Below are 56,386 nucleotides of genomic sequence, written 5' to 3'. Positions count from 1 at the left end.
TTCTCCCAGCAGACCTGCACGTTGACGCCCATCACCAGATTGGGCCGGGCCGTCGCCGGATAGCGGTCCGCGTTCCGCTTCGCCCAGCGCCGCTTCAGGGCGAGCCCGGCGAGCATGCACGCCTCGCTCGACCCGGTGGTCGAACACCCCACGGTCGCCCTCGGATCGGGCGCGTTCCACAGGTCGGCGAGCATCGCCACACAGCGCCGCTCCAACTCGGCGGTGCGCGGGTACTCGTCCTTGTCGATCATGTTCTTGTCCCGGCACTCACCCATCAGGACGCCGGCCTGCGGCTCCATCCACGTGGTGACGAACGTGGCCAGGTTGAGCCGGGAGTTCCCGTCGAGCATCAGCTCGTCGTGGACCAGCCGGTACGCAGTCAGCGGCGGCAACGGCCCGTCGGGCAGCCGGTGCCGGGGCGGCGCGGTGGTCATCGCGGCCGTCGGGTCGGCCTCGCCGAAGAACGGGTTCAGGGCGAGCCTGCGCCGCTCCTCGGAGGGTTCGTCCTGTTCCGGGTGGGCACCGCGGTGGAGCGGCATGGGGAGGCCCTTCTCTCGGCCGAAGCGGTCGGGGTGCGGGGTCGGCTCTCGGTGCGGGGTCAGCTCTCGGCGGCCAGGCCCGCCTTGATCGCCCGGGTGAACTTCACGACCCGCTCGGCCTGCACCCGGGCGGCGGTCAGGGTCTGCTCGCCGACCGGGATGTCGCCCTGCCCGGAGACGTGGGAGGTGCCGTACGGGTTGCCGTCCACGAACTTGGTGGGGTCGGTGTACCCGGGGGCGACGAGGATGCCGCCGAAGTGGTGGATCGTGTTGTAGAGCGCGAGCAGTGTGGACTCCTGGCCGCCGTGGGCGGTGGAGCTGGAGGTGAAGCCGCTGTAGACCTTGTCGGCGAGCTGCCCCGCCTGCCACATCCCGCCGAGCGTGTCGATGAACTGCTTCAGCTGGGCGGTGACGTTGCCGTACCGGGTCGGCGAACCGAAGACCACCGCGTCCGCCCACGCCATGTCGTCCGGCGACACCTCGGGGATGTCCGCGGTCGCGGTCACGTTCGCGGCCCACGCCGGGTTGGAGTCGATGGCCGCCTGCGGGGCGAGCTCCGCCGCCCGGCGCAGCCGCACGTGTGCCCCGGCCCGCTCCGCGTCCCCGGCGATGGCCTTCGCGATCGCGGCGACGGTGCCGGTGGAGGAGTAGTAGATGACGGCGACGTTGACGGGCGTGGGCATGCGGGGGCCTCCGGCGAAGCAGGATCGTTACAAGGCGGTGCAAAGAGCACGAACCAGACGATACGGAGGTTCCGTGCGTCCGGCGCGCCGGACGGGGCCTTCTCCGTGACCGTGGGAGCGGCCCCCTCAGCGCAGCGGCTTCCCGTCCCCGTCCAACTGCATCTGGGGCCGCCCGGTGATCAGCAGCCAGGCGGGCAGGGTGGCGGCGCACAGCAGCGGCAGCACGGACGCGTCGCTCACCAGCACCGCCGCGGTGAACAGGCTCACCCAGCCCTGCCGGGTGACGGCCAGCAGCACGCCCAGCACCGCACAGGACACCGCGAGCGACGGCGGGACCGCGTCGACCAGCGCGTGGGCGCAGAGCCCCAGCGACACCCCCGCGAAGACCGCCGGGAAGATCCGGCCGCCCCGGAAACCGCAGGTCGCCGCGGTCACGAGGGCGGCCATCTTCACCACCGCCATCCCCGCGAACTCCCCGGCCGACCAGCCGTCCGGGTCCCCGGCGAGCACCTTCACCTCGTCGAGCCCCTTGAAGAGGGTGAGGTGGCCGCCCAGTGCGCCGAGCAGCCCCAGCGCCAGCCCGCCCAGCGTCAGGGCGAGCACCGGGTACCGCAGCGCCGTGAAGACCCGGTGGGCCACCGGGAAGGCGTACACCGCGAGCAGGCCGAGGAGCGCGCCCGCCGAGGCGATCAGCAGGGCGGAGAGCAGATCGCCCCAGTGCGGTCCCGCGTACGCCGGGAGGGACAGGTCGAAGCTGGGGTGCGCGATCAGCGACATGGTCAGCGCGCCCGCCGTACCGGCCGCGAGCGGGGCGAACAGCCGGTCCCAGAACGCCCCGGGGCCCGGCTGCGAGGCCAGCGTCTCGGAGAGGATCAGCGCGGCGGCGACCGGGGTCCCGAAGAGGGCCCCGATGGTCCCGGCCGCGGCGAGCGCCACCCAGAGTTCGCCCGGCGCCCCGGGCGCGAACCGCCGGCCGAGCCAGAAGGCCAGCGCGATGTTGGCCGCGGTGATCGGGTTCTCCGGCCCGAGGCTCACCCCGCCCGCCAGCGCCAGGGTGGTCACCAGGAGCAGCCCGGGCACGATGCCGGGCCTCATCGGCGCGTCCACCAGGCCGGTGGTGGCCGGATCGGGCCCGCCGTGACCGGGCATGGCCCGCAGGACGAGCCCCACCGCGAGGCCGGTCGCGGTGAGCATCACGATCATCCACAGCGAGGAGAACCGCCCCACCCCGAGCGCGTCGGGCAGGGTCTCCCAGAGCACGTCCTGGAGCCTCTCCGCCAGCAGGCTCACCCCGAGCAGGATCAGCGCGCAGGCGACGCCGACGGCGATCGCGGGCAGCACGAGCGGCAGCAGCCGCCGGGCCGGGGCGGCGGGAGGGTGCGGGGGAGCCGGCGGGGGCGGGGGAGCCGGCGGGGATGCGGGGGATTCGGGGGATTCGGGGGCCACCGGCTCACCCTAGGGTGGCGAAGCGGACAAAACGCCTCAAGGGTGGCCCCAGCGGCCCCGCGTCACGCTCGGGCCGCGCCCGCACCCCGAACGCGTCACACCTTGCTGATCACCGCCGCCGTCCCGTACGCGCAGACCTCCGTGCCGACGTCCGCCGCCTCCGTGACGTCGAAGCGCATCATCAGGACCGCGTTCGCCCCCCGGGCCCTGGCCTGCTCCACGAGCCGTTCCATCGCCTGGTTGCGGGTCTCGACCAGGGTCTTGGTCAGCCCTCTCAGCTCGCCGCCGATCATCGACTTCAGCCCGGCGCCGATCTGGCTGCCGAGGTGGCGCGACCTCACGGTCAGCCCGAAGACCTCGCCGATGACCTGCGTCACCTGGTAGCCGGGTACGTCGTTCGTGGTGACGACCAGCACGTCCGCCTGGGCCGCCTGGCCACCGCCGAATTCCTCAATGCCCATATTTGTGGCACCTCCTGTGATCAGCTTCGGGCCGCTTCCTGAGGTGCGCATTCCCGCTGTGCGCCACTGGAACCAAGGGCACCGGCCGGGCGTTGATAGCTTGGGGCAGCCACAGAGCCGCCATCGCACACCATCCTGGAGCCCGGACCCTTGAATACGCTTGCGCTCGGACCGAGCTGGCTGGACCCGGACTATCTGCTCAACACGTTCGGGCTCCCCGGCCTCCTCCTCATCGTCTTCGCCGAGTCCGGCCTCCTGATCGGGTTCTTCCTGCCCGGCGACTCGCTGCTGTTCACCACGGGGCTGCTGGTGACCACGGGCCAGCTGAAGTACCCGCTCTGGCTGGTCTGCACGCTGGTCGCCGTCGCCGCGATCGTTGGCGACCAGGTGGGCTATCTCTTCGGCCGCAAGGTCGGTCCGGCCCTCTTCAAGCGCCCCGACTCCCGCCTCTTCAAGCAGGAGAACGTGGAGAAGGCCCACGAGTTCTTCGAGAAGCACGGCCCGAAGTCCCTGGTCCTGGCGCGCTTCGTGCCCATCGTGCGCACCTTCACGCCGATCATCGCGGGCGTCAGCCGGATGAACTACCGCTCCTTCATCACGTACAACATCGTCGGCGCGATCCTCTGGGGCGTCGGCGTCACCGTGCTCGGCGCGATGCTCGGCAAGATCGACTTCGTGCACGAGCACATCGAGATGATCCTCATCCTGATCGTGCTCATCTCCGTGGTGCCGATCGTGGTCGAGGTGCTCCGGGCCCGCAGCCAGGGCAAGAAGGCCGCCGCGGCCGAGGCGCTGGAGGGCGACGGCACCGGCCGCCCCCCGGCGGGCGGCAACGGCCCCTCCACCGGCCAGCGCGGCCGGCACGCCAAGCGCTGACCTCGCGCCGCGTACGTACGCACCGAAGGCGCCCCTCCCGCAGATCCGGGGAGGGGCGCCTTCGTCGTACGGGCACGGGCGCGGGCAGGCACGGACACACGGACACGCGCGCTAGGTACGGGCGCGAGGTACGGGCAACGCGCGGCCGCTCGGGGGGCGCGAGGCCCCGAGGCGTCCGCGCGCTCAGAACCCCCGGGTCCGCTTCGCCGCCCGGCGGCTCGCCCCGCCGACCGCGCCCGGCACCCCCATGAACAGCCGCGAGATCTCGCTCCCCAGGTTCACCCCGATCGCGATGGCCAGCGCCGTCGCGACCGCCGTCGACAGCGACGCCAGCCCCGTGTCCAGCTCGTTCTGCGCCACACCCAGCAGACCGAAGTACGTCGCCGAACCGGGCAGCAGCGGCCCGATCGCCGCCGTGATGTACGGCAGCGAGGAATGGAACCGGTAGCGCGAGAACAACTGGCCGAACAGCCCCACCAGACCGGCCGCCACCGCCGTCGCCGCGACCGGCGAGATGCCCCCGGTCCGGGCCATCGCCCCGAAGATGATCCAGGCCACCCCGCCGTTGAGGGTGACCGCCAGCACGGTCGACCGCTCCTGCTGGAGCAGCACCGCGAAGGCCAGGCTCAGCGCCATCGACGCCAGGATCTGGATCGCCGGTTCGTTGTACGGCACGAACCGGGCCTCGGGATTGAGCTGGGCCCCCAGCTGCAACCCCAGGTACAGGACGATCAGCACGCCCGCGACGATCCCGATGAAGAAGTACATGACCTCCAGGAGGCGGGCCGAGGCGGTGATGTAGTAACCGGTCAGCCCGTCCTGCACCCCCGCCACCAGCGCCCGCCCCGGCAGCAGCGCGAACAGCCCACCGGTGATCACCGCGGACGGGCGGATGTCCGTCGAATGGGTCAGCGTCAGCGCCACCCCCATCGCGGCGGGCGGCATCGCGGCCACCGTGAACTGGTAGAACTCCGGCAGCCCGCGCCCGGCGCACAGCCACGCGAGACGGTCGCCGAGCATCGCGCCCGCCGCCGCCACGACGAACACCAGGAACCCGCCGCCGACCAGCACGGAGGCCGAACCGGCCAGCAGCCCGGCGGCCGCCGTCAGCACCCAGCCCGGATACGGGTGGCGATTACGGCGGATCTCCGCGAGCCGCCGGTAGGCCTCCTCCAGCGAGATCTCGGTGTCCGTGCTGGTGATGTCGTCGACCAGCCGGAACACGGCCGCCAGACGGGTGTAGTCGGTGCCCCGGCGGCGTACCGTACGGCTCGCCGTCACCGGGTCGTCGACCAGCGACGGCTGGTGCGAGATGGACAGCAGCGTGAACGTGACCGTCGGCTCGCTGCGGTCGAGACCGTAGGACCGGGTCACCGCGAACATCGCCGCCTCGACGTCCTCGGCGCCCTCGCCGCCCGCCAGCAACAGCTCCCCGATACGCAGCGTCAGGTCGAGCACGCGCGGCACGGCGGGACCCGTCTCGTCGTCGGTCCGCTGGATCGCCTCCGTGGCCGGACGCTCGGTCACCGGCATCCGCAGCATCGTGCGCATCCGGTCCTGCCAGGGCGCCTCCTTGGTCAGCCTGACCATCGGAATGCCCTGCGCCGGGGTGAACGCGGGCGGCGCCTGCTGGGCGTTGTACGCGCTCGGCGGGGTGAAAGCGGAACTCAGCGTGTCGGAGTTCGAACCGCCCCCGGAGCCGCCGCCCGAACCGCCCGAACCGGCCTGATCCTGGTGCACACCGGTCGGCAGCGCGAACTCCGACGTCGGATGGTCCTCCTCGGGCGGCGACGCCGGATGACTCGTCCCCGCGGGCGGTGCGAAAGCGCTCCGCGCCTCGTCGGACTGGGGCTTCTGGTCCTCAGGACCGCCCGATTCCGCCACCACTCGACCTCGTTCCTCCTCGACTGCACGTCACTGGGGGTGCCCCGTCGCACGTGTGCCCAGTATGGCCACGGGCATGGGCCCCGCACGCGCGGAAGTGCGGACAGCGAAACGGGCGGCACACCCGCGAAGGTGTACCGCCCGTTCCGAGACGGCCGTCCGGCTCACAAACGGAACCGGAAGAGGGACGTCAGTGCGCGCCGCCCTGCGCCTCAAGACGCTTGTACGAGGCCTCGATCTCGGCCTCCGCCTCGGTACGGCCGACCCAGTCGGCGCCCTCGACGGACTTGCCCGGCTCCAGGTCCTTGTAGACCTCGAAGAAGTGCTGGATCTCCAGGCGGTCGAACTCCGACACGTGGTGGATGTCGCGCAGGTGCTCCACCCGCGGGTCGGACGCCGGGACGCAGAGCAGCTTGTCGTCGCCGCCCGCCTCGTCGGTCATCCGGAACATGCCGATGGCACGGCACTTGATGAGGCAACCGGGGAAGGTCGGCTCGTCCAGAATGACCAGCGCGTCCAGCGGGTCGCCGTCCTCGCCGAGGGTGTTCTCGACGAAGCCGTAGTCGGCCGGGTAGCTGGTCGAGGTGAAGAGTCGACGGTCCAGGCGGATCCGACCGGTCTCGTGGTCCACCTCGTACTTGTTCCGCGAACCCTTCGGGATCTCGATGGTGACGTCGAACTCCACGGGTGGCTCCTCCATGATCAACACATACGACTGGTGATTAAGTGTCCCCCACGCAGAAGAGTGCTCGCGAAAGGGGCTGGTCAACGGTGGCCGAGCCGGTGGAAAGACCGTCGATGCGCCCGTCGGACCCGTGGGGCAGGCTGAAGGTCCTGAAGAACAGACACAACGGGTCGTACACCTGGCAGGTCATCGCAGGCTCCGCAACGCTCGGCCTGGTCGTCGCCGCCGGCGCCGTCCTCGCCGCCGGCCCCTGGGACAACGGTCAGCGTAAGGCCGAGCGGGCACTGGCAGTCACCGCGGACCGAACAGGTGGCGCACATCACGGCCGCCCGACGCCCGACGGCCCCCGCCCGGCCCCCAGCGCCCCGGCCGTCCTTCCGGCCCTCGGCACCACCACCCACGACGCCCCGAGGGACGCCGCCGCGCTCCGCGACACCCTCGCCCCGCTCATCGGCGCGCCCGAACTCGGCGACAAGGTCGCCGCGTCCGTCATCGACACCGCCACCGGCAAGCAGCTGTACGGAACCGGCGCCACCACCGCGATGACCCCGGCCTCCACCATCAAGATCGCCACCACCACCGCCGCGCTCTCCGCCCTGGGCCCCGACCACCGCATCGCCACCACCGCCGCACTCTCCCCCGACGCCCGCACCCTCACCCTCGTCGGTGGCGGCGACCCCACGCTGAGCAGGGCGGCCCTGCGCTCGATGGCCGCCGACACCGCGAAGGCCCTGCGCGAGGACGGCGACGACGGCGAGGACCCAGCAGGCCCGGTACGCCTCACGTACGACATCTCCCGCTACACCGGCCCCGTGCTCCACCCGATCAGCCCCAACGAGAACATCGCCCCCGTCACCGCCCTGATGGTCAACGAGGGCCGCCTCGACGACACGGACCGCGGCCCCGCCGAGCGCACCGACGACCCCGCCGGTGACGCCGCCCGCGCCTTCGCCGCACAGCTGAAGAAGGCCGGCGTCAAGGTCACCGGCACACCCCGCGAGGCCCGCCCGGCGAACAAGGCCCGCACCGTCGCCACCCACCACTCGGCCCCGCTCGCCGCCCTCGTCGAGCGCACCCTCACCAACAGCGACAACGACATCGCCGAGGCACTCGCCCGGCAGACCGCCATCGCCAAGGGCGAGAGCGCCGACTTCGCCGGAGCCCGCCGCGCCGTCACCAACGAACTGAAGAAGCTGGGAGTCCCGGTGACCGGGGCCCACCTCGCCGACGGCAGCGGCCTCGACCGCGACGACCGGGTCACCCCCGCCCTCCTCACCGCCCTCCTCGCCCGCGCCGCCGACCCCGACCGCCCCGGACTGCGCCCGGTCCTCACCGGCCTCCCGATCGCCGGATTCAGCGGCACCCTCGGCGACCGCTACCGGGACGGCTCCGAAGGCACCGGTCTGATCCGTGCCAAGACCGGCACCCTCAACCGCGTCAACTCCCTCGCCGGAACCGTCGTCGACCCCCGGGGCCGCCTGCTCGCCTTCGCCTTCCTCGCCTCCGGCAGCCTCTCCGCGACCGAGGCCGAACCCGCCCTCGACGCCCTGGCCACCGCACTCGCCCGCCCGGCGGCCGGGTAACCCCCCCGAAGAGCGGTGCAAGACCCCACCACCGGGCGACGGGCTCACGTACGGTTGACGCATGACGAGCATCGGTGGTGCCCAGATGGTCGACTGGAATCTCGCGGTGGCGACCGCGACCCGACTGGTCCGGCCCGGCCCCGACATCAGCCGCGAGGAGGCCCGCGCCGTCGTCGCGGAGCTGCGGCGGCATGCCAAGGCCTCGGAGGAACACGTCCGGCTCTTCACCCGGATGATCCCCGAGGGGACCGAACCCGAGGACACCCCCGTCCTCGTCGTCGACCGGGCCGGCTGGATCAAGGCCAACGTCGCCGGCTTCCGCGAACTGCTGCGCCCCCTGCTCGCCAAGATGGAGAGCCGCAGGTCCGGCGGACCCGGCGGCGCAGTCCTCGGCGCCGTCGGCGGCAAGGTCACCGGCGTCGAGCTGGGCATGCTGCTCTCGTTCCTCGCCTCCCGGGTCCTCGGCCAGTACGAGACGTTCGCACCGGCCACCCGCGACCTCCCCGCCTCCGCCAACGGCGGCGGCCGGCTGCTCCTCGTCGCCCCCAACATCGTCCACGTCGAACGCGAGCTGGACGTCGACCCGCACGACTTCCGGCTCTGGGTCGCCCTCCACGAGGAGACCCACCGCACCCAGTTCACCGGCGTGCCCTGGCTCCGCGACCACCTCCGGGGCGAGATCCAGACGTTCCTCGACGAGACCGACGTCGACCCGATGACCTTCCTGGAACGCCTCCGCGAGGCCGCCCAGTCCCTCTCCGGCGCCGGACGCCCCGAGGGCGAACAGGGCGAGAGCGACAGCCGGAGCCTCGTCGACATCGTCCAGACCCCCGCCCAGCGCGAAGTGCTCGGCCGCCTCACCGCCGTCATGTCCCTCCTCGAAGGGCACGCGGACTTCGTGATGGACGGCGTGGGCCCCGACGTCGTCGGCTCCGTCTCCGAGATCCGCGAGAAGTTCCAGCAGCGCCGCGCCCAGGGCGCCGGCCGCCTCGACCAGGCCCTGCGCAAGCTCCTGGGCCTGGACGCCAAGCTCCGGCAGTACAAGGACGGCGAGAAGTTCGTACGATCGGTCGTCGAAGAGGTCGGCATGGACGGCTTCAACCGCGTCTGGACCTCACCGAACACCCTCCCGACCAAAGCCGAGATCGCTCAGCCCGCCGACTGGGTCGCGCGGGTGCACCGTAAGGCCGAATCCTGACCGTCGGGCGGTTCCAGGGCCTCTCGTTCGGATCAGGCCCTGACCGATATTGGTCCGCCAATCACCCATCCGAGGGACCGTAGGGGCATGGGAAGGCGTGCAATGCTCGATGAACAGCTTGCCTCTGTCACCATCGACGCACTCTGAGTGACGGGACTCACGCGTTCCGGCGCTCGACGCTCCTCCCGAACTCCACGAAGGGCACCGGACATGGGTCCCCATCCTGCGGTCGCGGCGATACGCCTGGCGGTCCGCCGCGTACTCCACGACGTACTCACCGAATTCCACCGGCACGCCGACCACGACCGGCCGGCCGACGCGGCGAGGCGCCCCGCGCACGCCGCCCGCTCCCGCTACGCCGAGGCCGGCGCCGCGGGCAGGACCGCTCTCCCCGAACGGCCCGCACTCCCCGACCGGCCCGACACCCCGCTCGTGCTCGTCGCCTGCTCCGGCGGCGCCGACTCCATGGCGCTCGCCTCCGCCCTCGCGTTCGAGGCCCGCAAACTCGCCGTCCGGGCCGGCGGCATCACCGTCGACCACAACCTCCAGCCGGGATCCGGCCTCCGCGCCGCCGAGGTCGTCACCCGGCTCACCGCCATGGACCTCGACCCCGTCGAGGCCGTCGCCGTGCACGTCGGGCGCGAGGGCGGCCCCGAGGCCGCCGCCCGCGACGCCCGCTACGCCGCGCTGGACGCCGCCGCCGAACGCCACGGCGCCGCCGCCGTCCTGCTCGGCCACACCCGCGACGACCAGGCCGAGACCGTCCTCCTCGGCCTCGCCCGCGGCTCCGGCATCCGCTCGCTCTCCGGCATGGCCGCCGCTTCAGGGCCGGCCGACCGCTACCGCCGCCCCTTCCTCCAGCTCGACCGGCAGGCCGTCCGCAAGGCCTGCCTGGTCCAGTCCCTGCCCGTCTGGGACGACCCGCACAACATCGACCCCGCCTACACCCGCTCCCGGCTCCGCCACGAAGGCCTGCCCGCCCTGGAGAAGGCGCTCGGCAAAGGCGTCGTCGAAGCCCTCGCCCGCACCGCCCAGCTCTCCCGCGACGACGCCGACGCCCTGGACACCTGGGCCGCCGAGGCCGAGCTGTCCGTACGCGACGAGACCGGCCGCCTGGAGTGCGCCAAGCTCTACGTCCTGCCGCCCGCGGTACGCCGCCGGGTGCTGCGCCGCGCACTGATCGAGGCCGGGGCGCCCGCCGGCTCCCTCTTCGCCCGGCACCTCGAAGAAGTCGACCGCCTGATCACCGGCTGGCGCGGCCAGCGGGCCATCAACCTGCCCGGCCGCGTCGAGGCGCAGCGGCAGGGTGGCAGACTGTTCATTCGGCAGAGCTGACGCGCGAGCGGCTGAAGTGCAGGCGAACAGCCGGCCCGGCCCGGGGCGCTTTCCCGGGCCGGCAGGCAGAGAAAGAGACGTGGGTGAACGAGAAGGACATGGGTACCGACCTTCAGTCGGTGCTCCTCACCAAGGAAGAGATCGACGCGAAGCTCGTCGAACTGGCCGCGAAGATCGACGCGGAGTACGCGGGCAAGGACCTGCTGATCGTCGGCGTCCTCAAGGGCGCGGTGATGGTCATGGCGGACCTGGCGCGCGCGCTGTCCACCCCCGTCACGATGGACTGGATGGCCGTCTCCTCGTACGGGGCGGGCACCCAGTCCTCCGGCGTCGTCCGGATCCTCAAGGACCTCGACACCGACATCAAGGGCAAGCACGTCCTGATCGTCGAGGACATCATCGACTCCGGTCTGACGCTGTCCTGGCTGCTGTCCAACCTGGGCTCCCGGGAACCGGCCTCGCTGGAGGTCTGCACCCTGCTGCGCAAGCCGGATGCCGCAAAGGTCGCGATCGATGTGAAGTGGATCGGTTTCGACATCCCCAACGAGTTCGTCGTCGGCTACGGGCTGGACTACGCGGAGAAGTACCGCAACCTGCCCTTCGTCGGCACACTCGCCCCGCACGTCTACGGCGGCTGACCCCGGCCGACCCGCTGGGGAACCCTCGCCGCCCTCGGGCCGTTGAAGCTGCGAAAGCAGGTTTCTCCGTCGTACCCGGCAGTCGCGGGTGACGATGCTGGGGTACCGTCCGAAGAACAGTCTTTTCAAACAGCAGCATTTACCTACGGGCAGGAGGGACGGGGCATCTTCGCTCCGTATGGATGGACGTGAAGCGATACTTCCGTGGGCCCGTCATGTGGATCGTGCTGGCCGTCCTCGCCGTGGTCGTGTTGATGCAGGTCGTCGGCTCGTCCGGCGGCCACAAGACGGTGGACACCGGCAAGGTGATCCAGGCGATCAGCAAGAACCAGGTGGAGCAGGCCAAGCTGACCACCGGTGACGAACAAATCCTCAAGATCGAGCTGAAGAAGGGCCAGAAGCTCGAAGGCGAGTCCGGCAGCAAGTTCCAGGCGAGCTACATCGGCAACCAGGGCGTCGAGCTCGCCGACACGCTGCAGCAGAAGTTCGAGTCGGGTGACATCGAGAAGGGTTACACCGTCTCGCCGTCGAAGCAGTCCCCGTTCGTCTCGATTCTCCTCTCGCTGCTGCCCTTCGTCCTCATCGTGGTCGTCTTCCTGTTTCTGATGAATCAGATGCAGGGCGGCGGATCCAAGGTCATGCAGTTCGGCAAGTCCAAGGCCAAGCTGATCACCAAGGACACCCCCAAGACGACCTTCTCCGATGTGGCGGGATCCGACGAGGCGGTCGAGGAACTCCACGAGATCAAGGAGTTCCTCCAGGAGCCGGCCAAGTTCCAGGCCGTCGGAGCCAAGATCCCCAAGGGCGTCCTGCTCTACGGGCCGCCCGGTACGGGCAAGACGCTGCTCGCACGCGCCGTCGCCGGCGAAGCGGGCGTGCCGTTCTACTCGATCTCCGGGTCCGACTTCGTCGAGATGTTCGTCGGTGTCGGCGCCTCCCGAGTGCGCGACCTCTTCGAGCAGGCCAAGGCGAACGCCCCGGCGATCGTCTTCGTCGACGAGATCGACGCCGTCGGCCGCCACCGCGGCGCCGGCATGGGCGGCGGTCACGACGAGCGCGAGCAGACGCTCAACCAGCTGCTCGTCGAGATGGACGGGTTCGACGTGAAGGGCGGCGTCATCCTGATCGCCGCCACGAACCGACCGGACATCCTCGACCCGGCGCTGCTGCGCCCGGGACGCTTCGACCGGCAGATCGCGGTCGACCGCCCGGACATGCAGGGCCGCCTGGAGATCCTCAAGGTGCACCAGAAGGGCAAGCCCGTGGCGGAGGGCGTCGACCTCGGCGCCGTCGCCCGACGCACGCCCGGCTTCACCGGCGCCGACCTGGCGAACGTGCTCAACGAGGCCGCGCTCCTGACGGCGCGCAGCAACAAGAAGCTCGTCGACAACGAGAGCCTCGACGAGGCCATCGACCGCGTCGTGGCGGGCCCGCAGAAGCGGACCCGGATCATGTCCGAGAAGGAGAAGAAGATCACCGCGTACCACGAGGGCGGACACGCCCTGGTCGCGGCGGCCTCTCCCCAGTCGGACCCGGTCCACAAGATCACGATCCTCTCCCGCGGTCGCGCCCTCGGTTACACGATGGTGCTCCCGGAGGAGGACAAGTACTCCACGACCCGCAACGAGATGCTCGACCAGCTGGCTTACATGCTGGGCGGACGTGCGGCCGAGGAGCTGGTCTTCCACGACCCGACGACCGGCGCCGCGAACGACATCGAGAAGGCCACGGCGACGGCCCGCGCGATGGTCACGCAGTACGGCATGACGGAGCGCCTCGGCGCGATCAAGTTCGGCGGCGACAACTCGGAGCCCTTCCTGGGCCGCGAGATGGGCCACCAGCGCGACTACTCGGAAGAGGTCGCGGCACTGGTCGACGAGGAGGTCAAGAAGCTCATCGAGACCGCCCACAACGACGCGTGGGAGATTCTCGTCGAGAACCGCGACATCCTCGACGCCCTGGTGCTCGAACTGCTGGAGAAGGAGACGCTGGGCAAGGACGAGATCGCGGAGATCTTCGCCCCGCTCGTCCGGCGCCCCGCCCGGCCGGCATGGACCGGATCCGCCCGACGCACCCCGTCGACGCGGCCCCCGGTGCTCTCTCCCAAGGAGCTGGCGCTCACCAACGGCGCATCGGTCGCCAACGGTTCGGCCACTCCGCCGGAGATCGCCCCGACGGACCTGACGAAGGACATCGCCCCGTCCACCGAGGCGATCCCCGAGGAGCGTCCCGAGAGCTAGTCCCGGACCGAATCCGGTGAGACCCCCGTCACGGGGGCCGACCCGGTCCCGGAATGGATGCCGCGCCCCCCAGGTTTTAGCCTGAGGGGGCGCGGCTTTTCCGTATGCCTGCGAGGTCTGAGCGCGAACCCGCGCACGGGACAGCACAGAGGAACGAGGCACAGATGACCGACCCGGTGACGCTGGACGGCCAGGGTTCGATCGGCGAATTCGACGAGAAGCGGGCCGAGGCGGCCGTACGCGAACTGCTGATCGCCGTCGGAGAGGACCCGGACCGCGAGGGCCTGCGGGAGACACCGGGGCGGGTGGCGCGGGCGTACAAGGAGATATTCGCGGGCCTCTACCAGGAGCCCGAGGACGTCCTGACGACCACGTTCGACCTGGGCCACGACGAGATGGTGCTGGTCAAGGACATCGAGGTGTTCTCGACATGTGAACACCACCTGGTGCCGTTCAGGGGCGTCGCGCACGTCGGCTACATCCCCGCCTCCACCGGCAAGATCACCGGCCTGTCGAAGCTCGCCCGGCTGGTCGACGTCTACGCCCGCCGCCCGCAGGTCCAGGAGCGGCTGACGACGCAGATCGCCGAATCCCTCATGTCGATCCTGGAGCCCCGCGGAGTCGTCGTCGTCGTCGAGTGCGAGCACATGTGCATGTCCATGCGCGGTATCCGCAAGCCCGGGGCGAAGACCCTCACCTCCGCGGTCCGCGGCCAGCTCCGGGACCCCGCGACCCGCGCCGAGGCGATTAGCCTCATCATGGCGCGCTGACGCCCCCGGAACACGCGATACGGGCGTGGCGACCGCCCTACGCGGCCGCCGCGCCCGTGCCGTCGTGGTCGTTGCCGTCCTCCGGGAGGCGGCAGACACGTTCCAGGAAGAGCGCGGCCGCGATGACCGCGATGCCGGCCACCACCGCCGCGCCCGCGTAGATGGCCTGGTCGCGGCGGGGTGGGATGTCGAGGTAGCCCAGGAGGAAGACGCCGGTGCCGCCGTACATTCCGGCGACGAGGGCGGCGACAAGGGCGCTCGCCTGGCCGAAGACGACCGCGCGGGCCGCGAACAGGGGCTCGACCCCCTTGGCGCCGGGGCGGCGCTCCCGCTGGGCGCGGAGGCGGGTGCGGGTGGAGAGGGCGGTCGCGAGGAGGATCGCCGCGATCACGGCGAGCACGATCGACGCGGCCAGCGGGACGCTCGGCAGGGTGCCGAGGGAGTCCCAGAGGCGGGCCCCGCCCCAGGAGAGGACACCGGCGGCGGCGAAGAGGCCCGCCAGTACCCCGAGCCGTAGTTGCTTCACCGAGTGAGCCGCCCTTCGCGCCGTCTGTGCCCGGTCCGGCCGTGCGCCGGACCACCGTCCGTCGAGCTTAGGGCCTGTCGTTTGGATCATGCCGGGCTCGCGGGGTCCGGCCTGATCCAAACGACAGACCCTAACGATTACTCCGGCAGGCGCAGTTCCAGGTCGGCGCGGGGCAGGACGCCGTCGCGGCCGACCTCGGCGAGGAGCTGGGCCACCGGGCCGGCGCCGGGCAGCTGCGCCTCGGGGTCGATGTCGTGCCAGGGGGCGAGGACGAAGGCCCGCTCATGGGCGCGCGGGTGGGGGAGCGTGAGCACCGGGTCGTCGGAGAGGACGTCGGCGTACGCCACGATGTCGACGTCGATGGTGCGCGGACCCCAGCGCTCCTCGCGGACCCGGTCGAAGGCCTCCTCGACGGCCTGGCCGCGCTCCAGCAGGGAGGCGGGGGGCAGCGTCGTCTTCACGAGGATGACGGCGTTGAAGTACGAGGGCTGGGAGTCCGCCTCGACGCCCCAGGGCTCCGTCTCGTACACCGGGGAGACGGCCTTGACCCGGAGGCCCGGGGTGTCCTCCAGGGCGTCGACGGCCCCCTGGAGGGTCTCCAGCCGGTTGCCCAGGTTGGAGCCGAGGGAGATCACGGCCATCTTGGGGTTGGAGAGCGTGACGTCGGCGGCGTCCACCTGCCGGACGACGGCGGTCGGAACCGGCTGTACGGTCGGGTCGCTCTGCCCTTCGGTGGAAAATGCAGTCATGCTCGGCTCCGGGTGATGGTGATGGTCACGTCGTCGAAGGGGACGGTGATCGGTGCGTCCGGCTTGTGCACCACGACCTCGACCTCCTGGACGCCTTCGTGCTTCAGGCACTGCTGGGCGATGCGTTCGGCGAGCGTCTCGATCAGATCGACCGGTTCGCCGGTCACCACGTCGACGACCTCCTCGGCCACCACGCCGTAGTGCACGGTGCGGGCCAGGTCGTCGGTGGCTGCCGCGGGGCGGGTGTCCAGGCCGAGCACCAGGTCGACGATGAAGGTCTGGCCCTCTTCCCGTTCCCGGGGGAAGACACCGTGGTGCCCACGGGCCTTGAGGCCGCGCAGCGCGACACGATCCACGCGAATCACTCCTGCTGTCGTTGGTCGAGAGGCACCCGGCCGCGTGCGGGCGGCGAGATGCCTTCTTTCGAATCTACCTGCGAGCACCGACAGTGCTCGCCCGTGGGGGCCGTGGACAGCGCCTCACCGGGCTGGTAGCCGCCTATACCCGGTGGTCATCGGTTCCAACCCCTACGGGTCCCGTACCCACTCACGAGAGTGTCTCCTCGTCGTCGTCCTCATCGGAATCGGTCAGGACGGGCGATCCGTGGTGGGACCAGAGTTTCCAGCCGTCGTCGGTGCGCCGGAACACGTTCGTGGCGACGACCAGCTGGCCCACGAGCGGACCCAGCGCGTTGCCCTCCTCGGCGGGGCCGCCGCTGAGGATGTTCTCGGTGCAGGTGACCAGGGCGGTGTCGTCGGTCATCGCGATGTTGACGTCGGTGAGGAAGAACTGGATGTACTCGGTGTTCGCCATGATCAGGGCGTAGCTGCGCAGTACGTCGCCGCGGCCCGTGAGCACCGGCCAGCCGGGGTGGACGCAGGAGACGGTGAGGTCCTCGCCCGGCAGCCACCGGCCGGAGAGCTCGTCGTAGTCGCCGCGTTCCAGCGCCTCGTAGAAGGCGGTGTTGGCGGCCTCGACCTCCGCGATGTCGGCGGCGGCCCGTGCGTGTTCCTCGTTCACGCGGCTCCCTCGACCGCGCGGGCGACGCGGACGGCGTCGGCGGTGGCCCGTACCTCGTGGACCCGGACCGCCCAGGCTCCGGCCGACGCGGACAGCGCGGAGACGGCCGCGGTCGCCGCGTCGCGTTCGCGGGCGGGCGGCGGGGCCGAGCCGGGCCCGGCCAGGACGTGTCCGAGGAAACGTTTGCGGGAGGCGGCCACCAGCAGCGGGCGGCCCAGCGTGTGCAGGCCGGCCAGGTGCGCGACGAGCGACAGGTCGTGGGCGGCGTCCTTCGCGAAGCCGAGGCCGGGGTCGATCACGATGCGCTCGGGGTCGACGCCGCCCGCGACCACCGCGTCCATCCGCTGCCGCAGCTCGTCGAGGACCTCGGCGACCACGTCCTCGTACACCGCGCGACTGTTCATCGACTCGCTGAAGCCGCGCCAGTGCATCACGACGAACGGGACCTCGGCGGCGGCGACGGCCGGGATCATGTCCGGGTCGGCGAGGCCGCCGCTGACGTCGTTGACCAGGGCGGCCCCGGCGGCGACGGCCTGCTCGGCGACGCGGGCGCGCATGGTGTCCACGGAGACGGTGACGCCCTCGGAGGCCAGCCCCCGCACGACCGGGACGACCCGGCGCAGCTCCTCGGCCTCGTCCACCCGGCTGGCGCCGGGGCGGGTCGACTCACCGCCCACGTCCACCAGGTCCGCGCCCTCGGACACCAGGTGCAGACCGTGCTTGACCGCGGCCGTGGTGTCGAACCAGCGGCCGCCGTCGGAGAAGGAGTCGGGCGTCACGTTGACGACGCCCATGACCGCGCAGCGGTCCCACTCCGGCAGCCCTCGGACCGTGCCCCGCGTGCGTGTCGTACTCATACCACCAGCCTAGGCCCGTCCCGTCGCCCGTCACGCCGCGCGTACCTCGTGCTCCTGGGCGCCGGGGAGCGTGTGGCCGCAGGGGCGCGGGCGGCGGGGGCGGAACGGGCGGGGCAGCGAGAGGTTCACGAAGCCCTCCGCCCGCATCGCCGCGATCCCGATGCGGGGCAGGTCGCGACTGGTGCGGAAGACCACGAAGCGGGGCTCCCAGCGGGGCTTGAACTTGGCGTTGAACTTGTACAGCGACTCGATCTGGAACCAGCGCGACAGGAAGATCAGCAGCCCCCGCCAGCAGCGCAGCACCGGTCCCGCGCCAAGCCGCTCGCCGCGGGCCAGAGCGGAGCGGAACATCGCGAAGTTCAGCGAGACCCGGGCGACGCCGAGCTTCTCGGCGGCCTGGAGCGAGGCGACGATCAGCAGCTCGTTCATGCCGGGGTCGGCCGAGCGGTCGCGCCGCATCAGCTCCAGGGACATGCCGTCCGGCCCCCAGGGGACGAAGTGGAGGACCGCCTTCAAGTCACCGTGCGGGGAGTCCTCCGTACCGGAGCCGGGCAGGTGGGCGGTGGCGATCACGCAGTCGCCGTCGGCCGGGTCGCCGATCCGGCCCAGCGCCATGGAGAAGCCGCGCTCGGTGTCGGTGCCGCGCCAGTCGGCGGCGGCGCGGCGGATCCGGGCCAGTTCGGTGTCGCCGATGTCACGTGCCCGCCGGACCCGGGTCTCGTAGCCGTTCCGTTCGATGCGCTTGACCATCTGGCGCACGTTCCGCATGGCCCGTCCGGCGAGGGAGAAATCCGCCACGTCCACCACCGCCTCGTCGCCCAGTTCCAGGGCGGTGAGGCCGGTCTCGCGGGTCCAGACCTGGCCGCCGGTCTCGCTGCAGCCCATCACGGCGGGGGTCCAGGAGTGCGCCTGTGCCTCGTCCATGAAGCGTTCGATCGCGCCCGGCCAGGCCTCCACGTCGCCGATGGGGTCGCCGCCGGCCAGCATCACCCCGGAGACGACCCGGTAGCAGACGGCGGCCTTGCCGCTGGGGGAGAAGACGACGCCCTTGTCGCGGCGGAGTGCGAAGTGGCCGAGCGAGTCCCGGCCGCCGTGCCGTTCCAGCAGGGCCCGCAGCCGGCTCTCGTCGTCCTCGGTGAGGCGGGCGGCCGGGTGTTCGGGGCGGAAGGCGAGATAGATGGTGGTGACGGCGGTGAGCAGGCCGAGGGCGCCCAGCGAGTAGGCCACGGTCCAGCTGGTGCGCCCGGCGTAGTCGACGGGCCCTTGGACGCCGAACAGGCCGTACAGCACGTGCTGGAGGCGGTCGGCGATGGACGGGTCGCCGACGACCCGGCCGGGGTGGACGCTGACGATGATCAGTCCGAGCCCCAGCGAACCGGCCCCGAGCAGCACGAAGTTGGCGAGCGCGCGCCAGCGGCTGCGGGGGTCGGGCAGCGCCCGGAACTGGTCCCGGTGGCGCACCAGCAGCCAGCAGAGCGCCAGCGACACGAGCACCCCGACGATCGAGTGGCGGTACGCGAACTGGGCCACGGCCCCCGCGGGCAGCAGGATCACCGCAGATCGCCAGGCCCGTCGCTTGTGCCGCTTCAGCCCGTGTGCGAGCAGGAGCAGCAGCATGCCCGCGCTGAGCGAGAGCGCGGCGGCGAACGGGCCGAGCGCCCCGGGGAGCACCTCGGCGAGGGTGTGCATCCGGCTGTGCCGGAAGCGGGGGAAGACCCCGGCGGCGACGTCGATCAGCCCGACGACGGTGCAGGCGGTACCGACGAGCGCCGGTACGGATTCGGGGCGCGGCCCGCGGAGCAACCGGCGTACGCGCTGCGGAACCGAAACCGACTTATCCCCATCTAGCGTGACAGACATCGCTTCCCGTGGCTTCGCGAGAGATTCGTTGAGTCCGCCGGCTGGAGCCCCACGGACGATGTGCGCCCTCTAGGACGTGGGTTGTGGAGCGCGGGTTCACCCACATTCCGGAAATTTCCCGTATCCGGCCCGCGTAAGGAATCACGGAGAAAGCACGCTCATGGGTCTCACCAGCTCCGCAGTTCTGGCGGTCGTGGCGGCGGTCGCCGTCGCGCTGTTCGCCGCCACGGTCGGGCTCTGGCCGCGGCTGGCCCGGCCCGGGGCCGCCGCGGTGTCGGGCCGGGTCGGGCTGTTGCTGGCGACCCAGTTGACGTTGTTCGTGGCGGTGGGGCTGGCCGCCAACAACGCCTTCCTCTTCTACGGTTCCTGGGCCGACCTCTTCGGCCGGCAGCAGGAACTCGGTGTGGTCACCGACCACGCGGGGAACGGGGCCGGTTCGCGGCAGACGACGCGGACCGGCACCCAGCACCCGGACGTGCCGGGCGGCCGGGTGCCCTCGGTCGGCGGGCGGATCGACCAGGTGGTCGTCTCCGGGCGGACCTCGGGCATCGAGTCCCCGGCGTACGTCTATCTGCCGCCGGAGTACTTCCGGGCGGCGTACGCCGGGCGGACGTTCCCGGCGGCCGTGGTCCTCACCGGCTACCCGGGCACGGCGGAGAACCTGCTGAAGGGGCTGCGCTATCCGCAGACGGCGCATGACCGGGTGAAGGTGGGGAAGGCCCGGCCGATGATCCTGGTGATGCTGCGGCCGACGGTCGCGCCGCCCCGGGACACCGAGTGCGTGGACGTCCCCGGGGGACCGCGGACCGAGACGTTCTTCGCGAAGGACCTCCCGGAGGCGATCTCGGGGACCTACCGGGTCGGGGAGAAGGCCCGCAACTGGGGCATCATCGGCAACTCGACCGGCGGCTACTGTGCGCTGAAGATCGGGCTGCACCACCCGGAGCGGTACGCGGCGAGCGCCGGGCTCTCCGCGTACTACAAGGCGGCCGAGGACCCGACGACGGGCGACCTGTTCCACGGGAACGAGGAGCTGCGCGACCGCGCCGACCTGATGTGGACCCTGGAGAACCGGCCGCCGTCCGGCGGTTCGTTCCTGGTGACGACGTCCCGGGAGGGCGAGGACAACCTCCGGAGCACGATGGAGTTCATCGAGAAGGTGAGGGCGCCCGCGAAGGTGTCCTCCATCGTGCTCGACAGCGGCGGGCACAACTTCACGACCTGGCGGCGGGAGATCCCACCGGCGCTGGAGTGGCTGAGCGCCCGGCTCAGCGAGAACTGATGCGGCGGGACAGCCCTTAGGGGGCGGGGATCGTCGCGACCGTCTCCACGGCGACCTCGGCGCGCGGTACGTCCTGGGCGTCCGCGTCGATGGAGCGGCGTAGGGCCTCGTGGAGCCGGGCGGGGGTCAGCACGCCGAGGAAGCGCCCCTCGCCCTCCTTGTCGATGACGGCGATCCAGCCCGCGTCGTGCTGGAGCATGGTGGCGAAGGCCTGCTTGAGGGGTGCCCCGAGCGGGAGCCAGGCCTCCATCCGGCGGGCGTGTTCGCGGACCGTGCCCTTGGCGGTGGCCGGTGCGCCACCGGTCGCCGTGCCGGTCGTGGCGTCGGCGGGGATCCAGCCGTGGAGGTTGTTCCGGCCGTCCAGGACGACGGCCCAGCGCGCGCCCTGGGACCTGAGCCGTTCGGTGGCCGTGGCCAGCGGGTCGTCGAGGTGGACGACCGGCGGCTGGTCGAGGTCGCTCTCCTCGATGGGCGTCACCGAGAGCCGCTTGAGCCCGCGGTCCGCGCCGACGAAGTCGGCCACGTACGGGGTCGCGGGGGCTCCGAGCACGGTGGCGGGGGAGTCGAACTGCTCGATGCGGCCCTGGCCGTAGACGGCGATCCGGTCGCCCAGGCGGACGGCCTCCTCGATGTCGTGCGTGACGAACAGCACGGTCTTGCGCACCTGGGCCTGGAGTTTCAGGAATTCGTTCTGGAGGCGTTCGCGGACGACCGGATCGACCGCCCCGAAAGGCTCGTCCATCAGGAGAACGGGCGGATCGGCGGCCAATGCGCGGGCCACGCCCACGCGTTGGCGCTGCCCGCCCGAAAGCTGTTCCGGATAGCGGTCGCCATAGACGGAAGGGTCGAGTCCGACGAGGTCGAGGAGTTCGGCGGCGCGTTCGCTTCCCTTTCCGCGCTTCCAGCCCAGCAGATGGGGAACGGTCGCGGTGTTCTCCAGCACCGTCTTGTGCGGGAAGAGTCCCACCTGCTGGATCACGTAGCCGATTCGACGGCGCAGTTGGACGGGATCGATGGTGGATATGTCGTCCCCGTCGAGGAATATCCCGCCCTCGGTCGGTTCGATCAGCCGGTTCACCATCTTCATGGTGGTCGTCTTGCCGCAACCGGAAGGTCCGACGAGCGTGACCAGTTCACCCTCGGCGACCTCGAACGAAAGGTCGTCGACGGCGGTGGTGCCGTCTGCGTAACGCTTGGTGACGTGCTCGAAACGGATCATGGTTCCCCATTGTGGAGGGCGTTCTGTGAAGGGCATGTTGCCGGAATGCGACAGCCTCCGCGATTGTCAGTGGTCGAGGATAGGCTCGCCAGTCATCAGTTCGATCCGGGGCGACCCGGGGCGATCCGGGGGAGAACCCGGCGTGATCCGGGCGTGATCCGGGCGCGATTCCGGGCGACGAGCGAAAGCAGGAGGTGGGGGGCGGATGGCCGAGCAGAACTGCCTGGTGACGAACGACTGGATCTGCGGGGAGTATCTGCGCTCCCGCAGCCAGGAGTTGACCGACGCGACCGTGCAGCACATCGGCATCACGGTGGTCTCGGTGCTGATCGGGCTCGCGGTCGCCTTTCCGCTGGCGCTGCTCGCCCGCCGGGGCCGGCGCTTCGCCGGGCCGGTGCTCGGGCTGACGACCGTGCTCTACACCGTGCCCTCGCTGGCGATGTTCTCGCTGCTGCTGCCCCTGTTCGGGCTGTCGGCCGCGCTCGTCGTCACGGGCCTGGTGCTCTATTCGCTGACCATCCTCGTACGCAACATCCTGGCCGGGCTCGAAGCGGTGCCCGAGGAGGCCCGGGACGCCGCGCGCGGCATGGGATACGGGCCGGGGCGGCTGCTGTGGGAGGTGGAGCTCCCGCTGGCGCTGCCCGCGGTGATGGCGGGGCTGCGGATAGCCACCGTGTCGACGGTCGCGCTGACCACGGTCGGCTCGCTCGTCGGCAAGGGTGGCCTCGGCAATCTCATCGAGGACGCGCTGCCCAGCTTCTTCAAGGCCCAGGTGCTCGCCGCCTCGGTCCTGTGCGTGCTGCTCGCGGTGGCGGCGGACCTGCTGCTGCTCGGTCTCCAGCGGGTGCTGACGCCCTGGACCCGGATATCCGGGGCGCCCCGGACGGCCGGGACGGCCGGGGGCAGGCGCACGAATCCGGACGGACCTGGCGGACCGGGCGGACCGGGCGGACCGGCGGGCCTGCCCGCCCCGGCGAAGGTGGAGGCGGGCTGACCCGTGGGAGTCATCGGTGATGCCTGGACCTGGCTGACGACCGGGGCCAACTGGTCGGGCGACGGCGGGGCCGCGCACCGGCTCGGCGAGCATCTGTACGTGAGCGGGGTCGCCCTCGCGGTGGCCTGCGCGATAGCCCTGCCGCTCGCCCTGTATCTGGGGCACATCGGCAGGGGCGGTGCGCTCGCGGTGAACATCTCCAACGTGGGGCGGGCCGTCCCGGTCTTCGCGGTGCTCGCCCTGTTCATGGTCACGCCCCTGCGCAACTCGGGTTACTGGCCCACGATCATCGCGCTGGTGCTGTTCGCGGTGCCGCCGCTGCTGACCAACGCCTATGTCGGGATGCGGGAGGTGGACCGGGCCGTGGTGGAGGCCGCGCGCGGCATGGGGATGTCGGGCGGGCAGCTCTTCGTCCGGGTCGAGCTGCCGCTCGCCTACCCGATGATCATGACCGGGCTGCGGTCCGCCGCCGTCCAGGTCGTCGCCACCGCGTCGATCGCCGCGATGGTCGGCCTCGGCGGTCTCGGCCGGATCATCACCGCCGGGTTCAACACCTACGACACGGCCCAGGTCTTCGCGGGCGCCGTCCTGGTCGCCGGACTCGCCCTGCTGGTGGAAGGGGTGCTCGTGGGCCTGGACCGGCTGCTGTCACCGCTGCGCCGCCGCCGGACCGCGTGACGGGCCTGGCAGCCCCCCAACATCCATCCCTTTGGTCACCTTTTTTCAGTTCGGACGGAGAACAGAGCATGAGCAGAACCTCTCGGACAGCCGGAGCGGTCATCGGCATGGTGGCGCTGGCAGGGTCGCTGGCGGCCTGCGGCGGCGACAGCCTGGAGAAGGAGAAGGGCTCCGGCTCCTCGGGCGGCGACAGCAAGAAGGGCTCCCTCGTCGTCGGCTCGGCCTCCTTCACCGAGTCCAAGGTGCTCGCCGAGCTGTACGCGCAGATCCTCGGCGACGCCGGGTACGACACCTCGATCACCACGGTGAAGAACCGCGAGCTGTACGAGCCCTCGCTGGAGAAGGGTGAGATCGACGTCGTCCCCGAATACGCCGCGACGATCACCGAATTTCTCAACGCCAAGGTGAACGGGGCGAAGAAGGCCCAGAGCACCCCCCTCGCCTCCGGAGACGCCGACGCCACGGTCGCCGCGCTGGAGAAGCTCGCGGGCCCGCTGGGCCTCAAGGTGCTCCCGGCCGGGAAGGCCGTCGACCAGAACGCCTTCGCGGTCTCGAAGGAATTCGCCGAGAAGAACAAGCTCACGACCCTTTCCGATCTGGGAAAGTCGAAGCTCAAGGTGAAGATCGCGGCGGGCGACGAGTGCGAGGTGCGGCCCTTCTGCGCACCCGGTCTGAAGAAGACGTACGGCATCGACGTCACCGGTATCGACCCCAAGGGAGTCGGCACCCCGCAGTCCAAGCAGGCCGTCCGCGACGGCAAGGTCGAGCTGGTCCTGACGACCACCACGGACGCGGTGCTGGACGGGCTGGTCTTCCTGGAGGACGACAAGAAGCTGCAGAACGCCGACAACGTCCTGCCGGTCCTCAATGCCGAGGACGCGGGCGCCCCGGAGATCGCCGACGCGCTCGGAAAGCTCACCGACGCGCTCACCACGGAGGATCTCGCGGAGCTGAACCGCAAGGTCGACGCCGAGCGCGAGAAGCCCGCCGACGTGGCCAAGGAGTATCTGGAGTCGAAGGGTCTGATCAAGAAGTAGGGCTCGGGCTACGGGTCATTTCGGGGGCCGCGAGGTAACCGGCGGGGAACAGATTGCCGAGCGGCCCCCAAGTGGCGCGTACACACGGTAAATTTCAGGCCATGCCACGTGGACGCCACCGCCATTCGCCGCCCCTTCACAGAATCCTGCCGCCCTCCGTGGTGGCGGGAGTGTCGGTCGTCGGTGCCGCCGGCGCCTGGCTCCTGGCCGAACCCCTGGTCCTGCGCGGCCTGGTGGCCGCGGTGGCGGCCGCCGCCGTCACCGGCGCGTATCTGATGCGCAGCTGGGACCGGGCGGCGGGGCTGCGGGTCGCCGAGCTGACCCGGGCCCGCGCCAGTGACGAATGGCGGGCCGAGGAGCGGATAGCCGAGCTGGAGCAGGATCTGGAGGAGTCGCGCGAGCTGCGCACCCGTCTGGAGACCAAGCTCCGCCGCAAGCGCGTCGAGCTCGCGGGGCTGCGCGGGGAGCACGCCGGACTGCTGCGCCGCTACGCCAACGCCGAGACCGAGCGGGCCAGCGCGCTGGAGGGCCGCAGGCAGCTCGCCATCGAGGCGGCCGCCCCCAAGGAGCTGCTGCCCGCGCGGTCCACGCCGACCCCCGAGTCGTACCGGCGCGCGGACGAGGCCCTGATGAACCTCACGCGCAACGCGGCGCTCCAGGAGACCCGCCGGACGGTGGAGGCGGTCCGGCGGCGACAGGCGGCCGTCGACGACCGGCACCAGGACACGGAGGGGGAAGGCCCGCAGGGGAAGCACGCGGCGGCCCCCGGGGCGGGCGAGCACCGGGACCACCAGCACCGCCGCCCCTCCACCCCCCTGCCCGCCCCGGCGCTCCCGAGCGTGAAGGCCCCGGCCTCCATCGCGCCGGTGCCCGTGCCGCGCGCGATCCCAGCCGCCTCGGCCGTCGTCCCGTACGGTGCGCGCCGCAACCTGGCACCCCAGGGCAACTTCGACTTCTTCGGCGCCCAGAACGCCCAGAACGCCCAGAGCACCGAGCACACCGAGCACACCGAGCACGCCCAGAAGGTCAACGCCGTGATCGAGTCCGTGCAGAACGAGGACCTCGCGGACGTCGTCGGCGAGGAGGCGCTCGCCGCCCACCGCACGGGAGCCGTCGACAACCGGGCCGTGGGCAAGGTCATCGACCTCACCGCGCACGACGAGACCGAGCAGATCGAGGTGGCGGAACTGCGCGGCGCGGTCTGAGCGCCCGAGGCTCCGAGAACGCCCCAGGCCTCAGGCCCCATACTCGTCACTCGTCCAACTGCTCGTCGATCTACTTGTCGATGTCGCCGACGACGAAGAACAGCGAGCCCAGGATCGCCACCATGTCGGCGACCAGGGTGCCCGGCAGCAGCTCGGTGAGCGCCTGGATGTTGTTGAACGAGGCCGAGCGCAGCTTCAGCCGGTAGGGCGTCTTCTCGCCCTTGGACACCAGGTAGTAGCCGTTGACGCCGAGCGGGTTCTCCGTCCAGGCGTAGGTGTGGCCCTCGGGCGCCTTGAGCACCTTGGGCAGCCGCTGGTTGATCGGCCCCGGTGCCAGGTGGGCCATCCGGTCCAGGCAGGCGTCCGCCAGGTCCAGGGAGTTGAGGGTCTGCTCCAGCAGGCACTCGAAGCGGGCCAGACAGTCGGCCTCGGTCCGGGTGACGACCTTCAGCGTGTCCTGGAGCTCCCCGTACGCGAGATAGGGCTCGTCGCGCCGCAGGTCGAAGTCGACGCCCGAGGCGCGGGCGATCGGCCCCGACACTCCGTACGCGTGCACCGCCGCGGCGGACAGCACGCCCACGTCGCGCGTACGGCCCCGGAAGATCTCGTTGCCGAGGACGAGGTTCTCGTACACGTCCATGCGGGAGCGGACGGAGGCGACGGCGTCGCGGACGCGGCCGGCCCAGCCCGCCGGGACGTCCTCCTTGAGTCCGCCGACCCGGTTGAACATGTAGTGCATCCGCCCGCCGGAGACCTCCTCCATCACCGCCTGGAGCTCCTCGCGCTCCCGGAAGGCGTGGAAGACCGGGGTGATGCCGCCGAGTTCGAGGGGGTAGGAGCCGAGGAACATCAGGTGGTTGAGGACCCGGTTCAGCTCGGCGAGCAGCGTCCGCGTCCACACGGCGCGCTCGGGGACCTCCATGCCGAGCATCCGCTCGACGGCCATCACCACGCCCAGCTCGTTCGAGAACGCGGAGAGCCAGTCGTGGCGGTTGGCGAGCATGATGATCTGCCGGTAGTCGCGCGCCTCGAAGAGCTTCTCCGCGCCCCGGTGCATATAGCCGATGACCGGCTCCGCGTGCTGTACGCGCTCGCCGTCCAGCACGATCCGCAGCCGGAGGACCCCGTGCGTCGAGGGGTGCTGGGGACCGATGTTCAGCACCATGTCGGTGCTCTCCGCCGCTCCGCCGATGCCGATCGTCGTCTCCGTCATGCGGGACAGTATTCCCTGACGACGGCCCGCCGCGGGGGTCACCCGCGATCCGGCCGCACCGGCCCCACCCGGTGCAGCAGCCAGCCGAAGTCGCCGAGGCCGCCGCGGGCCGTCAGCTCCGCCGCCTCGCCCGCGGCCGCCAGCGCGGTGACGTAGCCCGCCGGATCGGTCGCGGCCAGGCCGATCGGCGGCCGGTCGCCGCCGACGCCCAGCCGGTGCAGCGCCGCCCGCTGGTCGGTCAGTTCGGCGGCCGCCTGCCCGGCCGCCGCCGCGCAGGCGTCCAGCGCCACGTGCGCGGTCAGGTCGCAGGAGCCGTCCGGCACCGGGCGCACCTCGCGCCCGCCCCGGAAGCCGGTCAGCGTCCCGAAGGGCGGCCGGGCGCCCCGTACATGGGCGTAGTCCACCGCCACCGCGAGGCCGGCGGTGAGGGAGCCGACCGCCCGCGCCCAGGCCGCGTCCCTGGTCCGGCCGATCTCCGCCCGTTCGCCCGGCGCGGTCAGCGGCCACCAGCGCTCCAGCCACGCCGCGTCCGCCCCGCTCACCGCCTCGCCGAGGCGCTCCGCGCCGTCCGAGGTCCGCACCTGGACGTACCGGGGGACGCCGTCCGCGTCCGCCTCCGCCACCTCGGCCGGAACGTTGTCCAGCCACTCGTTGGCGAACAGCAGCCCGGTGACCCCCGCGGGCGGCTCCGCGCACCACTCGATCCGGGGGTCCAGGCCCGGCGGCCGGGCGGCGACCTCGACGGCGTACGCGGTCACGTCCGGCCCCCCGGGCAGCGCGGCCAGCGCCGCCAGGACTCCGGTCAGCAGCTCGCCGCGGCCCGCCCCGACGTCGACCAGTGCGACCGTGCCGGTGCCCAGCTCCCGCGCCGTTCCGGTCAGCAGCCGGGCCACCGCCGCCGCGAAAAGGGGCGAGGCGTGGACCGACGTACGGAAGTGGCCCGCCGGCCCCTCCGGGCTCCGCAGCGGGCTGCGATAAAAGCCCTCATCTCCGTACAGAGCGGCCTGAGCCGCCTCCCGCCACCCGCGCCACTCGTCCGTCACGTAGGCAAGTCTCCACCTTGGGGAGTACGGTCCCAGGACCCGGATCGACCCTCCGGTTGACCCGGGCACCGATCCGCTGTCCCTACGCTGGGTTACGTGCAGCGCCTCTACGATTTCATCCGCAGACACCCGACGGGCGTCGACGTCTTCTGGGCCGTCTTCCTCCTCGGGCTCTCCGGCATGTCGATGGTGTCGGGCATGTACGACGCGGGGCGCGAGCAGATCGTCGCCGTTCCGGTGATGCTGGGGCTCTCCACGGTGGTGGCGCTGCGCCGCAAGGCCCCGGAGAAGATGCTGCTGCTGGCCATCCTGGTGGGCGTCGTGCAGCTGGTGTTCGACGTCCGGCCGGGCATCGGGAACTTCGCGATGCTGGTGATCACCTACACCGTGGCCACGGTCGGCGAGCGCTGGGCGTCCCGGCTCGCCCTGGTGTGCAGCCTGAGCGCGGCGGCCCTGTCCCAGCTGCGGTGGGAGGCCGAGCCCGGGGGATCCTGGGCCCAGGTGGTCTTCGTGACGATCATCATGACCGTGCCGTTCGTGCTGGCCTGGGTGCTCGGGGACTCGCTGCGGACCCGGCGGGCCTACTTCGACCAGCTGGAGGAGCGTGCCGCCCGCCTGGAGCGGGAACGGGAGGCGCAGTCCAAGGTCGCGGTCGCCGCCGAGCGGGCCCGGATCGCCCGCGAGCTGCACGACGTCGTCGCGCACAACGTGTCCGTGATGGTGGTCCAGGCCGACGGCGCCGCCTATGTCATGGACGCCGCCCCCGACCAGGCCAAGCAGGCCCTGGAGACCATCTCCAGCACCGGCCGCCAGGCACTCGCGGAGATGCGGCGGCTGCTGGGGGTGCTGCGGACCGGTGACGCCCCGGAGAGCGGGGAGTACGTCCCCCAGCCCGATGTGGAGCAGATCGAGGACCTGGTCGCGCAGGTGCGGCAGACCGGCCTGGTGGTCGACTTCAAGGTGGAGGGCACGCCCCGCCCGCTGCCCAGCGGCGTGGAGCTGACCGCGTACCGGGTCGTCCAGGAGGCCCTGACGAACACCCGCAAGCACGGCGGACCCGACGCCGGGGCCAGCGTCCGGCTGGTCTACTTCGACGACGGCCTCGGGCTGCTGATCGAGGACGACGGCCGGGGCGCTGCGCACGAACTGTACGAGGACGGCGGCGCGGACGGCGCCGGGCACGGGATGATCGGGATGCGGGAGCGGATCGGCATGGTCGGCGGCACTCTGGACGCGGGGCCCCGGCCCGGCGGCGGATTCCGGATCAGCGCCCTGCTGCCGCTCAAGCCACCGGGCTGATCCGCCGCCGCCCGGTCGACCTGCCTTTCACGACCACGGCGACCACGGCGACCACCACGACGATCACGACCACCACGACCGACCCCAGGACAGGACACGATCCCCATGACCCCGGCCATCCGCGTGATGCTCGTCGACGACCAGGTGCTGCTGCGGACCGGTTTCCGGATGGTGCTCGCGGCCCAGCCCGACATGGAGGTCGTGGCCGAGGCCGGGGACGGGGCGGAGGCGATCGAGATCCTGCGGTCCACCGCCGTCGACGTGGTGCTGATGGACGTCCGCATGCCCCGGCTGGACGGCGTCGAGGCGACCCGCCGCATCTGTGCGCAGCAGGACCCGCCGAAGGTGCTCATCCTGACCACCTTCGACCTCGACGAGTACGCGTTCTCCGGGCTGAAGGCGGGGGCCAGCGGCTTCATGCTCAAGGACGTGCCGCCGGCCGAGCTGCTCGCCGCGATCCGTTCGGTGCACAGCGGCGACGCGGTCGTCGCCCCGTCGACCACCCGCCGGCTGCTCGACCGCTTCTCGCCGATGCTGCCCAGCGGCGACAAGGAGCCGAAGAACAAGCACGTCGGCAAGCTCACCGAGCGGGAACGGGAAGTCATGCTCCTGGTCGCCCAGGGCCTGTCGAACGGGGAGATCGCGGCCCGGCTCGTGCTCTCCGAGGCCACGGTCAAGACGCACGTCGGCCGCATCCTCACCAAGCTGAACCTCCGCGACCGGGTCCAGGTCGTCGTCCTCGCCTACGAGACCGGCCTGGTCCGGGCCGGCGGCGGCGCGGGCTGAGAGCCTGACGGCTCAGCGCAGGACGCCCTCCAGGAAGTCGCTGCCGAGCCGGGCGACGACCGTCAGGTCCAGCTGGTGCAGGACGTAGCGGCCGCGGCGGCGCGTCGTGACCAGGCCCGCCTTCTTGAGCATGGAGAGATGGCGGGAGACCTCGGGGGAGGTGATGCCGTTGGAGTCGGCCAGCTCGCCGGTGGTGTACGGGGAGCGGGCCAGGTTGCGGCAGAGCCGCATCCGCATCGGGTGGGCCAGGGCCTCCAGGCGCAGTTGGAGCAGTTCCACGGAGGCGGGCGCCGGCAGGTCGGGCAGATGGACCGGGTAGTGGATCACCGGCCGCCAGCCCGGGGCGTGCAGCACCATCAGATGCGGCCAGCCGAAGCTGGTCGGGATGAGCGTCAGGCCCCGGCCGACGCCCGGGTCGACGGCGGTGGTCCGGCCCTCGGAGAGCTTGTCGACGTTGATCCGGCCCGCGCCCTCGTCCAGCGTCACGGCGGCCGACACCGCCCCGACCGCGTCGGCCAGTCCCTTGCGCCGCAGCAGCTCCGTCTTGTGCCGGGCGTCGGCGACCAGCTGGACGGAGACCCGGCGCCAGGTGTCGGCGAAGAACGCCTGGTCGCAGTCCTCGAAGAGCCGCCGGACCCAGCCGCGTACGGAGGCGGGGTCGGCCAGCAGCCGCCGGGTGAAGTCCATCTGCTGCGGGCCGCGAGCCGCCGCCAGGTCCAGGGCGCGGCCCCGCATCCCCGCGTCGTTCAGCGGTGACGGCGACCCGGCCCCGTAATGGCTGGCGCAGGTGAACTCCAGGGCCGCGGCGACGAACCGTTCGTCGTCCAGTCGGTCCAGCAGGTCCAGGTCCTCGGCGAGCGTCGCCCCGGTCCTGCCGTCGCCGCCCCGGATCCCGGCGAACGGCATGAACACGTCGGAGAAGGTGTTCCGCCAGAGGAACTCCGCCTCCAGCAGCCGGTCCGCGAGATCGGGCTCCAGGGCCGTCGCGGTCGCGGTGGCCCAGCCGTGCAGCCCCGGATGGTGTCCGGGCTCGGAGAGCGCGTGCAGGGCGAGGCCCAGTTCGGCCAGGGGAGAGGTCGCGAAAACGACGCGGTCGGCGGGCAGGCCCGCGATGTCTATGTGCACGCTCACCTCTCCATAGTGGGGGTACGCGGGCGGGCCGTCGTGCCATTTGACGGGGGCCGTCAATCCATGCGCGGTGCCGCCGTGACCCGCACAGGCTGGGCCGCGTGAACGCCACCCAGCAGCACCTGCTCGACCTCCACCGCGCGGCCCGCCTGTCGCAGCCCGCGCCCCCGCCCCCGGGCCGCCACGACCGCTCGGTCCTGCGCGACCTGTACCGGCGCCTCCGCAGACCCGCCACACCCAGCGAGCCCGGCACACTCAGCGAGCCCCACACACCCGGCGAGCCCGGCACACTCAGCGAGCCCGGCACACCCAGCCCGTCCGGCGTTTGAGGACGGAACCCCGAGGCCGGGGCCCGGCCACTCGACAGGGCCCGGAGGCCGGGCAGCCCCCGCCCTACCGCGCCACGTACCCCACGAACCCCGCCACCGCGTCCCGTACATCCTCGGCAGACCACTCAAGACCCGCCCCCGCCACCGTCACCTCGGTGCACGAGACCCCGGGCGGCAGCCCCGTCCCGGCCGATCCCGCGAACCAGCGCCGGAACAGCGTCACGCCCGTCTCCTCGGCCTGCCGCACCGACGCCTCGTCCAGCACATCGGCCCCGTACGGCAGCCAGACCTGGAACTGATGGGTGTGCGGCGGCTCCGGACGCACCCGGAACCACGGCACCCCCGACGCCGCGAACCCCTCCGCCAGCGCCCCGGCCACCACCTTGGCGTGCGCCACGTAGTCCGGCAGCCTCGGCAGCTCCCGCTCCAGGCCCAGCAGCGCGGACAGCGCCGCCGGGTACTGCTGGAAGAGCTGCCCCCCGTACCGGTGGCGCCACACCCGGGCCTCCTCCACCAGCGTCGAGGGGCCCGCCAGCACCGCGCCCGACAGCCCGTCCAGGGACTTGTAGAACGACACGTACACGCTGTCCGCGAGGGCGGCGATCTCCGACATCTCCCGCCCGAAGTGCGGCGCGCACTCCCACAGCCGCGCCCCGTCGAAGTGGACCACCGCGTCCCGCTCCCGGGCCGCCTCCACCACCGCCGTCAGCTCCTCCCAGGACGGCAGTACGAACCCGGCGTCCCGCAGCGGCAGCTCCAGCATCAGCGTCCCGAACGGCTCGGGGAACTCCCGGACCTCCTCGGCGTTCGGCAGCCTCGGCTCCGACGTCGGATGCACCGTGCGCAGCCCGCTCACCGCGCCCAGTGCCCCGCCCTCGTGCAGCTCCGGGTGGGACAGGGGGTGCAGCGCCACCGTCGCGTCGCCCGTGCGCCCCGCCCAGCACCGCAGTGCGATCTGCTGGGCCATCGTCCCGGTCGGGAAGAACGCCGCCGCCTCCATCCCCAGCAGCCCGGCCACCCGCCGCTCCAGATCGGCGACGACCCCGCCCCCGTACACATCGGTCCAGTCCTCCGGATCGTGTACGGAAGGGGAGTCGGCGGCCAGCGCCGCCAGCCGCTCGCCCAGCGTGCCGTCCGCGCCCACCCGGGCCAGCGTCCGCCGCGAGGCCCGCCACGCGGTCAGCCGTCGCCGTCGCCGCTCCTGCTCATCCATGGTCACCATGGGACGATCATCACCCGGGCCTCCCACCGCGCGCCCGCCGATTTCCGCCTGCCCGGAGTCCGGCCCGGGGCAGGCCCGGAGCTGGGTCCGGGGTCAGGGCCGGAAAGTTATCCACAGGCTGTGGGCGGCTGGAGGGCTTCGCCGAAACGCTGGCGTAGCATGCAGAGAAATCGTCCGGTACCCCCCGCGGACTGGAACGGAAGGCCATCGCCGCGTGAACTCACCAGTTTCGAAGGAACCCCTCGACGCGAGGGACCGCCCCGCCCGACTCACGGTCGGCGTCGTCGGCGCGGGCCGGGTCGGACCCGCCCTCGCCGCGTCCCTCCGCCTCGCCGGACACCGCCCGGTAGCCGTGTCCGGCGTCTCCGACGCCTCCCGGCGCCGCGCCGCCGAGCTGCTCCCCGACGTGCCCCTGGTGGAGCCCGCCGAGGTGCTGGCCCGCGCCGAGCTGGTGCTGCTGACCGTCCCCGACGACGTGCTGCCCACGCTGGTCGAGGGCCTCGCCGAGACCGGCGCCGTACGGCCGGGCCAGCTGCTCGTCCACACCTCCGGGCGGTACGGGGCGAGGGTGCTGGACCCCGCGCTGCGGGCCGGGGCCCTGCCGCTCGCGCTGCACCCCGCGATGACGTTCACCGGCACCGCCGTCGACGTGCAGCGGCTCGCGGGCTGCTCCTTCGGCGTCACCGCCCCCGAGGAGCTGCGGCTCGCCGCCCAGGCCCTGGTCATCGAGATGGGCGGCGAGCCCGAGTGGATCGCCGAGGAGTCCCGCCCGCTCTACCACGCGGCCCTCGCCCTCGGCGCGAACCACCTGGTCACCCTGGTCGCCCAGTCGATGGAGCTGCTGGCCAAGGCCGGGGTCGCCGCCCCCGACCGGATGCTCGGCCCGCTGCTCGGCGCGGCCCTGGACAACGCCCTGCGCTCCGGCGACGCCGCGCTGACCGGCCCGGTCGCCCGGGGTGACGCGGGGACGGTCGCCGCCCACATCGGCGAGCTGCGCGAGCACGCCCCGCAGGCGGTGGCCGGATACATCGAGATGGCCCGCGCCACGGCCGACCGGGCGCTCGCCCACGGCCTGCTCAAGGCCGAGTTGGCCGAGGACCTCCTCGGCGTCCTGGCCGACCAGGAACGCCGCCCCGGCGGCCCCGGACCGGGGGAGACCCGATGACGCCGATCACCAGCCGGACGATCACCAGCCGGACGATCACCAGCCGTACGGCACCGGCCCCGGCGCCGATCACCGGCTGTACGGGACCGGGGGAGACCCGATGACGCGCACGGTCCGGCCCGCCCTCCTGCGCACCGCCGCCGAGCTGGACGCGCTGTCCCGCCCCGCCGGGGCCGGGCGGGCCGTCGTCATGACGATGGGCGCGCTCCACGAGGGCCACGCCGCCCTGATCCGGGCCGCCCGCGCGGCGGCCGGCGCGGACGGCCAGGTCGTGGCCACCGTCTTCGTGAACCCGCTCCAGTTCGGCGAGGCCGCCGACCTGGACCGCTATCCGCGCACCCTGGACGCCGACCTGGAGATCGCCGCGGCGGCGGGGGCCGACGCGGTCTTCGCCCCCGGCGTGGACGAGGTCTACCCCGGCGGAGAGCCCCAGGTCCGGATCGCCGCCGGCCCCATGGGCGAGCGCCTCGAAGGCGCGGCCCGCCCCGGGCACTTCGACGGGATGCTCACCGTCGTCGCCAAGCTCCTCCACCTCACCCGCCCCGACGAGGCGTTCTACGGGCAGAAGGACGCCCAGCAGCTCGCCCTGATCCGCCGCATGGTCCGCGACCTGAACTTCGGCGTCCGCATCACCGGCGTGCCCACCGTCCGGGACGCGGACGGCCTCGCGCTCTCCAGCCGCAACCGCTTCCTGACCGCCGAGGAGCGGCACACCGCGCTCGCCCTGCCCCGCGCCCTGTTCGCGGCCCGCGACCGGCTCGCCGCCCAGCAGGCGCTGCACGAGCGGGCCCGGGCCACCGCGCCCGGCGGCGACCGGGCCGCCGGGCTCAACCGGCTCGGCGAGGCCCGCGCCGCCGCCGACGCCCAGGCCGTGGCGCTGGCCCGGCCCAACGGGGCGCCCGCCGCCGTCCGGGCCGCCGCGCGGACGGTCCTGGAGGAGGCCGCCGCCCGGGACCGGATTCCGCTCGCCCTGGACTATCTCGCCCTGGTGGACCCGGCGGACTTCACCGAGATCCCGGACGACCGCGAGAGCGGGGAGGCGATCCTCGCCGTCGCGGCCCGGGTCGGGGACACCCGCCTCATCGACAACATCCCCCTCACCTTCGGAGCCCTGACGTGACCGGAATACGGCTGACCGCCCCCGCCCCCGGCTGGGCCATCGACGCGGACGTCGTGGTGGTCGGCTCCGGTGTCGCCGGGCTCACCACGGCGCTGCGCTGCGCCGCCGCCGGCCTGGACACCGTCGTCGTCACCAAGGCCCGCCTCGACGACGGCTCGACCCGCTGGGCCCAGGGCGGCATCGCCGCCGCACTCGGCGAGGGCGACACCCCCGAGCAGCACCTCGACGACACCCTCGTCGCGGGCGCGGGCCTCTGCGACGAGGAGGCCGTGCGCACCCTGGTCACCGAGGGCCCCGACGCCGTACGCCGGCTGATCGACACCGGCGCGCACTTCGACACCACCGACAGCGGCGACATCGCGCTGACCCGCGAGGGCGGCCACCACCGCCGCCGCATCGCCCACGCGGGCGGCGACGCGACCGGTGCGGAGATCTCCCGCGCCCTGGTCGGCGCGGTCCGCGAGGCCGCCCTGCACACCATCGAGAACGCCCTGGTCCTGGATCTGCTCACGGACGCCGAAGGCCGTACGGCGGGCGTCTCGCTGCACGTCATGGGCGAGGGCCAGCACGACGGCGTCGGCGCGGTCCGGGCCCCCTCGGTCGTCCTGGCCACCGGCGGCATGGGCCAGGTCTTCTCCGCCACCACCAACCCCCCCGTCTCCACCGGCGACGGGGTGGCGCTCGCGCTGCGGGCCGGGGCGGAGGTCTCCGACCTGGAGTTCGTCCAGTTCCACCCGACCGTCCTGTTCCTCGGCGCGGACTCCGAGGGCCAGCAGCCGCTGGTCTCCGAAGCCGTACGCGGCGAGGGCGCGCATCTCGTCGACGGCGACGGCGTCCGCTTCATGCTCGGACAGCACGAGCTGGCCGAGCTGGCCCCCCGCGACATCGTCGCCAAGGCCATCACCCGCCGCATGCTCGACCGCGGCACCGAGCACATGTATCTCGACGCCCGGCACTTCGGGGCGCGGATGTGGGAGCAGCGCTTCCCCACCATCCTGGCCGCCTGCCGGTCCCACGGCATCGACCCGGTGACCGAGCCGATCCCGGTCGCCCCGGCCGCGCACTACGCCTCCGGCGGCGTCCGCACCGACCTGCGGGGCCGCACCACCGTCCCCGGCCTGTACGCCTGCGGCGAGGTCGCCTGCACCGGTGTGCACGGGGCCAACCGCCTCGCGTCCAACTCCCTCCTGGAGGGCCTGGTCTTCGCCGAGCGCATCGCCGCCGACATCGCCGGGGCCCGCCCGCCCCGCACCGAACCGGCCGGGAGCCCGGACGCCGACGGCCCCGTCCCGCTGCTGGCCCCCGAGGCCCGTGCGGCGATCCAGCGCACCATGACCCGGGGCGCCGGAGTCCTGCGCTCCGCCGACAGCCTGGCCACCGCCGCCGAGGAGCTGGAGGCCCTGCACCGCGACGCCGCCGCCGACGCGGAGGGGCCGAGAGACGCCAAGGCGGTCGTCCCCGGGGTCGACGCCTGGGAGGTCACCAACCTGCTCCTGGTCTCCCGGGTCCTGGTCGCCGCCGCCCGGGACCGCGAGGAGACCCGCGGCTGCCACTGGCGCGAGGACCGGCCCGACCGCGACGACGCCCACAGCCGCCGTCACCTGGTCGTCCGTATCGCGCCGGACCGCACCCCGGTCGTCCACCGCACGGAGACCGCCGCGTTCCCGCCCGTACGCCCGTCGGATTGAGCAGACTGCTGGAAGCAGCCGCACCGCCGCACACCACAGGGCGGCACCGGCGGCACACGAGAAGCACCCGCCCTACCCGCACCACCCGCCACGCCCCCGAGGAGCCGTCACCGTGAGCACGCCCGAAGAGAATCCGCGCCCCACACCCGTGGACGTACCGCTGATCAGCGTCGGCGCGCCCGCATCCTCCGTACCGGCGGAAGGCGGCTGCGGCGACGGCTGCGGCTGCGGTGGTGACGAGGGGTTCGACCCCGAAGCCCTGGAGTGCGGCCTGGACCCCGCGCTCGCCCTGCTGCTGGCCCGGGCGGGGCTCGACCCCGTCCAGGTCGAGGACGTCGCCCATGTGGCGATCGAGGAGGACCTCGACGGCGGGGTGGACGTCACGACCGTGGCGACCGTCCCCGAGGACGCCGTGATCACCGGTGACTTCACCGCCCGCGAGGCGGGCGTGGTCGCCGGGCTCCGGGTCGCCGAGGCGGTCCTGTCGATCGTCTGCACCGAGGAGTTCGAGGTCGAGCGGCACGTCGAGGACGGCGACCGGATCGCCCCCGGCGAGAAGCTGCTGACCGTCACCACCCGCACCCGCGACCTGCTGACCGGCGAACGCAGCGCGCTGAACCTGCTCTGCCGCCTCTCGGGCATCGCGACCGCCACCCGCGCCTGGGCGGACGTGCTGGAGGGCAGCAAGGCCAAGGTCCGCGACACCCGCAAGACGACGGCGGGCCTGCGCGCGCTGGAGAAGTACGCGGTGCGCTGCGGCGGCGGCGTCAACCACCGGATGTCGCTCTCCGACGCGGCCCTGGTCAAGGACAACCACGTGATCGCCGCGGGCGGCGTCGCCGAGGCCTTCAAGCGGGTCCGCGCCGAGTTCCCCGAGCTGCCCATCGAGGTCGAGGTCGACACGATGGACCAGGTCCGTGAGGTGCTGGACGCGGGCGTCGACCTGATCCTGCTGGACAACTTCACCCCGGCCGAGACCGCCGAGGCCGTCGCCCTGGTCGACGGCCGGGCGATCCTGGAGTCCTCCGGCCGCCTGACCCTCGACTCGGCCCGCGCCTACGCCGACGCGGGCGTCGACTACCTCGCGGTCGGGGCGCTCACCCACTCCTCGCCGATCCTCGACATCGGCCTGGACTTCCGCGACGCCGACGCCACCGACGGGGCCGACGCCTGATGCTGCTCACCATCGACGTCGGCAACACGCACACGGTCCTCGGCCTCTTCGACGGCGAGGAGATCGTCGAACACTGGCGGATCTCCACGGACGCCCGCCGCACCGCCGACGAGCTGGCCGTCCTGCTCCAGGGACTGATGGGCATGCACCCGCTGCTCGGCATGGAGCTGGGCGACGGCATCGAGGGCATCGCGATCTGCGCCACCGTCCCCTCGGTCCTGCACGAACTGCGCGAGGTCACCCGCCGCTACTACGGCGACGTCCCCGCCGTCCTGGTGGAGCCCGGCGTCAAGACGGGCGTGCCGATCCTGATGGACAACCCCAAGGAGGTCGGCGCGGACCGCATCATCAACGCGGTCGCCGCCGTCGAGCTGTACGGGGGCCCGGCGATCGTCGTCGACTTCGGCACCGCCACCACCTTCGACGCGGTCTCCCCGCGCGGCGAGTACACCGGCGGGGTGATCGCCCCCGGCATCGAGATCTCGGTCGAGGCCCTCGGCGTCAAGGGCGCCCAGCTCCGCAAGATCGAGCTGGCCCGGCCGCGCAGCGTGATCGGCAAGAACACCGTCGAGGCCATGCAGTCCGGCATCGTCTACGGCTTCGCGGGCCAGGTCGACGGGGTGGTGGCCCGGATGAAGAAGGAGCTGGCCGCCGACCCGGACGACGTCACCGTCATCGCGACGGGCGGCCTTGCTCCGATGGTGTTGGGGGAGTCCTCGGTCATCGACGAGCACGAGCCGTGGCTGACGCTCATCGGGCTGCGCCTGGTGTACGAGCGGAACGTCTCCCGGTCGTAGGGGGCGTCCTGCCGAAACCGGGCGGTAGCTGCGGCAACGGCCGGGGCCGGGGGCCGGGACACCGTCGGGGTACGCCGCGCCACCGACGACCAGTTAAACGGATTTTGTCCATTTAGCACGTATTGTCGCGTTATGCCCACGCCCTACGGTTCACGAGGCGGCATGGCGTTCAGCGCGGACGAGCTGCGGGTGCTCCGACGTGCCCTCGCCATCGCCCTCCACCCCATGCCCCTGTCCGACGAGGACGTCCAGGACTGCCTGCGGCTCGCCGGCTCCGTGGACGAGGCGGCCGGCGAGGCGGGTCGGCTGCGAGCGTTCCTCCTCGCCGACCTCGCCCGCTACCGCAACGCCCTCCCCGGCTCCGCCGCCGGCTACCTGGAGCTGCTCCAGGACGCCCTGGCGGCCGGCTACGACCCCCGCCCGGACGATCTGGCCGCCCTGCGGGCCCTGCGCGGCGGGCGGCTCGCGGCGGCCCTCCTGGAGCGCTGTCAGGTGCTCGCCGAGCGTTCCGTACGAGCCCGGCTCGCCGGCCGCTCCGCCGGGCTCACGGCCCCCGGCCCCCGCAGCCGGCTGCTCGCCCTGCCCGGCGGCCGCGCCGCCGACCGGGAACCGGACCGGCCCAGGACCCCGGCCGCCCCTGACCGGCCGCAGAAACCGGGCGACCGCCCGATGCCCAAGCCCTCCGAGGTCTTCCCGCCGCGCCGCCGTCCCGCGCCGCCGCCGTCCGAGGAGCGGGCGGCAGGCTGACCCCGTGCGGCGTCCGACGCGGCGGCCTCCCACCGGGAGGTCGCCGCGTCCGGCCGTCGCGGGCTCGCTACTCTGGACGGCATGGACTACGTATCCGCGCTCGTGCCCCCCGTGGTGATGGCCGTCTTCTTCATCGCCCTGATCATGATCATCGTCAAGAGCCAGGGCGGTCCGAACAAGACCAAGGAGGACGCCGTGGTGGACGCGGCGCTCGCCCGTGCGGAATCCGTAAAGCAGACCGCTCGTCCGGAGAATGCCTGATCGCGCGAGCGGCCCGTCCGCCCCGCAATCCTCCCGCCGCGCACCCCCGGAGCGCACCCCCGGAGCGCACGACTCATCGGAGCCGTGCGCTCTTTCGCTGGGTAAATACCAGAACATTCAGGACATCTGGCACTAAAGTGATCCTGTGCCCCGCCAATTGGGAGACCTCGAAGACGCCGTGATGACACGCGTCTGGCAATGGAACCGACCGGTCACTGTGCGGGAAGTCCTTGAGGACCTTCAGCAGGAACGGTCCATCGCCTACACGACCGTGATGACGGTAATGGACAATCTCCATCAGAAGGGCTGGGTCCGCAGGGAAGTCGACGGCCGGGCCTATCGATATACGGCCGTCTCCACCAGGGCCGCCTACTCGGCCGCACTGATGAACGAAGCCTGGTCACGCAGCGACAACCCCGCCGCCGCTCTTGTCGCGTTCTTCGGCATGATGTCCGCCGAACAGCGCGAAGCACTGCAGGACGCTGTCCGCATGGTTTCCCCCAACCCCGCCGAAACCCCCGGCAACCCCGCGGAACCGACCGCCGGTGCCACCGGAGATGACGCCCCGGCCGATGACGTGGAGCCGGAGAGCGGGAGATAGCGTCGGGGCATGTCCTCAGAGCAGCCGCAAAACGATCCGGATACCGAACTCCATACCGACCCGTCGGTAAATAAGCCCGCCATCACCGTCCGACGGGCCAGGACGAGTGATGTCGCGTCCGTACGACGACTCCTCGACGGGTACGTGTCCGGAGGCATCCTGCTCGACAAAGCGACCGTCACCCTTTACGAGGACATCCAGGAGTTCTGGGTCGCGGAACGCGACGAGGACGCGACGGTCATCGGCTGCGGCGCACTTCATGTCATGTGGGAAGACCTGGCGGAAGTGCGGACCCTTGCCGTCGACCCCCGCATCAAGGGCGCGGGAGTCGGGCACCACGTACTCGACAAGCTCTTGCAGACCGCGCGATGGCTCGGTGTCCGCAGGGTTTTCTGTCTCACCTTCGAAGTGGACTTCTTCGCGAAGCACGGCTTCGTCGAGATCGGTGAGACGCCTGTTGACACCGATGTCTACAGTGAGCTGCTGCGTTCGTACGACGAGGGCGTCGCGGAGTTCCTCGGTCTCGAACGAGTGAAGCCGAACACCTTGGGCAACAGCCGGATGCTTCTGCACCTGTGATCTGCAGAAGGACCTGCAACCCTATGTCCGAATCGCGCACGTTTCCCGTCTTCTCGGGCTGCTGAACCTCTGCAGGGGGTTTGTGTTTTCGAGGGAAAAGCGGTTTCCTTTCCGCGTACTCCATTTTCGATGAAAGGAAATCCCGTGGCACAGAAGGTTCAGGTCCTTCTTGTCGATGACCTCGACGGCGTCGAGGCCGATGAGACCGTCACGTTCGCCCTTGACGGCAAGACGTACGAGATCGACCTCACCACGGCCAACGCGGACAAGCTTCGCGGCCTTCTCGAGCCCTACACCAAGGGTGGACGTCGCACCGGTGGCCGTGCCGCCACGGGCCGTGGCAAGGGCCGCGCCGTGGCCGGCGGTAACAAGGACACCGCGGAAATCCGCCGGTGGGCGCGGGAGAACGGCCACAATGTGAATGACCGCGGCCGCGTTCCCGCCGAGATCCGCGAGGCTTACGAGAAGGCCAACGGCTGATCCGTTCCACCCCTTGTCGGCGCCCCGGAACGGGCGCGTGACAGCAGGACCCGATGGCATTCGGTTGCCGCGGCGTCCACCAGGCGTACGAGATCGGGGGCATCCCCACCGCTGCTCCCGAAGCCCGCGAGGGCCGGCAGCATCCTCTCGGGCGCACGCCTCGGCTCTGGGGGCCGCAGCCACACAGCGGCCCCCGGCGAGTCCCCCGGGGCGCCCGGGAGAGGCGGGGCCGTGACGCGGCCCCCCGCGCCCACGGCGGTCAGGTCCCGTGCGACCGGGCCCCACTCCAGCCAGTCGAGCAGCCCCGGCAGCTCATCGGCGCCGCCCGCGGCGACCAGCAGCCCCATCCGCGTACCGGACAGCAGCACGGGACCGGTGCGCACCCCGCGCCGCAGCACGGCGTGACCGGCCTCGGCGGGCAGCTCCAGCACATCGAAGAGCGCCCCGGTGAGCAGTCGCAGCGGAGTCCGTCCCGCGGTGGCCCAGCCCAGCTCCCTCGCGTACCGCTGAGCGAGTGCGGCATCGGCCGACCCCGGAGCGGCATCGGGTGACGATCGGGGCTGAGGGACGGAGGGAGACATGTCCGATGAACCGCCGAACCACCCCCGGAGTTACGCAGGGTCCCCGGGAAGTCACGTTCAGTCCCGACCGTGGGGGCGCGCGAGAGCATTCAGCAGCGCAAGGATGTTCGCCCGTAGCGGAGGGAACCGGGGCGCGCCGCATGGACTGTCAGTGATTGCGGGTAAGACTTTCCTAGTGGGAAGGGGCGACACGCTGGCCGAGGCGTCTCACGTTCGCCATCGGCGTACTGGCGAAAGGGGTATCTGCCTGGCCTGCGGGAACATCGTCTCGCACCATCGGGTTGGAGCAGTTGTCAGCTGTTCGGCAGTAAGAATCCCCGCCCGGCGCGGGGTGATCCGGACGGATGTCGGCAGTTGGAATGAGCTGTCCCGTCCTGCGGGACTAGCATGCGGAAGGACTGGGAGGGGACCGACCCCTCACTGACCGACCGCTCTGAGGAGCGATTAACGATGTTCGAGAGGTTCACCGACCGCGCGCGGCGGGTTGTCGTCCTGGCTCAGGAAGAAGCCCGGATGCTCAACCACAACTACATCGGCACCGAGCACATCCTCCTGGGCCTGATCCATGAGGGTGAGGGTGTCGCCGCTAAGGCCCTGGAGAGCCTCGGGATTTCGCTCGAGGCGGTCCGCCAGCAGGTGGAGGAGATCATCGGGCAGGGGCAGCAGGCTCCTTCCGGGCACATCCCCTTCACCCCGCGAGCCAAGAAGGTCCTGGAGCTGTCGCTCCGCGAGGCACTTCAGCTGGGCCACAACTACATCGGCACCGAGCACATCCTGCTCGGCCTGATCCGCGAGGGCGAGGGCGTCGCCGCCCAGGTCCTCGTGAAGCTGGGCGCCGACCTGAACCGGGTCCGGCAGCAGGTCATCCAGCTGCTTTCCGGGTATTCGGGCGGCAAGGAGGCGGCCACCGCAGGCGGTCCCGCCGAGGGCACGCCCTCCACGTCCTTGGTGCTCGACCAGTTCGGCCGGAATCTCACCCAGGCCGCTCGTGAGTCCAAGCTCGACCCGGTCATCGGGCGCGAGAAGGAGATCGAGCGGGTCATGCAGGTGCTGTCCCGCCGGACCAAGAACAACCCGGTCCTCATCGGCGAGCCCGGCGTCGGTAAGACGGCGGTCGTCGAGGGCCTGGCCCAGGCGATCGTCAAGGGCGAGGTGCCCGAGACCCTCAAGGACAAGCACCTCTACACCCTGGACCTCGGCGCCCTGGTCGCCGGCTCCCGGTACCGGGGTGACTTCGAGGAGCGCCTGAAGAAGGTCCTCAAGGAGATCCGCACCCGCGGCGACATCATCCTGTTCATCGACGAGCTCCACACGCTCGTCGGCGCGGGTGCCGCGGAAGGCGCCATCGACGCGGCTTCGATCCTGAAGCCCATGCTGGCGCGCGGTGAGCTCCAGACCATCGGCGCCACCACGCTCGACGAGTACCGCAAGCACCTGGAGAAGGACGCCGCTCTCGAGCGCCGCTTCCAGCCCATCCAGGTCGCGGAGCCGTCGCTGCCGCACACCATCGAGATCCTCAAGGGTCTGCGCGACCGTTACGAGGCCCACCACCGGGTCTCCATCACGGACGAGGCGCTGGTCCAGGCCGCGACCCTGGCCGACCGGTACATCTCGGACCGCTTCCTGCCGGACAAGGCGATCGACCTGATCGACGAGGCCGGATCCCGCATGCGCATCCGCCGGATGACCGCGCCGCCGGACCTCCGCGAGTTCGACGAGAAGATCGCGGGCGTCCGCCGCGACAAGGAGTCGGCCATCGACTCCCAGGACTTCGAGAAGGCGGCTTCCCTCCGCGACAAGGAGAAGCAGCTGCTGGCGGCGAAGGCCAAGCGGGAGAAGGAGTGGAAGGCCGGCGACATGGACGTCGTCGCCGAGGTCGACGGCGAGCTCATCGCCGAAGTCCTGGCCACGGCCACCGGAATCCCGGTCTTCAAGCTGACGGAGGAGGAGTCCTCCCGTCTGCTGCGCATGGAGGACGAGCTCCACAAGCGCGTCATCGGGCAGAAGGACGCCATCAAGGCCCTTTCGCAGGCGATCCGCCGTACGCGAGCCGGTCTGAAGGACCCGAAGCGCCCCGGTGGTTCGTTCATCTTCGCCGGTCCGTCCGGTGTCGGTAAGACCGAGCTCTCCAAGACGCTCGCCGAATTCCTCTTCGGCGACGAGGACGCGCTGATCTCCCTCGACATGTCGGAGTTCAGCGAGAAGCACACGGTTTCCCGTCTCTTCGGTTCGCCCCCCGGCTACGTGGGCTACGAGGAGGGCGGGCAGCTCACCGAGAAGGTGCGCCGCAAGCCGTTCTCCGTCGTCCTCTTCGACGAGGTCGAGAAGGCCCACCCCGATATCTTCAATTCCCTGCTCCAGATTCTGGAGGACGGTCGCCTGACCGACTCCCAGGGTCGGGTCGTGGACTTCAAGAACACGGTCATCATCATGACGACCAACCTCGGGACCCGGGACATCTCGAAGGGCTTCAACCTGGGATTCGCCGCCCAGGGCGACGTCAAGACGAACTACGAGCGGATGAAGACCAAGGTCAACGAAGAGCTCAAGCAGCACTTCCGGCCGGAATTCCTCAACCGTGTCGACGACACGGTCGTCTTCCACCAGCTGACCGAGGAAGACATCATCCAGATCGTCGACCTCATGCTCGCCAAGGTCGACGAGCGGCTCCGGGACCGGGACATGGGCATCGAGCTCAGCTCCGAGGCCAAGTCGCTCCTGGCGAAGAAGGGCTACGACCCCGTGATGGGCGCCCGGCCGCTGCGCCGGACGATCCAGCGGCAGATCGAGGACATCCTCTCCGAGAAGATCCTCTTCGGTGAGCTGCGTCCCGGTCACATCGTCGTCGTGGGCACCGAGGGCGAGGGTGACGACATGAAGTTCACCTTCCGCGGCGAGGAGAAGTCGGCTCTGCCCGACGTCCCGCCGATCGAGCAGGCGGCAGGCGGCGCCGGCCCGAACCTCACGAAGGACGCGTGACGCGTGCGTAGGGCGTGAGCCCGAGCGCGTGTGAAGGGGCTGCCCCGGAACCGGTATCCGTACCGGTCCGGGGCAGCCCCTTTTTCCGTCGGCGGCGAGGACCGGGTCAGTAGGTGAGGACCCTGAGCCGGTCGCCCAGCTGCTCCCACCCGAGGAGCAGCGGGGTGTGGCCCCTGCGGACCGTCACCTGGAGACCGGGTGACGCGAGCAGGGGCGTCAGGTCGAGCTCGGGGTCCGAGCGGCGTGCGGTCAGGGTGAGATGGGTGAGCCCGGGGAAGAGCAGACCGGGCAGCGTCAGGTTGGCGCTGTTCTGCGGGGCCGTGATGGTCAGCTCCCTGAGCGACGGGACCGGCCGGTCGTCGGAGACCAGCCCCTTCCAGGAGGTGGAGCCGAGCCTGAGCCGCGTGATCCGGCCGTGCTGCCGCACCGCGTCCACCGCGTCGTCGAGCGAGACGGCCCGGGAGACCTGGAGATCCCGGAGGGACTCCCAGGCGGCGAGACCGTCCAGGGCCACCGGGCGGTCGCTGCTCACTTTCAGATGCCTCACCCCGGGATGGACGGGGATCCGGCTCACCTGGCCCGACGCGAGGCGGCTGATCTCCAGATAGCTCAGCGCCGCAAAACCGGTGACCGGGGCCAGGAAATCGGCGGGGCGGCCCATCATGTCCACGCTCAGTGCGACGAGCGAACCCAGCGTGGCCAGGGGCGCGAGGCTCTGCACCGCGGGGCAGGTGTCCAGCCCCAGCTGCTGGAGCGTGCCCGCTTGCGCGCCGAGCGCGGAGAGGTCGGTGACGTGCGGGTTCATATGGAGGTAGAGAACTTCCAGCCGGAGTTCCGTGAGGGCCGCACGGAGCTCGTCCTGCGGCAGTTCGCCGGAGATGACGAGGTGTCTCAGCGACGGGAGATGGCGCAGGGCGCCGAGCTGAGCCCGCTGGGCCAGCACGAAGTGCGCGGCGAGGTCGTAGTGGGCCAGCACATCGGCGGCGAACTCCTCCGGCGGGAAGGCGGACCAGTTCGTCGCCAGGCGGCTGACCGCGGACGGATGTGCGGCCGACCATTCCCGGGCGTGCGGGATGGCCGCGCTGCCGCCGATCCTGCCGAGCAACTGCACCACGTGCCGGGCGAGCGGGCCGTCCGCCGCCAAGCTCCCGGGCGGCGGCAGGAAGGCCAGCGCCGATTCGCCGAGCCGGGCGAGCGCGTGCACCTGGTCGTCGTCGGCGGGCGGGAACAGCGCTTGCACGGTGTGCCGGACCCGTTCCCGTACCGGGCCGTCCAGCCAGGCCGCGTGCTGCGCGCACAGAGCGGCGAGGACATGCAGGGTGGTGCGCTGGGCGGACCCCTCCGCGTGCGCCTCGCCCACGTCCAGTAACCCGCCCACCAGCACGGCGAGTTCGCGTCGGCCGCAGTGACCGGCCGCGAGCAGGATCACGTCCTGCCAGGGTTCCTCGTCCGCGTGCCGCAGCAGCTCGCCCAGGTGATCGTCCTCGATGAGTTCCTTCGCGGCCAGATAGTCCTGGAACGTGCGGTGGACGAACTGATAGATGTCGTCGCCGTGTTCCTGGAGGAGGCCGCTGCGGTTGAGGAGGTGGGTGAGGATCTTCTCGGGCGGCCCCTGCGCGCTCACCCGCTCCATTCCCGCCAGCCCGCGCGCGAGTTGGCGCAGTGCCTGGTCGCGGGTGCACTCCGACTGGCCCTCGCGGACCAGCCAGACGGCGACGCGCTGGAGGAGCTGGGTGTGCTCCTCCAGCTCCAGGTCGATGCCCTCGGGGGCCCCGATCCGACGGCGTCGGTCGCGGTTGCCGAGGAGCATTTCCAGCGCCGAGCGGTACAGCTGCCAGCGGGTCTCCGGGAGGAATCCGTCGCGGCGGCGGTGCAGGGCGCAGATCACCGCGCAGAGCAGCGGCGTGCGGGCCAGGTCGCGCAGCGTGGGGTTCAGCTCGAACTGGCGGGAGAGATCGCGTTCGAGTTCGTCGAGCCGTTCGTGGTCGTCCTGCTCGGACAGCCGGGCGGCCCAGTGCCAGGAGGACACGAAGGTCTGGATGTCCTCGTTCCGCATCGGCAGCAGCCGCAACTCCTCGAACCCTTCGGACCGCAGCCAGTCCGGCTCGACGGCAAGCGGTCGTACGGTCGCGACGCAGCGGGTGTCCGGGTAGCGGGCCAAGAGCTGCGCGAGCCAGGTGTGCGCCTGTTCGCGGTCCTCCGGTGGTACCTCGTCCAAGCCGTCCACCAGCAGTAACGCCCGCCCGGACTCCAGGGCCCGGCCCGCCCAGCCCTCCGGGGCCGCATCGATCACCAGGCCCGCCGCCCCCGACAGCTCCGCCGGGCTCGGGAACGTACCGCCGCGGGCGCGCAGCGTGCGCAGGGGCACCACGAAGGGGATCAGGCCGTTCAGGGGGGCCAGGGCGTCGACCAGGGTCCGGGCCGACGCGTGCGAGGCGAGCCACCACAGCAGGGTCGTCTTGCCCGCGCCCGCCTCGCCGCGCAGCAGGACCCGGGGACGGCCGGTGAGAAGGGCGTCGATGCGCTGGGGAAGGGACCGGGTGGGGCCCGTGGCGCGGGCCGACGGGGCCTGCGCCAGGGCCTCCAGGCTGAGGTAGGCGGTGTCCAGGTCCCACTCGGAGTCGTGCCGGCTCAGCTCGTCGAGGCCGAAGATCTTCGTACGGCGGTACGCGACGCCGAGCGCCTGGGCGTACTCCGCCTCGTACCGCAGATCTCGCGGGAAGCTGCCGTGCACCCGTTCGTGGCGCAGGTCGATCCCGGTCCGCTGGTAGACGAGGCGGAAGGGCTTCGCCGCCAGGACCGGGGCGAGCGGTACGCACTCGACCCGGCGGCCGTCGCGCTGCCGCGGGACCTGCCGGGCGACGCCCAGCAGCACGTCGCCCATGAAGACCGGGCCGCCGGAGAGCCCGGACAGCGCGGCGGTCGCGTCGTCCGGGTCCGCGGGGGGCGGGCCGTCGAGATCGCAGACCAGCAGGTCGCGGACCCGGCCCGCCAGGGGCAGGACCGTCGCCGTGTACTGGTCCGCCTCCAGCCGCCCGTCCCGGCCGTAGCGCTGGATGCGCGGGAAGCCGGTGATCTCGCAGCCCGGTATCGCCTGGCGGGTGTCGACCACGCCGAGGCGTACGGGCGGAACGTCCCGTACGGGCTCGACGGCCTCCAGCAGCGCCACGTCCAGCCGGTAGTCGATCCAGGCGACGGTCGCCCGCACCCGGTCCGGGAGGGCGGGGTGCGCGATGGAGACGGACCCGGACTTGACCACATGGGCGCAGGTCAGGACCAGCCGGTCGGTGAGCAGGACGCCGCTGCCCTGCTGGACCGCGGAGACGACCACCGTGCGGTCGGCCAGCGGCACCGTGCTCACGGCCTCGCCGCCCCGTCACCGAACCCCGCGGTGGATCCGTCGTCCTCCGTCCCGATCTCCCAGGCCTCGCCTGTCGCGGCGTTGCGCGGGGTCAGGGTGAAGGCCACCTTGTGCGTGCGGCCCGTGGTGCGTGCGGCGTCCGCGCCCGCCTCGACCACCCACGCCTTCACCTTGCCGCCCGCCTTGGCCTCCCGGCGCAGTTCGAGGGTGAACTCCATCTGGATGTCGCCGACCGCGAAGGAGACCGGGTGGTCCGTGGCCCGGGTCGCCGCGTCGATGAGCTGGTTGCGGATGGACGCGACGGCATCGGCGAGCTCGATGCCGTCCAGCGCGTGGCTGTCCGGTGCGTGGGCGTCCGGTACGTGGGTGTTCTCGGCCGTCATGGGGTCCCCCGGGGTGCGGTGCCGCTTTCCCGTCAGCGTAGTGAAGTAGCAGGCCGAAGGTCCCGAATCGGAAGGACTTAGGGCCCACCGGCGGTGACAAGGCGCACAGCCCGAAACAGGCCTACTACCCGGGCTAGGAGAAAGGGCCGTGATCGGCCGCGGGACCTTCGGCCCGGCGTCGACGGGCCCTTCCGAGGTTCTGGGCGATACGGCCCTTTCGCGGTGCCATGTCAGGAAAGAGCCCCACGGAACAGGCGTTAAACGTCTTCCGTGTGAAGGATTCCGTGGCCGCGAGACCTTCCCGTATGAGGACAAGCGCGACGAATTCCCCCAGCCCTCTCTACGGCTTTTCTTCGTAGATGGGGTGTTTGAGCCCCGGCGGGGGTGCGGGTTACCAAGGTGGAGCAAGCCCGGACAGCACGCCGGGTCCACTCACCTTCGGAGGACTTCCTCGTATGAAGCGCGCAACGAACCAGCACACCATCCGCCCGTCCGCCTTCCGCGTCCGTGGCGCCGTCCTGGCCGCCGGCCTGGGAGCGTCCGTGGTGCTGGGTGCCGGAACGGCGTTCGCCTCCAGCGGCAGCGAGGCCGCCGCGGCTCCCCTGGCCGCGGGCACGACCGCCAACTCCGTCGCCGCGCAGGCGACCGCGCAGGGCAAGGCCGCCGACGCGGCCAAGAAGGCGGCCGCGACGAAGGCCTCCGACGCGAAGAAGAAGGCCGAGGACAAGAAGAAGGCCGCGAAGAAGAACGCCGCCTCCTGGAAGACCCCGGTCAAGAAGTACACGCTGAGCGCCAGCTACGGCACCGGTGGCGCCCGCTGGGCCGCCAAGCACTCCGGCCAGGACTTCGCCGTGCCGATCGGCACCACGGTCACGGCCGTCCACAAGGGCACCGTCGTGAAGGCCGGCCCGAACGGCGCCGGCGACGGCCCCGCGTACGGCAACGCCGTCGTGATCAAGCACTCCAACGGCAAGTACTCGCAGTACGCGCACCTGTCGAAGGTCAACGTGAAGGTCGGCGAGCAGGTCAAGACGGGCGAGAAGATCGCCCTGTCCGGCAACACCGGAAACTCCAGCGGCCCGCACCTGCACTTCGAGATCCGCACCAGCCCGAACTACGGCTCGGCGCTGAACCCGGCCGCGTTCCTCCGCTCGGTGCACGTCTCCATCTGATCCGGCCGGCCTGACCGCGCGGCCCCGCCGGAGCCCGGCACCGTCCGGAGCCCGGCACCTGGTCGGACGCGCAGCACAACCGAAAAGAGTCAGTGGACCCGTTACACCCCGGTACCCGGGGCGTGCGCCCGGGTCACCCGTCCGACGGCGACGTCGAGGACAGCCTCACGGCTCACTCCTCGGGGTCGCCGTCGGCGTTCCACCACACCGCCCACCGGGCGCCCGGCTCAGTGCGACGCCTGCCGCTGGTCCGCCATCCGCAGCACCGGGAAGCTCCCGGTGACCGTCGGCGCGTGCTCCGGCAGCCACAGCACCGCGATCGCCCCGCCCGTGCCCTGCGCCGCGCCCGAGGGCGCCGCGTTGCGGAAGGTCAGCCGGGCCCCCAGCACTCTTGCCTGGCCCGCCGCGATCGTCAGGCCGAGACCGTGCCCGTGCCCGGCCCGGTCCATGCTTCCGGTACGGAACCGGCTCGGCCCGTCCCGCAGCAGCTCCTCCGGGAATCCCGGACCGTGGTCGCGGACCCGCACCACCCGGCCCTCGACCGTGACCTCCACCGGGGTCGAGCCGTGCTTGGCGGCGTTCCCCAGCAGATTGCCCAGGATGCGCTCCAGCCGGCGCGGATCGGTGGAGACCCACGACTCGTGCACCACCCGCACGGTCACCTCGGGGTTCAGCAGCCCTATCCGGCGGCTGACGAACTCGCCGAGCGGCAGCTCCTGGAGCTCCGCCCGCTCCGAGGCGCTGTCCAGGCGCGCCACCTCCAGCACGTCCTCGACCAGTGTCCGCATCGCCTGGGCCCGGTCCCGTACCAGCTCGGTGGGGCGGCCCGGCGGCAGCAGCTCGGCCGCCGTGAGCAGCCCGGTCACCGGGGTACGCAGCTCATGGGCGATGTCCGCGGTGACCCGGCGCTCCGCCTCGATCCGCTCGTTCAGCGCGTCGGTCAGCGCGTCGACCGCCCGCGCCAGCTCGTCGGTCTCGTCGCGGACGACCCCGCCGACGGCCTCCCTGACCCGTACGTCCGTCTGCCCCTGGGCGACCCGGCCCGCCGCTGCCGCCGCCTTGCGCAGCCGGCGCGAGAGCTGGCCGCCGATGAGGACCCCGAGCGCGCAGCCGCCGAAGACCACCGAGACCGAGCCGATGATCAGGGCCCGGTCCAGGTCGTCCATGATCGTGGCGGAGCGGTTCGCGAACCGGGAGTGCAGCGAGAGCACGTCCCCGCCCGCCAGCGGCACCGCCGCCCAGACCTCGGGGACCCCGTCGGGCCCCTGCGTCACATGGGTGGCCCGGCGGTTCTTGCGGACCTCGTCGCGCAGGCTCGGCGGGATCCTCGGGTCGTTGAGCTTCGCCCCGAACTTCGGCCCGCCCTTCTGCATGCTCGTCGCCTCGTAGAACCGCTGGGCGCCCAGCAGCCGCTCCAGCTGCACCTCGCGGGCGTTCTCGATCATCGAGACGCGGGCCGCGTTGTGCACCACGAGGCTCAGCGCCACCGCGACGAGCGCGCCCACCGCCGCGATGGCGATGCTGATCTTCCAGCGGACTCCGGTCCGCAGGGCCAGTCGCTTCATGCGCGCCCCACCGTCCGCTCCGTCCGCTCGGCCCGCTCGGCCCGCTCGGTCCGCTCCGTCCTCTGGGCCCTCTCGGTCCGCTGCGTCCTCTCGGGCCTCTTCATCCGCGCAGCTTGTAGCCGAAGCCGCGGACCGTATCGATCCGGTCCTGGCCGATCTTGGTGCGCAGCCGCTGGACGTGGACGTCCACGACCCGGGTGTCGCCGCCCCAGCCGTAGTCCCAGACCCGCTCCAGGAGCTTGTCGCGGGACAGGACGGTGCCCGGCGCGGACGAGAACTCCAGCAGCAGCCGCATCTCGGTGGGCGTCAGCGCCACCTGCTCACCGGCGCGCCGCACCTCCATGCCGTCCGTGTCGACCTCCAGATCACCGAAGACCAGCACCCCGCCGAACGTCTCGGCGTCCCCGTCCGCACCGCCCTGGCCCAGCCCGTCCGGCCCGGCCGCGTGGCCGAAGCGCCGCAGCACCGCCCGGATGCGAGCCACCAGGACCGCCCCGTCGAAGGGCTTGGTGACGTAGTCGTCCGCCCCGGCCTCCAGGCCCAGCACCACGTCGATCGAGTCGGCCCGCGCGGAGAGCATGATCACCGGGACGGTCGACTCGTCCCGGATGCGGCGGCACAGGCTCACCCCGTCAAGACCCGGCACCATCACGTCGAGCAGGGCGATGTCCGGCCGGTCGGCGCGGAACGCCTCCAGACCGGAGAGCCCGTCGGGCATCGCGGTGACCGTGAAGCCGACCCGCTCCAGGGCGAGCTGGGTGGCCTCGCGGATGACGTCGTCGTCCTCGACGAAGAGGACGTGGGTCTCGGCCATGGGGCTGCTTCTCGCTTTCCGTTCCCGCCCGGTTCCACCGGCACGGCTTCGTGCCTGCCCGGTCTCAATTCCTGCCCTGCTCCACCGGCGCCTCCGACGGAACCGGTTCCACCGGGTCCACCGGCTCCGACTGCACCGGCAGGTCACCGTCCGTGCCCTCGACGGCACGGCTGAAGTCGTTGTGCACCCGGTCGTGCTCGGTGAAGCGGTCGCTCGCCCAACGGTAGGTGACCACCTCCGAGCCGGACGGGTACGCCAGCGGATCCTTCGACCCGTAGACCTGGGTCGTCACCACCAGGTCGCCCCGGTCGATCGTTCCGTAGACGGCGGGGACCTCGGCCGCGAAGACGTTCTTGTACGAGCCGTCGCCGTCCGCCCGGTACACATACGTTCCGACGCCCACCGAGTCGGCGCAGCTCATCACGTTGACCACCACGTCGGCGGCCCGGCCGCCCGTCATCGACCCGTAGGAGGTGTCGATCGGATAGGCCTTGCCCGCGCAGGGCTTGAGCCCGTCCCTGACCTGCTCGCCCACCTTGGGGTCGCCCTTGAGCAGCCGCACGGCGTCGACCCGCCTGACGGGCGGGGTCGTACCGGAAGGGCTGGCCCGGGGGGTGATCTGGGCGACCGGCTGGCTGCCGGCGGGGCCCTCGTCCCGGGTGCCGGTGCCGCCCGTGGAGCAGCCGACGCCGAACAGCCCGAAGGCGACGAGTCCGGCCAAGGCCGTGCCACTCGCCGCCATACCGCTCCGGAACCCCCGGCTCCGGCCCGATCTCCCCGGATCGTCGCCGTCGTCCGAGCCCCCGGAACCACTCCCGGATGAACCACTCAGGGAGGATCTGCTTGAGGAGGAACCACTCAGGGAGGAGTTACTCAAGGAGGAATCACTCGACGCAGGGCCACTCCCGGAAACGCTGCCCAGGGAATCGTCCCCGAAGCCGCCCCCGCCGCCGCCGCTGCTGCCACTCAGGCCGCGCACCGCTCCATCCCCCGCTCGTCGTGACGCCCGTTGCGCTGCGCCGGTGTGTGGGCCCTCGCCCCCGGCGCCGTCGTGACGGGCGACCGCTGGGCGGGGACACGGGCGGAGGTGACCGGCGCTGCGCTCCGGTGGCCCCCGGTCTCCCGGGCGACCGCCTCGCGGCTGACCAGATCGCGGCTCTCCAGCTCCTGGCGCAGTCGTGCCAGGGCCCGGTGCAGCGTGCTCTTGACCGTACCGGCCGACATACCGAGCGCCGCGGCCGTCTCCTCCGTGCTCATCTGCTCCCAGTGTCGCAGCACGACGACGCTGCGCTGCTTGGGAGCGAGAATGCCCAGGATGTCCATCAGCAGGGCGCGGTCGGCGCGCTGCTCGCTGCCGTCCTCGACACTCGCGTCGGGCAGCTGCTCGGTCGGGACCTCTTCGAGCTTGCGCGCCCGCCACCACTCCGTACGGGTGTTGATCATGACGCGGCGCAGATAGGCGTCGGCCAGCGACTTGTCGGCGATGCCGTCCCAGCGGCCGTAGGTGCGCACCAGGGCGGTCTGGAGCAGGTCCTGGGCATCCACAGGGTCGGGAACCAGACGGCGCGCGCTGCGCAGCAGCGCCTCCTGCCGTGTGCGTACGTAGTCCTCGAACGCGAGCACCTCGCCCTGCGCCATGACAACCGCCTCCGTCCCCGAACATCCCCGTGTCACCGCCGGGCCGCGGGTGTTCCGCGGTCCGGCCGTCCTGCTGTCGGAGACGCTACGGAGGCGTTGTCACGGCGATGTGCGGAGCAGCCGTAGGCCGGTGCACGGCTGCCCATCGGTTGTGTAACAGTGCAGGAGAAGACCCCGGGGATCAGGTCAGCGGCAGCCGGTACCGGCCGTCGGCCAGCGGCTCGACCAGTCCGTCGGCCACCAGCCCGTCCAGCGCACGGGCCCGCTGCACCGGCTCCTCCCACACCGCGTCCAGCGCGGCCCCGGCCACGGGGCTCACCGAGTCCCGCAACACCGCCAGCAGCCGCCCGCGCACCTGGCGGTCGGTGCCGGCGTACGTCTGGCCCTTGCGCGGCGGACCCTGGTGCGCGGGCTTCCCGGCCAGCCGCCAGGCGCACCGCGAGGCGATCGGGCACCGGTCGCAGTCCTCGTTGCGCGCGGTGCACACGAGGGCGCCCAGCTCCATCGTGGCCGCCGCCCAGCGCGCCGCACGCTCGTCCTCCTCGGGCAGCAGCGCCCGCGCGAGCTTGCGCTCGGCGGCCGTGGTCGCGTTCGGCGGGTACTGGACCCCGGACGCGGCGCGGGCGAACACCCGGCGGACGTTCGTGTCGAGCACCGCGTGCCGCTGTCCGTACGCGAACGAGGCCACGGCCGCCGCCGTGTACTCGCCGATCCCGGGCAGCGCCAGCAGCTGGGCGTGTTCGCTCGGCACATCGCCGCCGTGTCGTTCCGTTATCGCCTGCGCGGCCCCGTGCAGGCGCAGCGCGCGGCGCGGATAGCCGAGCCGGCCCCAGGCGCGGACCGCCTCCCCGGGCGCCTCGGCGGCCAGGTCGGCGGGGCGTGGCCAGCGGGCGAGCCACTGTTCGTACACCGGGAGGACCCGGCTCACCGGGGTCTGCTGCAGCATGAACTCGCTGACCATCACCGACCAGGCGCCCGCTTCGGGGCGGCGCCAGGGCAGATCGCGGGCATGCTGCTCGAACCACCCGATGACGGGGGCGTGGAGGGAGGCGGCGGGGGGCGTCTGTGTCGAAGTCATGGCAGTCATCGCACGGACGATCCTGGCACGGAAGAGGGAGCGGCGGTCACGGGCACGGGAGTGTCGGCCCACGCGGCGGCCCAGGGGGTGACAACGCCACCCGTTCTGTCCCCTGTGACCGGATCCCCGTGATGATGATCGGCAAAACTTGCTGCCGGAGCGGCGGGTGGGGCCTGAGTCGGCCCGGATCTCTCGTAGAGTTCGGGACGTGGGATCTATGCGCAATCCGGTCGGTCCGCTTCCCTCCAGCATCTACTGGCGACGAAGGGCGGTAGCGGGACTTCTGGTTGCGCTGCTCGCCGTGTTGGTCGCCTGGGGCGTGACGTCCGGAGGCGGCGGGGGAAGCCGGAACGACGGCAAGTCCGGCGGCTCCGATCCGATCGAGTCGATCACTCCCGGGCCGTCGGGCTCGGGCCCCGCGATCAGCCAACAGCCGGGCGGCCGCGACGAGTCGGGTGAGGACGGCGGCTCCGGGGGCTCCGGCGGACCGGGCGGCTCCGACGGTGGCGCGGGCGCGTCCTCCGGCGGCGCGGGCGAAGGGGCTTCGTCCGACGGGGCGTCAACGGGCGGCGCGGACACGGGCGGTGCGGACACGGCCGGTTCGGGTGCGGGCGGCGGCGGCACGGCGGGCCAACAGGTCCCGGCCGGCTCCCCTCTCCCCGAGTGCAAGCCCGACGCGGTGCGGTTGAGCCTGCGGACGAAGGTCAGTTACGGCCCCGACGACAAGCCGAAGTTCGAACTGATCGCCAAGAACACCTCGTCGGCCGCGTGCAAGGCCGACCTCGGGCCGAAGAGCGCGGTCCTCACGGTGACCGAGGCGGGCGGCGAGGACGACGATCCGATCTGGTCCTCGAAGGACTGCCCCGCCGCGGCCGGTCCGCTGTTCCTGAAGGTTCCGGGGGGCGCGACGGTGATCCACACGGTCGACTGGAACCGCAGCTTGTCCGCCCCCGGCTGTGCGACCCCGCCGGCCGGCAAGGCCGGCCCGGGAACGTACCTCCTGGAAGCGAAGACCCCCGGCGGACCGGTCCAGCGAGCCTCTTTCGTCCTCGCGAAGGACTGACCGGCGCCCACTCAAGCCCGTCCGGCGTTTGAGGACGAAGCCGTGCGGGCGGGCGGGCGAAGCGCCTATGGGGCCGGGCGGGCCCGTTGATCCCAGCCTGTCCGGCGTTTGAGGACGGAACCGTCCACACGGACGAGCGAAGTGCCCACGGGGCCGGGCGGGCCCGTTGATCCCAGCCCGTCCGGCGTTTGAGGACGGAACCGTGCAGGCGGGCGGGCGAAGTGCCCACGGGGCCGGGCGGGCCCGTTGATCCCAGCCCGTCCGGCGTTTGAGGACGGAACCGTCCACACGGACGAGCGAAGTGCCCACGGGGCCGGGCGGGCCCGTTGATCCCAGCCCGTCCGGCGTTTGAGGT

At 71.9% G+C, this 56,386-nt stretch carries 53 protein-coding genes (1 of these 53 cut by a window edge); 28 read left to right on the top strand and 25 right to left on the bottom strand.

Translation table 11 applies throughout. The features are described 5' to 3' along the window. From ACIQRW_RS21215 to ACIQRW_RS21200, 4 genes are all read right to left on the bottom strand, one after another. Positions 1–539, bottom strand: partial view of a glutamate decarboxylase gene (locus ACIQRW_RS21215; protein WP_403762480.1) — the beginning only. 889 nt of this gene lie to the left of the window's left edge; 539 of the gene's 1,428 nt are visible here — the first part of the coding sequence; its start codon is at positions 537–539; its stop codon lies beyond the left edge, outside the window. Between the two features lie 59 nt (positions 540–598). Beyond that, positions 599–1,222 carry an NAD(P)H:quinone oxidoreductase gene (gene wrbA / locus ACIQRW_RS21210; protein WP_403762477.1) on the bottom strand — a complete coding sequence of 208 codons (624 nt, stop codon included), beginning with the start codon at positions 1,220–1,222 and terminating at the stop codon, positions 599–601. 126 nt (positions 1,223–1,348) lie between these two features. Continuing rightward, positions 1,349–2,668, bottom strand: a complete 1,320-nt coding sequence (locus ACIQRW_RS21205) for an ion channel protein (RefSeq protein ID WP_403762474.1) — start codon at positions 2,666–2,668, stop codon at positions 1,349–1,351. Positions 2,669–2,763: 95 nt separating this feature from the next. Further along, positions 2,764–3,129 carry a YbjQ family protein gene (locus tag ACIQRW_RS21200; protein WP_403762471.1) on the bottom strand — a complete coding sequence of 122 codons (366 nt, stop codon included), beginning with the start codon at positions 3,127–3,129 and terminating at the stop codon, positions 2,764–2,766. A gap of 150 nt (positions 3,130–3,279) precedes the next feature. Here ACIQRW_RS21200 and ACIQRW_RS21195 point away from each other — a divergent pair, with 150 nt between their 5' ends. After that, positions 3,280–4,005 carry a DedA family protein gene (locus tag ACIQRW_RS21195; RefSeq protein ID WP_403762468.1) on the top strand — a complete coding sequence of 242 codons (726 nt, stop codon included), beginning with the start codon at positions 3,280–3,282 and terminating at the stop codon, positions 4,003–4,005. Positions 4,006–4,188: 183 nt separating this feature from the next. On the opposite strand, the gene ACIQRW_RS21190 is transcribed toward ACIQRW_RS21195, so the two are convergent. Further along, positions 4,189–5,892, bottom strand: coding sequence for a threonine/serine exporter ThrE family protein (locus ACIQRW_RS21190; RefSeq protein ID WP_403762465.1), 1,704 nt, complete (start codon positions 5,890–5,892; stop codon positions 4,189–4,191). Positions 5,893–6,079: 187 nt separating this feature from the next. Next, entirely contained in the window at positions 6,080–6,574 is a 495-nt protein-coding gene (locus tag ACIQRW_RS21185; RefSeq protein WP_018959738.1) for an inorganic diphosphatase, read from the bottom strand. Positions 6,575–6,687: 113 nt separating this feature from the next. Between ACIQRW_RS21185 and dacB the strand changes: the two genes are divergently transcribed. From dacB to folE, 6 genes are all read left to right on the top strand, one after another. Continuing rightward, positions 6,688–8,157 carry a D-alanyl-D-alanine carboxypeptidase/D-alanyl-D-alanine-endopeptidase gene (dacB, locus tag ACIQRW_RS21180; RefSeq protein WP_403762462.1) on the top strand — a complete coding sequence of 490 codons (1,470 nt, stop codon included), beginning with the start codon at positions 6,688–6,690 and terminating at the stop codon, positions 8,155–8,157. A gap of 61 nt (positions 8,158–8,218) precedes the next feature. After that, entirely contained in the window at positions 8,219–9,355 is a 1,137-nt protein-coding gene (locus ACIQRW_RS21175) for a zinc-dependent metalloprotease (protein WP_403762459.1), read from the top strand. 210 nt (positions 9,356–9,565) lie between these two features. Continuing rightward, entirely contained in the window at positions 9,566–10,690 is a 1,125-nt protein-coding gene (gene tilS, locus ACIQRW_RS21170; protein ID WP_403762456.1) for a tRNA lysidine(34) synthetase TilS, read from the top strand. Between the two features lie 98 nt (positions 10,691–10,788). Then, on the top strand, positions 10,789–11,328 hold the full coding sequence (hpt, locus tag ACIQRW_RS21165; protein WP_003968263.1) for a hypoxanthine phosphoribosyltransferase: 540 nt from the start codon (positions 10,789–10,791) through the stop codon (positions 11,326–11,328). A gap of 182 nt (positions 11,329–11,510) precedes the next feature. Beyond that, complete coding sequence (gene ftsH, locus ACIQRW_RS21160; RefSeq protein WP_403762453.1) at positions 11,511–13,568, top strand: ATP-dependent zinc metalloprotease FtsH; 2,058 nt, start codon at positions 11,511–11,513, stop codon at positions 13,566–13,568. Positions 13,569–13,732: 164 nt separating this feature from the next. Further along, positions 13,733–14,338 carry a GTP cyclohydrolase I FolE gene (gene folE, locus ACIQRW_RS21155; protein WP_403762450.1) on the top strand — a complete coding sequence of 202 codons (606 nt, stop codon included), beginning with the start codon at positions 13,733–13,735 and terminating at the stop codon, positions 14,336–14,338. 37 nt (positions 14,339–14,375) lie between these two features. Here folE and ACIQRW_RS21150 read toward each other — a convergent pair whose 3' ends face one another. The 6 genes from ACIQRW_RS21150 to ACIQRW_RS21125 form a co-directional block, all read right to left on the bottom strand. Further along, positions 14,376–14,864: a DUF3180 domain-containing protein gene (locus tag ACIQRW_RS21150; protein ID WP_403762447.1), complete on the bottom strand. Its 489-nt coding sequence runs from the start codon at positions 14,862–14,864 to the stop codon at positions 14,376–14,378. A gap of 137 nt (positions 14,865–15,001) precedes the next feature. After that, a complete protein-coding gene (folK, locus tag ACIQRW_RS21145; protein WP_087766013.1) occupies positions 15,002–15,613 on the bottom strand; it encodes a 2-amino-4-hydroxy-6-hydroxymethyldihydropteridine diphosphokinase in 612 nt (203 codons plus the stop codon). Continuing rightward, a complete protein-coding gene (folB, locus tag ACIQRW_RS21140; RefSeq protein WP_003968268.1) occupies positions 15,610–15,969 on the bottom strand; it encodes a dihydroneopterin aldolase in 360 nt (119 codons plus the stop codon). The genes folK and folB overlap by 4 nt, the downstream gene beginning before the upstream one ends. A 190-nt stretch (positions 15,970–16,159) precedes the next feature. Continuing rightward, on the bottom strand, positions 16,160–16,633 hold the full coding sequence (locus ACIQRW_RS21135) for a nuclear transport factor 2 family protein (protein WP_403762444.1): 474 nt from the start codon (positions 16,631–16,633) through the stop codon (positions 16,160–16,162). Then, complete coding sequence (gene folP / locus ACIQRW_RS21130) at positions 16,630–17,427, bottom strand: dihydropteroate synthase (RefSeq protein ID WP_403762966.1); 798 nt, start codon at positions 17,425–17,427, stop codon at positions 16,630–16,632. The genes ACIQRW_RS21135 and folP overlap by 4 nt, the downstream gene beginning before the upstream one ends. Positions 17,428–17,520: 93 nt before the next feature. After that, positions 17,521–19,350 carry a phosphatidylglycerol lysyltransferase domain-containing protein gene (locus ACIQRW_RS21125; RefSeq protein ID WP_403762441.1) on the bottom strand — a complete coding sequence of 610 codons (1,830 nt, stop codon included), beginning with the start codon at positions 19,348–19,350 and terminating at the stop codon, positions 17,521–17,523. Positions 19,351–19,510: 160 nt separating this feature from the next. On the opposite strand from ACIQRW_RS21125, the gene ACIQRW_RS21120 reads away from it, so the two are divergent. Further along, positions 19,511–20,632, top strand: a complete 1,122-nt coding sequence (locus ACIQRW_RS21120) for an alpha/beta hydrolase (protein WP_403762439.1) — start codon at positions 19,511–19,513, stop codon at positions 20,630–20,632. A 16-nt stretch (positions 20,633–20,648) separates the two neighbouring features. Here ACIQRW_RS21120 and ACIQRW_RS21115 read toward each other — a convergent pair whose 3' ends face one another. Beyond that, a complete protein-coding gene (locus ACIQRW_RS21115; RefSeq protein ID WP_403762436.1) occupies positions 20,649–21,851 on the bottom strand; it encodes an ABC transporter ATP-binding protein in 1,203 nt (400 codons plus the stop codon). 205 nt (positions 21,852–22,056) lie between these two features. On the opposite strand from ACIQRW_RS21115, the gene ACIQRW_RS21110 reads away from it, so the two are divergent. The 4 genes from ACIQRW_RS21110 (at position 22,057) to ACIQRW_RS21095 (ending at position 25,765) form a co-directional block, all read left to right on the top strand. Beyond that, complete coding sequence (locus ACIQRW_RS21110) at positions 22,057–22,845, top strand: ABC transporter permease (protein ID WP_403762433.1); 789 nt, start codon at positions 22,057–22,059, stop codon at positions 22,843–22,845. 3 nt (positions 22,846–22,848) lie between these two features. After that, complete coding sequence (locus tag ACIQRW_RS21105) at positions 22,849–23,523, top strand: ABC transporter permease (protein ID WP_056700383.1); 675 nt, start codon at positions 22,849–22,851, stop codon at positions 23,521–23,523. A gap of 68 nt (positions 23,524–23,591) precedes the next feature. Beyond that, positions 23,592–24,560, top strand: coding sequence for an ABC transporter substrate-binding protein (locus ACIQRW_RS21100; RefSeq protein WP_403762430.1), 969 nt, complete (start codon positions 23,592–23,594; stop codon positions 24,558–24,560). A 101-nt stretch (positions 24,561–24,661) separates the two neighbouring features. Then, complete coding sequence (locus ACIQRW_RS21095; RefSeq protein ID WP_403762427.1) at positions 24,662–25,765, top strand: hypothetical protein; 1,104 nt, start codon at positions 24,662–24,664, stop codon at positions 25,763–25,765. Between the two features lie 70 nt (positions 25,766–25,835). Here the strand turns inward: ACIQRW_RS21095 and ACIQRW_RS21090 are convergent, their stop codons facing one another. Both ACIQRW_RS21090 and ACIQRW_RS21085 read right to left on the bottom strand, forming a co-directional pair. Continuing rightward, positions 25,836–26,978 (bottom strand): NADH-quinone oxidoreductase subunit D, encoded by a 1,143-nt coding sequence (locus tag ACIQRW_RS21090; protein ID WP_403762424.1) that lies wholly within the window; start codon positions 26,976–26,978, stop codon positions 25,836–25,838. 38 nt (positions 26,979–27,016) lie between these two features. Beyond that, positions 27,017–28,021 carry an SAM-dependent methyltransferase gene (locus ACIQRW_RS21085; RefSeq protein ID WP_403762421.1) on the bottom strand — a complete coding sequence of 335 codons (1,005 nt, stop codon included), beginning with the start codon at positions 28,019–28,021 and terminating at the stop codon, positions 27,017–27,019. A gap of 96 nt (positions 28,022–28,117) precedes the next feature. Between ACIQRW_RS21085 and ACIQRW_RS21080 the strand changes: the two genes are divergently transcribed. Beyond that, positions 28,118–29,320, top strand: coding sequence for a sensor histidine kinase (locus tag ACIQRW_RS21080; protein ID WP_403762418.1), 1,203 nt, complete (start codon positions 28,118–28,120; stop codon positions 29,318–29,320). A 105-nt stretch (positions 29,321–29,425) separates the two neighbouring features. Further along, complete coding sequence (locus ACIQRW_RS21075; RefSeq protein WP_403762415.1) at positions 29,426–30,106, top strand: response regulator; 681 nt, start codon at positions 29,426–29,428, stop codon at positions 30,104–30,106. Between the two features lie 12 nt (positions 30,107–30,118). Here ACIQRW_RS21075 and ACIQRW_RS21070 read toward each other — a convergent pair whose 3' ends face one another. Further along, positions 30,119–31,231, bottom strand: coding sequence for a DUF5937 family protein (locus tag ACIQRW_RS21070; protein WP_403762963.1), 1,113 nt, complete (start codon positions 31,229–31,231; stop codon positions 30,119–30,121). Between the two features lie 104 nt (positions 31,232–31,335). On the opposite strand from ACIQRW_RS21070, the gene ACIQRW_RS21065 reads away from it, so the two are divergent. Further along, positions 31,336–31,563 (top strand): hypothetical protein, encoded by a 228-nt coding sequence (locus ACIQRW_RS21065; protein ID WP_403762412.1) that lies wholly within the window; start codon positions 31,336–31,338, stop codon positions 31,561–31,563. A gap of 64 nt (positions 31,564–31,627) precedes the next feature. On the opposite strand, the gene ACIQRW_RS21060 is transcribed toward ACIQRW_RS21065, so the two are convergent. Then, on the bottom strand, positions 31,628–32,785 hold the full coding sequence (locus tag ACIQRW_RS21060; RefSeq protein ID WP_403762409.1) for a threonine aldolase family protein: 1,158 nt from the start codon (positions 32,783–32,785) through the stop codon (positions 31,628–31,630). 214 nt (positions 32,786–32,999) lie between these two features. On the opposite strand from ACIQRW_RS21060, the gene ACIQRW_RS21055 reads away from it, so the two are divergent. The 10 genes from ACIQRW_RS21055 (at position 33,000) to ACIQRW_RS21010 (ending at position 41,397) form a co-directional block, all read left to right on the top strand. Next, on the top strand, positions 33,000–33,950 hold the full coding sequence (locus ACIQRW_RS21055) for a Rossmann-like and DUF2520 domain-containing protein (RefSeq protein ID WP_403762406.1): 951 nt from the start codon (positions 33,000–33,002) through the stop codon (positions 33,948–33,950). Positions 33,951–34,050: 100 nt separating this feature from the next. Next, positions 34,051–35,070 (top strand): pantoate--beta-alanine ligase, encoded by a 1,020-nt coding sequence (panC, locus tag ACIQRW_RS21050; RefSeq protein ID WP_403762403.1) that lies wholly within the window; start codon positions 34,051–34,053, stop codon positions 35,068–35,070. Further along, positions 35,067–36,758, top strand: a complete 1,692-nt coding sequence (locus ACIQRW_RS21045) for an L-aspartate oxidase (protein ID WP_403762401.1) — start codon at positions 35,067–35,069, stop codon at positions 36,756–36,758. Before panC ends, ACIQRW_RS21045 begins: the two co-directional genes overlap by 4 nt. Positions 36,759–36,870: 112 nt before the next feature. After that, positions 36,871–37,932, top strand: coding sequence for a carboxylating nicotinate-nucleotide diphosphorylase (gene nadC, locus ACIQRW_RS21040; RefSeq protein WP_403762398.1), 1,062 nt, complete (start codon positions 36,871–36,873; stop codon positions 37,930–37,932). Further along, the gene (locus ACIQRW_RS21035; RefSeq protein WP_097915092.1) at positions 37,932–38,729 is read left to right on the top strand and encodes a type III pantothenate kinase; all 798 of its coding nucleotides are present in this window, start codon (positions 37,932–37,934) and stop codon (positions 38,727–38,729) included. Before nadC ends, ACIQRW_RS21035 begins: the two co-directional genes overlap by 1 nt. Before the next feature lie 162 nt (positions 38,730–38,891). Further along, the gene (locus tag ACIQRW_RS21030) at positions 38,892–39,476 is read left to right on the top strand and encodes a hypothetical protein (protein ID WP_364874888.1); all 585 of its coding nucleotides are present in this window, start codon (positions 38,892–38,894) and stop codon (positions 39,474–39,476) included. Between the two features lie 81 nt (positions 39,477–39,557). After that, positions 39,558–39,737, top strand: a complete 180-nt coding sequence (locus tag ACIQRW_RS21025; RefSeq protein ID WP_403762395.1) for a hypothetical protein — start codon at positions 39,558–39,560, stop codon at positions 39,735–39,737. A 145-nt stretch (positions 39,738–39,882) separates the two neighbouring features. Continuing rightward, entirely contained in the window at positions 39,883–40,338 is a 456-nt protein-coding gene (locus ACIQRW_RS21020; RefSeq protein WP_403762392.1) for a BlaI/MecI/CopY family transcriptional regulator, read from the top strand. Positions 40,339–40,347: 9 nt separating this feature from the next. Further along, on the top strand, positions 40,348–40,917 hold the full coding sequence (locus tag ACIQRW_RS21015; RefSeq protein ID WP_265600935.1) for an amino-acid N-acetyltransferase: 570 nt from the start codon (positions 40,348–40,350) through the stop codon (positions 40,915–40,917). A 144-nt stretch (positions 40,918–41,061) separates the two neighbouring features. Next, the gene (locus ACIQRW_RS21010; protein WP_003968298.1) at positions 41,062–41,397 is read left to right on the top strand and encodes an Lsr2 family protein; all 336 of its coding nucleotides are present in this window, start codon (positions 41,062–41,064) and stop codon (positions 41,395–41,397) included. On the opposite strand, the gene ACIQRW_RS21005 is transcribed toward ACIQRW_RS21010, so the two are convergent. Further along, positions 41,376–41,978 carry an SCO3374 family protein gene (locus ACIQRW_RS21005; RefSeq protein WP_403762389.1) on the bottom strand — a complete coding sequence of 201 codons (603 nt, stop codon included), beginning with the start codon at positions 41,976–41,978 and terminating at the stop codon, positions 41,376–41,378. The genes ACIQRW_RS21010 and ACIQRW_RS21005 overlap by 22 nt on opposite strands. 450 nt (positions 41,979–42,428) lie before the next feature. On the opposite strand from ACIQRW_RS21005, the gene ACIQRW_RS21000 reads away from it, so the two are divergent. Continuing rightward, entirely contained in the window at positions 42,429–44,957 is a 2,529-nt protein-coding gene (locus ACIQRW_RS21000) for an ATP-dependent Clp protease ATP-binding subunit (protein ID WP_228924482.1), read from the top strand. 106 nt (positions 44,958–45,063) lie between these two features. Here the strand turns inward: ACIQRW_RS21000 and ACIQRW_RS20995 are convergent, their stop codons facing one another. Beyond that, a complete protein-coding gene (locus ACIQRW_RS20995; protein WP_403762386.1) occupies positions 45,064–48,318 on the bottom strand; it encodes an NACHT domain-containing protein in 3,255 nt (1,084 codons plus the stop codon). After that, a complete protein-coding gene (locus ACIQRW_RS20990) occupies positions 48,315–48,701 on the bottom strand; it encodes a trypco2 family protein (RefSeq protein WP_403762383.1) in 387 nt (128 codons plus the stop codon). The genes ACIQRW_RS20995 and ACIQRW_RS20990 overlap by 4 nt, the downstream gene beginning before the upstream one ends. A gap of 455 nt (positions 48,702–49,156) precedes the next feature. Between ACIQRW_RS20990 and ACIQRW_RS20985 the strand changes: the two genes are divergently transcribed. Next, positions 49,157–49,873 (top strand): M23 family metallopeptidase, encoded by a 717-nt coding sequence (locus tag ACIQRW_RS20985; protein ID WP_403762380.1) that lies wholly within the window; start codon positions 49,157–49,159, stop codon positions 49,871–49,873. 227 nt (positions 49,874–50,100) lie between these two features. Here the strand turns inward: ACIQRW_RS20985 and cseC are convergent, their stop codons facing one another. The 5 genes from cseC to ACIQRW_RS20960 form a co-directional block, all read right to left on the bottom strand. Continuing rightward, positions 50,101–51,438 carry a two-component system sensor histidine kinase CseC gene (cseC, locus tag ACIQRW_RS20980; protein ID WP_403762378.1) on the bottom strand — a complete coding sequence of 446 codons (1,338 nt, stop codon included), beginning with the start codon at positions 51,436–51,438 and terminating at the stop codon, positions 50,101–50,103. A gap of 100 nt (positions 51,439–51,538) precedes the next feature. Continuing rightward, positions 51,539–52,252 carry a two-component system response regulator CseB gene (gene cseB / locus ACIQRW_RS20975; RefSeq protein WP_403762375.1) on the bottom strand — a complete coding sequence of 238 codons (714 nt, stop codon included), beginning with the start codon at positions 52,250–52,252 and terminating at the stop codon, positions 51,539–51,541. A gap of 64 nt (positions 52,253–52,316) precedes the next feature. After that, the gene (locus ACIQRW_RS20970; protein WP_403762372.1) at positions 52,317–52,994 is read right to left on the bottom strand and encodes a hypothetical protein; all 678 of its coding nucleotides are present in this window, start codon (positions 52,992–52,994) and stop codon (positions 52,317–52,319) included. A gap of 224 nt (positions 52,995–53,218) precedes the next feature. After that, positions 53,219–53,890 (bottom strand): SigE family RNA polymerase sigma factor, encoded by a 672-nt coding sequence (locus tag ACIQRW_RS20965; RefSeq protein WP_403762369.1) that lies wholly within the window; start codon positions 53,888–53,890, stop codon positions 53,219–53,221. Between the two features lie 181 nt (positions 53,891–54,071). Further along, the gene (locus ACIQRW_RS20960) at positions 54,072–54,977 is read right to left on the bottom strand and encodes an A/G-specific adenine glycosylase (protein ID WP_403762366.1); all 906 of its coding nucleotides are present in this window, start codon (positions 54,975–54,977) and stop codon (positions 54,072–54,074) included. 292 nt (positions 54,978–55,269) lie between these two features. Between ACIQRW_RS20960 and ACIQRW_RS20955 the strand changes: the two genes are divergently transcribed. Continuing rightward, entirely contained in the window at positions 55,270–56,031 is a 762-nt protein-coding gene (locus ACIQRW_RS20955) for a hypothetical protein (protein ID WP_403762960.1), read from the top strand. Positions 56,032–56,386 lie beyond the last annotated feature (355 nt).

The sequence above is a fragment of the Streptomyces sp. NPDC091287 genome, from assembly GCF_044768525.1.
GTDB lineage: Bacteria > Actinomycetota > Actinomycetes > Streptomycetales > Streptomycetaceae > Streptomyces.
This window is presented reverse-complemented; position numbering and strand designations above follow the sequence as displayed.

Excerpts from the sequence above, each read along its gene's own strand:
- ACIQRW_RS20985 (WP_403762380.1), top strand. The coding sequence starts at position 49,157 with ATGAAGCGCGCAACGAACCAGCACACCATCCGCCCGTCCGCCTTCCGC.
- ACIQRW_RS20960 (WP_403762366.1), bottom strand. The coding sequence starts at position 54,977 with ATGACTGCCATGACTTCGACACAGACGCCCCCCGCCGCCTCCCTCCAC.
- tilS (WP_403762456.1), top strand. The coding sequence starts at position 9,566 with ATGGGTCCCCATCCTGCGGTCGCGGCGATACGCCTGGCGGTCCGCCGC.
- ACIQRW_RS21110 (WP_403762433.1), top strand. The coding sequence starts at position 22,057 with ATGGCCGAGCAGAACTGCCTGGTGACGAACGACTGGATCTGCGGGGAG.
- hpt (WP_003968263.1), top strand. The coding sequence starts at position 10,789 with ATGGGTACCGACCTTCAGTCGGTGCTCCTCACCAAGGAAGAGATCGAC.
- ACIQRW_RS20965 (WP_403762369.1), bottom strand. The coding sequence starts at position 53,890 with ATGGCGCAGGGCGAGGTGCTCGCGTTCGAGGACTACGTACGCACACGG.
- ACIQRW_RS21125 (WP_403762441.1), bottom strand. The coding sequence starts at position 19,350 with ATGTCTGTCACGCTAGATGGGGATAAGTCGGTTTCGGTTCCGCAGCGC.
- ACIQRW_RS21175 (WP_403762459.1), top strand. The coding sequence starts at position 8,219 with ATGACGAGCATCGGTGGTGCCCAGATGGTCGACTGGAATCTCGCGGTG.
- folP (WP_403762966.1), bottom strand. The coding sequence starts at position 17,427 with ATGGGCGTCGTCAACGTGACGCCCGACTCCTTCTCCGACGGCGGCCGC.
- ACIQRW_RS21030 (WP_364874888.1), top strand. The coding sequence starts at position 38,892 with ATGGCGTTCAGCGCGGACGAGCTGCGGGTGCTCCGACGTGCCCTCGCC.
- ACIQRW_RS20990 (WP_403762383.1), bottom strand. The coding sequence starts at position 48,701 with ATGACGGCCGAGAACACCCACGTACCGGACGCCCACGCACCGGACAGC.
- ACIQRW_RS21060 (WP_403762409.1), bottom strand. The coding sequence starts at position 32,785 with ATGGTGACCATGGATGAGCAGGAGCGGCGACGGCGACGGCTGACCGCG.
- wrbA (WP_403762477.1), bottom strand. The coding sequence starts at position 1,222 with ATGCCCACGCCCGTCAACGTCGCCGTCATCTACTACTCCTCCACCGGC.
- ACIQRW_RS21015 (WP_265600935.1), top strand. The coding sequence starts at position 40,348 with ATGTCCTCAGAGCAGCCGCAAAACGATCCGGATACCGAACTCCATACC.
- ACIQRW_RS21095 (WP_403762427.1), top strand. The coding sequence starts at position 24,662 with ATGCCACGTGGACGCCACCGCCATTCGCCGCCCCTTCACAGAATCCTG.
- panC (WP_403762403.1), top strand. The coding sequence starts at position 34,051 with ATGACGCGCACGGTCCGGCCCGCCCTCCTGCGCACCGCCGCCGAGCTG.
- ACIQRW_RS21200 (WP_403762471.1), bottom strand. The coding sequence starts at position 3,129 with ATGGGCATTGAGGAATTCGGCGGTGGCCAGGCGGCCCAGGCGGACGTG.
- ftsH (WP_403762453.1), top strand. The coding sequence starts at position 11,511 with ATGGACGTGAAGCGATACTTCCGTGGGCCCGTCATGTGGATCGTGCTG.
- ACIQRW_RS21120 (WP_403762439.1), top strand. The coding sequence starts at position 19,511 with ATGGGTCTCACCAGCTCCGCAGTTCTGGCGGTCGTGGCGGCGGTCGCC.
- dacB (WP_403762462.1), top strand. The coding sequence starts at position 6,688 with ATGCGCCCGTCGGACCCGTGGGGCAGGCTGAAGGTCCTGAAGAACAGA.
- ACIQRW_RS21000 (WP_228924482.1), top strand. The coding sequence starts at position 42,429 with ATGTTCGAGAGGTTCACCGACCGCGCGCGGCGGGTTGTCGTCCTGGCT.
- folE (WP_403762450.1), top strand. The coding sequence starts at position 13,733 with ATGACCGACCCGGTGACGCTGGACGGCCAGGGTTCGATCGGCGAATTC.
- ACIQRW_RS21090 (WP_403762424.1), bottom strand. The coding sequence starts at position 26,978 with ATGACGGAGACGACGATCGGCATCGGCGGAGCGGCGGAGAGCACCGAC.
- ACIQRW_RS20970 (WP_403762372.1), bottom strand. The coding sequence starts at position 52,994 with ATGGCGGCGAGTGGCACGGCCTTGGCCGGACTCGTCGCCTTCGGGCTG.
- ACIQRW_RS21035 (WP_097915092.1), top strand. The coding sequence starts at position 37,932 with ATGCTGCTCACCATCGACGTCGGCAACACGCACACGGTCCTCGGCCTC.
- ACIQRW_RS21075 (WP_403762415.1), top strand. The coding sequence starts at position 29,426 with ATGACCCCGGCCATCCGCGTGATGCTCGTCGACGACCAGGTGCTGCTG.
- ACIQRW_RS21100 (WP_403762430.1), top strand. The coding sequence starts at position 23,592 with ATGAGCAGAACCTCTCGGACAGCCGGAGCGGTCATCGGCATGGTGGCG.
- ACIQRW_RS21005 (WP_403762389.1), bottom strand. The coding sequence starts at position 41,978 with ATGTCTCCCTCCGTCCCTCAGCCCCGATCGTCACCCGATGCCGCTCCG.
- cseB (WP_403762375.1), bottom strand. The coding sequence starts at position 52,252 with ATGGCCGAGACCCACGTCCTCTTCGTCGAGGACGACGACGTCATCCGC.
- cseC (WP_403762378.1), bottom strand. The coding sequence starts at position 51,438 with ATGAAGCGACTGGCCCTGCGGACCGGAGTCCGCTGGAAGATCAGCATC.
- ACIQRW_RS21025 (WP_403762395.1), top strand. The coding sequence starts at position 39,558 with ATGGACTACGTATCCGCGCTCGTGCCCCCCGTGGTGATGGCCGTCTTC.
- ACIQRW_RS21115 (WP_403762436.1), bottom strand. The coding sequence starts at position 21,851 with ATGATCCGTTTCGAGCACGTCACCAAGCGTTACGCAGACGGCACCACC.
- folK (WP_087766013.1), bottom strand. The coding sequence starts at position 15,613 with ATGACTGCATTTTCCACCGAAGGGCAGAGCGACCCGACCGTACAGCCG.